The organism is Bacteroidia bacterium, assembly GCA_041391665.1.
Taxonomy (GTDB): domain Bacteria; phylum Bacteroidota; class Bacteroidia; order J057; family J057; genus JAGQVA01.
This window is the reverse complement of record JAWKNO010000003.1, coordinates 1,845,486-1,903,156: the sequence shown is the minus strand read 5'-3', so window position 1 is coordinate 1,903,156 and position 57,671 is coordinate 1,845,486. Positions and strand designations below refer to the sequence as shown.

At 45.8% G+C, this 57,671-nt stretch carries 45 protein-coding genes and 2 tRNA genes (2 of these 47 cut by a window edge); 18 read left to right on the top strand and 29 right to left on the bottom strand.

The window, feature by feature from the left end:
• Positions 1-635, top strand: the 3' portion of a protein-coding gene (locus R3D00_30500; protein ID MEZ4777545.1) for an HmuY family protein. 391 nt of this gene lie to the left of the window's left edge; the window shows 635 of its 1,026 coding nt (coding positions 392-1,026); its start codon lies off the left edge, out of view; the stop codon is at positions 633-635.
• 16 nt (positions 636-651) lie between these two features.
• On the opposite strand, the gene R3D00_30495 is transcribed toward R3D00_30500, so the two are convergent.
• Complete coding sequence (locus R3D00_30495) at positions 652-1,299, bottom strand: NUDIX domain-containing protein (protein ID MEZ4777544.1); 648 nt, start codon at positions 1,297-1,299, stop codon at positions 652-654.
• A gap of 75 nt (positions 1,300-1,374) precedes the next feature.
• Here R3D00_30495 and mltG point away from each other — a divergent pair, with 75 nt between their 5' ends.
• The 5 genes from mltG to lpxK all read left to right on the top strand — a co-directional run bounded on the left by mltG (position 1,375) and on the right by lpxK (position 8,996).
• Positions 1,375-2,412 carry an endolytic transglycosylase MltG gene (gene mltG, locus R3D00_30490; protein ID MEZ4777543.1) on the top strand — a complete coding sequence of 346 codons (1,038 nt, stop codon included), beginning with the start codon at positions 1,375-1,377 and terminating at the stop codon, positions 2,410-2,412.
• Between the two features lie 38 nt (positions 2,413-2,450).
• Positions 2,451-3,182: an SDR family oxidoreductase gene (locus R3D00_30485; GenBank protein MEZ4777542.1), complete on the top strand. Its 732-nt coding sequence runs from the start codon at positions 2,451-2,453 to the stop codon at positions 3,180-3,182.
• Between the two features lie 96 nt (positions 3,183-3,278).
• Entirely contained in the window at positions 3,279-6,500 is a 3,222-nt protein-coding gene (locus R3D00_30480) for a DUF1553 domain-containing protein (protein ID MEZ4777541.1), read from the top strand.
• Positions 6,501-6,506: 6 nt separating this feature from the next.
• Positions 6,507-7,970 carry a DUF1501 domain-containing protein gene (locus R3D00_30475; protein MEZ4777540.1) on the top strand — a complete coding sequence of 488 codons (1,464 nt, stop codon included), beginning with the start codon at positions 6,507-6,509 and terminating at the stop codon, positions 7,968-7,970.
• Between the two features lie 18 nt (positions 7,971-7,988).
• A complete protein-coding gene (gene lpxK, locus R3D00_30470) occupies positions 7,989-8,996 on the top strand; it encodes a tetraacyldisaccharide 4'-kinase (GenBank protein ID MEZ4777539.1) in 1,008 nt (335 codons plus the stop codon).
• A gap of 36 nt (positions 8,997-9,032) precedes the next feature.
• Here lpxK and R3D00_30465 read toward each other — a convergent pair whose 3' ends face one another.
• Entirely contained in the window at positions 9,033-9,392 is a 360-nt protein-coding gene (locus R3D00_30465; protein ID MEZ4777538.1) for an Hpt domain-containing protein, read from the bottom strand.
• A 219-nt stretch (positions 9,393-9,611) separates the two neighbouring features.
• Between R3D00_30465 and R3D00_30460 the strand changes: the two genes are divergently transcribed.
• Complete coding sequence (locus R3D00_30460) at positions 9,612-10,799, top strand: sigma-54 dependent transcriptional regulator (GenBank protein ID MEZ4777537.1); 1,188 nt, start codon at positions 9,612-9,614, stop codon at positions 10,797-10,799.
• Positions 10,800-10,817: 18 nt separating this feature from the next.
• On the opposite strand, the gene R3D00_30455 is transcribed toward R3D00_30460, so the two are convergent.
• The 10 genes from R3D00_30455 to sdaAB all read right to left on the bottom strand — a co-directional run bounded on the left by R3D00_30455 (position 10,818) and on the right by sdaAB (position 23,366).
• Entirely contained in the window at positions 10,818-12,752 is a 1,935-nt protein-coding gene (locus tag R3D00_30455) for an AAA domain-containing protein (GenBank protein ID MEZ4777536.1), read from the bottom strand.
• Positions 12,749-13,909 carry a molecular chaperone DnaJ gene (gene dnaJ, locus R3D00_30450; GenBank protein MEZ4777535.1) on the bottom strand — a complete coding sequence of 387 codons (1,161 nt, stop codon included), beginning with the start codon at positions 13,907-13,909 and terminating at the stop codon, positions 12,749-12,751. The genes R3D00_30455 and dnaJ overlap by 4 nt, the downstream gene beginning before the upstream one ends.
• A gap of 6 nt (positions 13,910-13,915) precedes the next feature.
• Positions 13,916-14,587, bottom strand: coding sequence for a nucleotide exchange factor GrpE (locus tag R3D00_30445; GenBank protein MEZ4777534.1), 672 nt, complete (start codon positions 14,585-14,587; stop codon positions 13,916-13,918).
• Between the two features lie 141 nt (positions 14,588-14,728).
• The gene (locus tag R3D00_30440) at positions 14,729-15,295 is read right to left on the bottom strand and encodes a thioredoxin family protein (protein MEZ4777533.1); all 567 of its coding nucleotides are present in this window, start codon (positions 15,293-15,295) and stop codon (positions 14,729-14,731) included.
• An 88-nt stretch (positions 15,296-15,383) separates the two neighbouring features.
• Positions 15,384-16,697: a UDP-N-acetylglucosamine 1-carboxyvinyltransferase gene (murA, locus tag R3D00_30435; protein ID MEZ4777532.1), complete on the bottom strand. Its 1,314-nt coding sequence runs from the start codon at positions 16,695-16,697 to the stop codon at positions 15,384-15,386.
• A gap of 26 nt (positions 16,698-16,723) precedes the next feature.
• Entirely contained in the window at positions 16,724-17,401 is a 678-nt protein-coding gene (locus tag R3D00_30430) for a DUF4290 domain-containing protein (GenBank protein MEZ4777531.1), read from the bottom strand.
• Positions 17,402-17,547: 146 nt separating this feature from the next.
• Positions 17,548-19,773, bottom strand: a complete 2,226-nt coding sequence (locus R3D00_30425) for a 3'-5' exonuclease (protein MEZ4777530.1) — start codon at positions 19,771-19,773, stop codon at positions 17,548-17,550.
• Between the two features lie 25 nt (positions 19,774-19,798).
• The gene (locus tag R3D00_30420) at positions 19,799-21,070 is read right to left on the bottom strand and encodes an efflux RND transporter periplasmic adaptor subunit (protein ID MEZ4777529.1); all 1,272 of its coding nucleotides are present in this window, start codon (positions 21,068-21,070) and stop codon (positions 19,799-19,801) included.
• 56 nt (positions 21,071-21,126) lie between these two features.
• Positions 21,127-22,566, bottom strand: a complete 1,440-nt coding sequence (locus tag R3D00_30415; GenBank protein ID MEZ4777528.1) for a TolC family protein — start codon at positions 22,564-22,566, stop codon at positions 21,127-21,129.
• Between the two features lie 122 nt (positions 22,567-22,688).
• A complete protein-coding gene (gene sdaAB, locus R3D00_30410) occupies positions 22,689-23,366 on the bottom strand; it encodes an L-serine ammonia-lyase, iron-sulfur-dependent subunit beta (GenBank protein MEZ4777527.1) in 678 nt (225 codons plus the stop codon).
• Positions 23,367-23,665: 299 nt separating this feature from the next.
• On the opposite strand from sdaAB, the gene R3D00_30405 reads away from it, so the two are divergent.
• The 4 genes from R3D00_30405 to R3D00_30390 all read left to right on the top strand — a co-directional run bounded on the left by R3D00_30405 (position 23,666) and on the right by R3D00_30390 (position 29,234).
• Entirely contained in the window at positions 23,666-24,667 is a 1,002-nt protein-coding gene (locus tag R3D00_30405) for a type IX secretion system membrane protein PorP/SprF (protein ID MEZ4777526.1), read from the top strand.
• A 149-nt stretch (positions 24,668-24,816) separates the two neighbouring features.
• The gene (locus tag R3D00_30400; protein ID MEZ4777525.1) at positions 24,817-25,986 is read left to right on the top strand and encodes an SUMF1/EgtB/PvdO family nonheme iron enzyme; all 1,170 of its coding nucleotides are present in this window, start codon (positions 24,817-24,819) and stop codon (positions 25,984-25,986) included.
• A 158-nt stretch (positions 25,987-26,144) separates the two neighbouring features.
• Complete coding sequence (locus R3D00_30395) at positions 26,145-26,696, top strand: hypothetical protein (GenBank protein MEZ4777524.1); 552 nt, start codon at positions 26,145-26,147, stop codon at positions 26,694-26,696.
• Positions 26,697-26,789: 93 nt separating this feature from the next.
• On the top strand, positions 26,790-29,234 hold the full coding sequence (locus tag R3D00_30390) for a hypothetical protein (GenBank protein MEZ4777523.1): 2,445 nt from the start codon (positions 26,790-26,792) through the stop codon (positions 29,232-29,234).
• Between the two features lie 41 nt (positions 29,235-29,275).
• On the opposite strand, the gene R3D00_30385 is transcribed toward R3D00_30390, so the two are convergent.
• Positions 29,276-29,359, bottom strand: a tRNA-Leu gene (locus tag R3D00_30385).
• A 19-nt stretch (positions 29,360-29,378) separates the two neighbouring features.
• Positions 29,379-29,451 (bottom strand) — tRNA-Lys (locus R3D00_30380).
• Positions 29,452-29,596: 145 nt separating this feature from the next.
• On the opposite strand from R3D00_30380, the gene R3D00_30375 reads away from it, so the two are divergent.
• From R3D00_30375 to R3D00_30360, 4 genes are all read left to right on the top strand, one after another.
• Entirely contained in the window at positions 29,597-30,256 is a 660-nt protein-coding gene (locus tag R3D00_30375; protein MEZ4777522.1) for a hypothetical protein, read from the top strand.
• Positions 30,257-30,441: 185 nt separating this feature from the next.
• Positions 30,442-31,164: a PspA/IM30 family protein gene (locus tag R3D00_30370; GenBank protein ID MEZ4777521.1), complete on the top strand. Its 723-nt coding sequence runs from the start codon at positions 30,442-30,444 to the stop codon at positions 31,162-31,164.
• A 20-nt stretch (positions 31,165-31,184) separates the two neighbouring features.
• The gene (locus tag R3D00_30365; protein MEZ4777520.1) at positions 31,185-31,604 is read left to right on the top strand and encodes a hypothetical protein; all 420 of its coding nucleotides are present in this window, start codon (positions 31,185-31,187) and stop codon (positions 31,602-31,604) included.
• Between the two features lie 125 nt (positions 31,605-31,729).
• A complete protein-coding gene (locus R3D00_30360) occupies positions 31,730-33,037 on the top strand; it encodes a hypothetical protein (GenBank protein ID MEZ4777519.1) in 1,308 nt (435 codons plus the stop codon).
• Positions 33,038-33,044: 7 nt separating this feature from the next.
• Here the strand turns inward: R3D00_30360 and guaB are convergent, their stop codons facing one another.
• From guaB to R3D00_30335, 5 genes are all read right to left on the bottom strand, one after another.
• Positions 33,045-34,514 (bottom strand): IMP dehydrogenase, encoded by a 1,470-nt coding sequence (gene guaB, locus R3D00_30355; protein MEZ4777518.1) that lies wholly within the window; start codon positions 34,512-34,514, stop codon positions 33,045-33,047.
• 45 nt (positions 34,515-34,559) lie between these two features.
• Positions 34,560-35,588 carry a lysylphosphatidylglycerol synthase transmembrane domain-containing protein gene (locus R3D00_30350; protein MEZ4777517.1) on the bottom strand — a complete coding sequence of 343 codons (1,029 nt, stop codon included), beginning with the start codon at positions 35,586-35,588 and terminating at the stop codon, positions 34,560-34,562.
• Between the two features lie 108 nt (positions 35,589-35,696).
• Complete coding sequence (locus R3D00_30345; protein MEZ4777516.1) at positions 35,697-36,533, bottom strand: TonB family protein; 837 nt, start codon at positions 36,531-36,533, stop codon at positions 35,697-35,699.
• Between the two features lie 95 nt (positions 36,534-36,628).
• Positions 36,629-37,699 carry a hypothetical protein gene (locus R3D00_30340; GenBank protein MEZ4777515.1) on the bottom strand — a complete coding sequence of 357 codons (1,071 nt, stop codon included), beginning with the start codon at positions 37,697-37,699 and terminating at the stop codon, positions 36,629-36,631.
• Between the two features lie 225 nt (positions 37,700-37,924).
• The gene (locus R3D00_30335) at positions 37,925-39,109 is read right to left on the bottom strand and encodes an erythromycin esterase family protein (GenBank protein MEZ4777514.1); all 1,185 of its coding nucleotides are present in this window, start codon (positions 39,107-39,109) and stop codon (positions 37,925-37,927) included.
• A gap of 33 nt (positions 39,110-39,142) precedes the next feature.
• Between R3D00_30335 and R3D00_30330 the strand changes: the two genes are divergently transcribed.
• Positions 39,143-39,787 (top strand): NeuD/PglB/VioB family sugar acetyltransferase, encoded by a 645-nt coding sequence (locus R3D00_30330; protein ID MEZ4777513.1) that lies wholly within the window; start codon positions 39,143-39,145, stop codon positions 39,785-39,787.
• On the opposite strand, the gene R3D00_30325 is transcribed toward R3D00_30330, so the two are convergent.
• Entirely contained in the window at positions 39,784-40,503 is a 720-nt protein-coding gene (locus R3D00_30325) for a hypothetical protein (GenBank protein ID MEZ4777512.1), read from the bottom strand. The two genes, R3D00_30330 and R3D00_30325, sit on opposite strands and share 4 nt — an antisense overlap.
• A 43-nt stretch (positions 40,504-40,546) precedes the next feature.
• Positions 40,547-41,410 (bottom strand): fructosamine kinase family protein, encoded by an 864-nt coding sequence (locus tag R3D00_30320; GenBank protein MEZ4777511.1) that lies wholly within the window; start codon positions 41,408-41,410, stop codon positions 40,547-40,549.
• A 103-nt stretch (positions 41,411-41,513) separates the two neighbouring features.
• On the opposite strand from R3D00_30320, the gene R3D00_30315 reads away from it, so the two are divergent.
• The gene (locus tag R3D00_30315; protein ID MEZ4777510.1) at positions 41,514-43,019 is read left to right on the top strand and encodes a hypothetical protein; all 1,506 of its coding nucleotides are present in this window, start codon (positions 41,514-41,516) and stop codon (positions 43,017-43,019) included.
• 3 nt (positions 43,020-43,022) lie between these two features.
• Positions 43,023-44,330 carry a DUF5723 family protein gene (locus tag R3D00_30310; GenBank protein ID MEZ4777509.1) on the top strand — a complete coding sequence of 436 codons (1,308 nt, stop codon included), beginning with the start codon at positions 43,023-43,025 and terminating at the stop codon, positions 44,328-44,330.
• 71 nt (positions 44,331-44,401) lie between these two features.
• On the opposite strand, the gene ruvB is transcribed toward R3D00_30310, so the two are convergent.
• The 8 genes from ruvB to R3D00_30270 all read right to left on the bottom strand — a co-directional run.
• Positions 44,402-45,424 carry a Holliday junction branch migration DNA helicase RuvB gene (ruvB, locus tag R3D00_30305; GenBank protein ID MEZ4777508.1) on the bottom strand — a complete coding sequence of 341 codons (1,023 nt, stop codon included), beginning with the start codon at positions 45,422-45,424 and terminating at the stop codon, positions 44,402-44,404.
• A gap of 94 nt (positions 45,425-45,518) precedes the next feature.
• A complete protein-coding gene (locus R3D00_30300; protein ID MEZ4777507.1) occupies positions 45,519-47,204 on the bottom strand; it encodes an ATP-binding protein in 1,686 nt (561 codons plus the stop codon).
• Positions 47,205-47,291: 87 nt separating this feature from the next.
• Positions 47,292-48,662, bottom strand: coding sequence for a 1-acyl-sn-glycerol-3-phosphate acyltransferase (locus tag R3D00_30295; protein ID MEZ4777506.1), 1,371 nt, complete (start codon positions 48,660-48,662; stop codon positions 47,292-47,294).
• Between the two features lie 15 nt (positions 48,663-48,677).
• Positions 48,678-49,586, bottom strand: coding sequence for a bile acid:sodium symporter family protein (locus R3D00_30290; GenBank protein MEZ4777505.1), 909 nt, complete (start codon positions 49,584-49,586; stop codon positions 48,678-48,680).
• Between the two features lies 1 nt (position 49,587).
• Complete coding sequence (locus R3D00_30285) at positions 49,588-50,658, bottom strand: VOC family protein (GenBank protein MEZ4777504.1); 1,071 nt, start codon at positions 50,656-50,658, stop codon at positions 49,588-49,590.
• A gap of 82 nt (positions 50,659-50,740) precedes the next feature.
• Positions 50,741-54,118 (bottom strand): methylmalonyl-CoA mutase family protein, encoded by a 3,378-nt coding sequence (locus R3D00_30280; protein MEZ4777503.1) that lies wholly within the window; start codon positions 54,116-54,118, stop codon positions 50,741-50,743.
• Positions 54,119-54,184: 66 nt separating this feature from the next.
• Positions 54,185-57,112 (bottom strand): FAD-linked oxidase C-terminal domain-containing protein, encoded by a 2,928-nt coding sequence (locus R3D00_30275; GenBank protein ID MEZ4777502.1) that lies wholly within the window; start codon positions 57,110-57,112, stop codon positions 54,185-54,187.
• Positions 57,113-57,172: 60 nt separating this feature from the next.
• Positions 57,173-57,671, bottom strand: the 3' portion of a protein-coding gene (locus R3D00_30270; protein MEZ4777501.1) for an SMP-30/gluconolactonase/LRE family protein. Its footprint extends 410 nt past the window's final position; only the last 499 of its 909 coding nucleotides appear in the window; its start codon lies beyond the right edge, outside the window; its stop codon occupies positions 57,173-57,175.

The following is a 57,671-nucleotide window of genomic DNA, read 5'->3' as shown; positions in this document are numbered from 1 at the left end:
CCATCGGCGGCTGGCTGAATCCTGAGACCGGTGAAGGCAACGGACGTGTGTGGCTGCTCGATCGCGGATATGACGGAAGTCAGGACTTGCGGGGGTATAAAAAAATTGTATTTGACAGTCTGGAAAGCGATACCTACTATTTTCACTATGCAGACCTCGATGGCAGCAACCCGCAATCTGCATCTGTCGCCAAAAACAGCACCTCCAATTTTAGTTTTTTTTCCCTTGAGACAGACGGGCCGGTAATTGTCGAGCCACCCAAAGAAGACTGGGATCTGTGTTTCAGCTATTATTCCTATCGCTATTCCGACGGATTCCCTTACTGGCTGACCGGCGCGTTGAGCAACCGATATGCTGTAAAAACCGCTGAAGTGAGCGACAGCACAATGGTTTTTGAATCGCTGACCCTGGCAGACACCGCCCGCTTTGATTTCACCAGCCATATTGACGAAATAGGCTTTGACTGGAAGGAGTATCTGTTTGGCCCGCCGGCGCGGTACGTGGTCTATTCGGACCGGCTATTCCTCGTGCGGGACACGAAGGGATATTATTACAAGCTTAGGTTTACCGATTTTTATGACGACAAAGGCGAGCGGGGATTCCCGGTATTTGAGTATTCCGCATTAGTACCATAGAGGGAATGGTATTGTGTTACCCCACCGCCTCCAGATACAGATAAATATTAAGCAGCCCGTTGGTATTGGTGATGAGTTTGCGGGCTTCGGGGATGGTCGCGACGTGAGTGTAGATGCGCTCGTGTTCGTGGTCTAGCCCCATTTGCCGACCTTGAAAAGAATCAATTTCTTCCCGGCTCATCTCCAGTTCGCAGTAATAAAAATACAACGCCTCGTCGGAGGTGCCGCTGGAGACAAACAAGGGTTCCTCATTAAGTGATATGATCTGGCTTTTATCCACCTTCAAACCTGACTCCTCTTCGGTCTCTCTTACTGCCACGTCGTGCGGATCGTCGTCTATGTCAACCATCCCGGCTACATGCTCGAAGATAAATCCTCCGTTGCAGATTCTTCGCTGTTTCACCAGAAGCAGGAACTTCTCCCTTGTATCTTTGTCAATCAGGCAAATCAGTACAGACACGATTTCTCCCTTTATAAAACAAATCGGCGGAATCTTGTCTCCCTCCGGAGTCGTCGCGTCCAGCATGACAAGGGCAAATAGAGCCTCACCATTGTACCGATAGCGTGTATAAACCTCTTCTATATTGTGAATATCCAGTCCATTGGCTTCGAGGTGCGATTTCCAGAGCTTAAATTTGTGCGAACGAGTGAGTTCTTCCTTCATGCTGAGTATATTTGCAGTCAAAGTTACATACGCATTGGCGAAAAAAAACGTAATTTGATTAACAAATCTTCCGCAATGAAGAAAACACTCACAAGACCGATCGTTTTACTGGGAATTGTTCTCGCGATTATCCTCTTTGCTCTGCCCTATTACCGAAAGGTGTTTACACCTACGGTCAGAACGGAAGATGGTAAAGCGCATGAGTTTTATGTCTATAAAGGCTGGGACTATATCAAGGTTGGCGAACAACTTCTGGCACAAAAACTTATCACTGATCCTGAAGGCTTTCACTGGGTAGCCGAACAGATGAACTACCCCAATAATGTTCACTCCGGCAGATATATTGTCGAAAACGGAATGAGCAACCGGGAGCTGGTTACGCTTCTCCGCTCAGGCCAGCAGACGCCTATCAATTTTACCTTTGTGAAGTTTCGAACCAAAGAGCAACTCGCTGCTTATGTAGGGGAAAAGCTGATGATGAGCGATAAGGATCTCCTGGCGGTAATGGCTGACAAAGAGTTTCTCGCCAAACGAAATGGCCTTACTCCGGAAACTTCTATGGCGATTTTTATCCCCAATACATATGAAATGTACTGGGATATCGAGCCGGAAGAGTTTTATGATAAGATGTTTAAAGAATACAAACGTTTCTGGAATGATGACAGAAATGCCAAACGGGAGAAAATCGGTCTGAATCGCCTGGAGGTTATGACTATGGCTTCCATTATTGAAGAGGAAACCAATCAGAATGACGAAAAGGCCAGAATAGCCGGGGTTTACCTCAACCGTGTCCGCGACAAATGGCCGCTTCAGGCTGATCCGACTGTGAAGTACGCGGTAGGTGATTTTACCATCCGAAGAGTTCTCAACAAGCACCTTCAGGTCGACTCCCCCTACAATACTTATTTATACCCGGGACTTCCGCCTGCACCGATTTGTACGCCTTCCATTCCGTCAATAGATGCTGTGCTCAATAATGAAAGGCATAGTTATATGTTTTTCTGTGCAAAAATCGACGGTTCCGGGCATCATCATTTCTCGGTTACTCAGGCGGAGCATACCGCTTATGCCAACCAGTACCGGGCAATGCTGAATGAACAGGGTATCAAGTAGATTTTTTATTAACACGCGCATTCCCCAATCATACGATTATGTCTAAAACAATCCTCATCACCGGCGCCAGTACAGGAATCGGTGCAGCTACCGCTGAATTGCTTGCCCCCGGTAATACGATTTTTGTGCACTACAATAGCTCAAAAGGCCCTGCAGAAAAAGTCGCTGAAAATATCGCTGCCAAAGGTGGAACCGCTATTCTTATTCAGGCGAATCTCTCTACTGAGGCTGGCTGCCATCAACTGGTGGACGAACTGAAAAAACATACAGAAAAACTGGATGTTTTGTTTAACAACGCCGGCGGATTGATCGAAAGACAGAAAATAACAGAGCTGGAATGGGATACCATGGCTGAAATATTTGCCCTCAATACTCTGGCTCCCATGCTCATTACCCGCCTTTGTGTGCCTCTGCTGGAAAAAGGGACTGACCCCAATATCGTCAATATGACCTCAATTGCCATTCGACACGGTGCCCCTACGGCTACCGCTTATGGGGCTTCGAAAAGTGCGATTGATTCCTTTACCCGTGGCGCTGCCAAAGAACTTGCCCCTGCCATCAGGGTAAATGCGGTTGCTCCCGGTGTGATCGTTACGCCATTCCACGAAAAATACTCTACCCCCGAAAGAATGAAAACCTTTGCCGGAAATACCCCGCTTCAGCGCAACGGCGTAAGTGATCATATCGCAAAAGCCGTAGTCATGCTGGTGGAGAATGATTTTATTACCGGCGAAACCATTGACATCAATGGCGGACTGTTTATGAGATAGACAGGCATACAGTGCGGGACAGGGGTTGGGGAAAATAAATGTATTTTGTTTTCCTTATATTGAGTGCGCAACGATTTTCCCCATACCTTCTGCATCATGAGAAAAGAAGTGTCAATCATTTCCTGCCTGTGGCTGTTGTCAGGATTATTTCTGAATGCCTGTGGGCCCAGGATTTCTGACGACCCGGTGGTCCTGGCACGACTCCCGGAAAAAGTAGATTATAACTACCATATCCGGCCAATTCTTTCAGACCGGTGTTATAGCTGTCACGGGCCGGATGAAAAAAAGCGGGAAGCGGATCTTCGTCTGGATATCGAATCCGACGCCAAAAAAGCACTCTCCGAATCCGGAGGCCATGCGATTGTGCCCGGCAGTTTGCGCAGAAGTAAAGTCATTGACCGTATCCGCTCTGCTGACCCCGAATCAATGATGCCGCCGCCGGAATCAAACCTGATACTGGATGAATACGAAAAAGCCCTGATCGCCAAATGGATTAGCGAGGGCGCCGAATGGAAACCCCACTGGGCATTTATTTCTCCGCAAAAACCTCCCGTTCCAACAGTGAAGCAAACCGAATGGGTTCGTAATCCTGTCGACCATTTTGTACTAAAGAATCTGGAAAATGAAGGAATTTCCCCTTCCCCCGAAGCAGACAAAGAAAGGCTTCTTCGAAGAGTAACACTTGACCTTACAGGCCTTCCTCCCACCATAGACGAAATGGATGCTTTTTTAGCCGATGATTCTCCTGATGCCTATGAAAAAGTAGTGGATCGCCTGCTTACTACAGATGCCTACGCCGAAAGAATGACCCTCGAATGGCTGGATGTCGCCCGCTATGCCGATTCTCATGGGCTTCATGCCGACGGATACCGGCTGATGTGGCCCTGGCGCGATTGGGTGATAAAATCGTTTCGGGAAAATATGCCTTTCGATAAATTTGTCACCTGGCAGCTCGCAGGCGATCTTTTACCTGATGCGACGACTGACCAGCGGCTGGCAACAGCATTTCACCGAAACCACCCCATGACAGCCGAAGGTGGAGTGGTTGATGAAGAATGGCGACTCGAATATGTATTTGACCGCGCTACCACTACTTCCCGGGCTTTTCTGGGGCTTACCATTGAATGTGCCCGCTGCCATGACCACAAGTTTGACCCATTATCCCAAAAGGAATTTTATCAGATATCGGCGTTTTTCAATAATGTCAAAGAACTGGGAATGACCGGGGATGATGGCAATTATGGCCCAAGTCTTATGTTGCCCGATGAAAAAACAGCCTCCGGTCTGGAGACTTTGAAACAGCAAATCGCAGCAGCTGAAAAGAAACTGGTACTTACTGAGGAAAAAGTTCGGGAGATTGGGCACTACCTGCAAAAAATCGATCCGCCGAAAAAACCTGACCCGAACTTCCGTTTTCCGCTTGAAAAAATCACAAAAGGTAAAACTTCAATTGTCGACAATAATCCCCTTGCTTCTGTCTCCGGCGAACCCGAAATCGTTGAAGGGAAAATAGGCAAGGCTTTTCGTTTTGACAGCGAATATGATCTTGTTCATCTCGAAAAAGCAGGCACATTCGAAATGACAGAGGCTTATTCTGCCGGAGCCTGGATTTACCCGGAAGAAAAAGGGAAAAATATGACCATTATGGGAACCACCGGAAGTAAAAACAACTTCTGGCGTGGTTGGGAACTCACCCTGGATACGGAAGGACACCTCGAAACCCGATTGATCCATTCTTTACCCCACAATTATCTGCACGTAAAGTCAAACGAATTGATCCCGCCTGACACCTGGACACATGTGATGTTTACTTATGATGGAAGGGGAAATCAGGAGGGCCTTCATTTGTATATCAATGGCCGGCCGGCAAATCAGACGGCTGTGTTTGACCATTTGTATAAGTCGATAAAGCCCGTAAGGTCCAGCACACACGATTTTGAAGATCGCTCTATACAGGTTGGAAAATCACATCGGAGTTTTAGCGGAGACAATGGGATTTATATCGGAAAAATCGATGAGATACAAATTTTTCGGCAGAGTCTTACGCCTCCTGAAGTCGCTTTAATAGCGGGAAAAGAAACGGATTGGAGAATAGATAACCTGTCAGCAACCGATAAAAACAGTTGGCTGAAACACTATCTGGCCAGATCCGAAGTGGGCTGGCAGACACAGTTTGACTCCTTACTTCGCCTGAAAGAAAAACAGCTCGCACTGAGAAGCACTGTCGATGAAGTGATGGTGATGGAAGAAATGGCAAAACCCAGGGCCATGTTTGTCCTGGATCGTGGCGCATACGATGCTCCCAGGGAAGAAGTCTCTCCCGGCATTCCCCATGAGTTGGGTGATTTCCCCCAAAATTTACCTGCCAATCGTCTGGGGCTGGCAAAATGGTTATTGAATCCAGAACATCCAACGACGGCCCGGGTTACCGTTAATCGTTATTGGCAAATGTATTTTGGTCAGGGAATTGTGACCACACCGGAAGACTTTGGCAGTCAGGGGGCGCTTCCCACGCATCCGGCTTTGCTGGACTGGCTGGCGGTGACCTTTGTCGAGTCGGGCTGGGATGTGAAGGCCATGCAGAAACTGATCGTCATGTCGGCAACCTACCGGCAGTCGTCAAAGACACGCGAGGATCTTCAGGAGAGAGATCCCTACAACCTCTTGCTGGCAAGAGGGCCGAGACATCGTCTTTCTGCTGAGATGATTCGGGATCATGCCCTCGCTGCAAGCGGGCTCCTGGTGCAAAAACCCGGAGGGCCCAGCGTGAAACCGTATCAACCAGAAGGTCTTTGGATTGAGAAAAACAACTTCTCCTATATTCTGCTCAATTACAAACCAGACACTGGCGAAAGCCTCTACCGGCGCAGTATGTACACATTCATTCGCCGCACTTCTCCTCCGCCTGCCATGACGGCCTTTGATGCCTCTGACCGTAACAGTTGCGTAGTGCGAAGACAGAATACCAATACGCCCATGCAGGCCTTGATTTTAATGAATGACCCTCAGTTTGTGGAGGCAGCGAGATTTTTGGGCGAAAGGATGATCCGGGAAGGCGGTGAAACACTCAATGATCGTGTTGTATATGGATTTCGCCTGGCGACAGGAAGGAGACCAGCTCCCGGGGAGGTTGACGTGCTGGCCCGACTGTATGAAGAAGAATTGAAAAAATATAGCCGCGATACAGAATCCGCCAGGTTGTTGCTTCAAACGGGAGATAAGCTTCGCGATGAAACGCTTCCCTTATCCGAATCCGCCGCGATGGCGATTGTCGCAAGTATGATGATGAACCACGATGAGTTTTACACCAAAAGATAATGCGTTATGGCTAATTGCAAAAATATCAACCACGCTTATACACGTCGGGATTTCCTGACGAAAACTACGCTTGGACTGGGAGCCGTAGCGTTGGGATCATTGCTGGGACCGGGTATAATGCTGGGCAAAAATACACCGGGAACACAGTTTGACCCTACCCGTGGTGTTTTGGGTTCGCCGCATTTTGCTCCAAAAGTCAAAAGAGTAATTTACCTTTTCCAGAGTGGCGCACCCTCGCAGCTCGAATCGTTTGACTATAAACCTCTGCTGGTAGAGCGAAACGGGGAAGAACTTCCCGAATCAATCCGAAAAGGGCAACGCCTTACCGGTATGACTTCCGGGCAAAAATCCTTTCCGCTTGCCGGCCCTCAGTTTACCTTTGCGCGACATGGACAGAGTGGTGCATGGGTGAGTGAATTATTCCCGCATACTGCCGGAGTTGTGGATGAGCTGTGTTTTATCAAATCAATGTACACGGAGGCGATCAATCATGACCCGGCAGTGACATTTATCCAGACAGGTTCGCAGCAACCAGGCAGACCTTCTATTGGCGCATGGATTAGTTATGGGCTGGGAAATGATAATGAAAACCTTCCGGCATTTTGTGTCCTTATCACAAAAGATAAACGTGGGCAGCCATTGTATGCACGGTCGTGGGGGAGTGGGTTTCTGCCTTCCAGGCATCAGGGCGTACAGTTTCGCGCAGCAAAAGACGCCGTTTTGTATCTGAGCAATCCCGGAGGGATTGACGGCATGGACAGGCAACGCCAGATAGAATACCTCAAAGAACTTCAGGAGATCCAGTACGATGCCGTGGAAGATCCCGAAATACAGGCCAAAATCGCGCAATATGAAATGGCACACCGCATGCAGACCTCCGTACCGGAAGTAATGGATTTGTCAGGTGAACCCGATTATATTTACGATATGTATGGGGCGGATGCGCGTATTCCCGGGACTTATGCAGCAAACTGCCTGCTTGCACGAAGATTGATTGAGCGGGATGTGAAATTTGTACAATTATATCACGAGGGATGGGACCAGCATGGCAATTTGCCTAATGCGATCAAGGTTCAGGCGAAAGAGACGGATCAGGCATCGGCTGCTTTGGTCAGAGACCTGAAAATGAGAGGGTTGCTGGAAGATACATTGGTTATTTGGGGGGGAGAGTTTGGCCGCACCAACTATTCTCAGGGAAAACTTACCAAAACCAATTATGGCCGGGATCATCATCCTCGCTGTTTTACAATCTGGATGGCAGGTGCAGGGGTTAAAGCTGGACTTACCTTTGGCCAAACCGATGAGTTTGGTTATAATGTGGCGGAGAACCCTGTGCATATTCACGATTTTCAGGCGACATTGATGCATCTGTTGGGTGTCGATCATGAACGGCTTACCTTCAAACATCAGGGGCGCAGATTTCGTCTGACAGATGTACACGGAAAAGTGGTTAAAGACATATTATCCTAAAAATTAATAAAACGGTATTTGCGTAGGATTTTATTCCCTTTGATTCCTGTTTACAGGTTGATAATCTGGCTGAGAAATTATCTCTATGATAAAGGCTGGCTGAAAATTTACCGCCCGGATGTTCCTGTGGTTTCCATTGGCAATATATCTACAGGCGGTACGGGAAAAACGCCACTGGCAGAGTATATGATTGATTTTTATCTGAAGGAGGCTAACATAAAAAAGCTTGCTTATCTCAGCAGAGGGTATGGACGCAAGACAAAAGGTTTTTTTAAGGTGGATCCGGGGAAAGGGACAGCAAAGGACTTTGGCGATGAGGCTTTGCAGGTTGCAGGAAAATTTCCCGAAATATCTGTTGCAGTTTGCGAAGATCGTAAGACTGGTATCAGGCGTTTGATAGACGAGTATCATGCAGATTTTATCATTCTGGATGATGCATTTCAGCATAGAAAAGTAGACCGGGATAAAGATATTGTAGTAATTGATGCTACGAGAATGCCTGATCGGGATCTGGTCTTGCCAGCAGGGAACCTCAGGGAACCCATATCAGGTCTGAAGCGCGCAGATTATCTGGTAGTGAATAAGGTGGAAGAAGAAGCGCAGATTCCCGGTTTGAGAAAGCGTTTAGAGCGCTGGCATAAGCCTGTTATATTTTGCCGGCCGGTATTAAATAAGATTGTATTTCCGGTGAATAGTGATTTACCGGAAATTAGGCCAGGAATGAAGGTCATGTTGTTTTCGGGAATCGGAAACGCTGGTTCGTTTCAACAAACGATCAGAGATGCGGGGTATGAAATTGTGGTAAATAAAGAATTCCGGGATCACTACTTTTATCGCGAACGAGATATAAGGATGTTGATTGACATTTTTGGCACAAGTCAGGCGGACTGTATGCTTACGACGGAGAAAGATTATTGGCGGCTAAGGGGGAGTAGCGGGTATCAGAGGCTGGAACCACATTCTTTTGGATATGTGAGGATGAAACTGGAGTGGATAGAAGATGTTTTTTTGCCGCCGGCCTGTTAGGTTGGAAGATTGCGACCAGGCAGGATACGCACCACCCTAATGCAATTGCTGCAATTCGTTCTCGATGACCTGAAGCAGACTGTCGCAAGTCTCCCTGAACTCCTGAACCAGATTCTGTAACACATCCTGATTCGGCGCGTCAATAGCTGTGTTCTCAATCTCTCTGATCATTCCCGATAATACCGGGTTTCCTAAAATATTTATAGAGGATTTGTATTTGTGGGCCACCTCCCCCAATGCCCGGTAATCGTGGTTCTCCAGTAAAACTTCCATATCAGCTACTACACCAGGAGATTGATTTTGAATCATTTCCAAAATTTCGATTACAAACTCATTGTCGTCTCCAATTATACTCTTCAAATGAGTCAGGTTGATAGTAAGCGCTTCTGAATTCATTGTCTATATTAGATATTATTTTGAAGCTCAAATATTGCATTTGATCCATACCTTAAAAAGTTAATAGCGTGTAAATTTTTACATGCAATATATTGGCAATGCGTATGTTGTAGAAGGTGGTTTTGCCTGACGTGCTTTCTTGTAACATTTAAACACTATATGGTTTCCTTTTAAATAGGAAGTAGTCTAATTTGCTTTCCAAATAAAAAAATTCAAATAATGAAAAGAAATTTCATTAATAAAGTTTTTGTCATTGAGGATGACGAAATATTCGGAAAGGTTCTGCAACGTACCCTTGAACGGGATGACAGCTATGATGTCAGAATATTTAAGAGCGGTAAAGAGTTCTTTGATAATATTCACCTTCAACCCGACATTGTCAGTATTGACTACAATCTTCCGGATATGAATGGAATGGATATCCTGAAAAAAATCCGGCAATACAATGAAGACATATCGACGATTATTCTCTCCGGACAAGAGAAAGTGGACGTCGTTGTAGACGCATATAAAAATGGCGCGAATAATTATATCATTAAAAATGATAATGCGCTGGTCGAGCTTTCTAATGTGGTGAAAAATCTCAGCTCTCACGTGAACCTGAAGAAAGAAGTCGAGGTACTCCGTGAGGAAATCATCGATAGAAACCGCTATAACCAGGTTATCGGTGAAAGCCAGGGCATACTCAAAGTGCTTAAACTCATTCAAAAAGTCGAAAAAAGCAATATCCTCGTCCTCATTACCGGTGAAAGTGGAACAGGTAAAGAGGTAATTGCCAATACGATTCACTACAACTCTCCCCGCGCCCGTCGCCCATTTATTCCGGTAAACGTAGCCGCAATTCCCGCAGACCTCATCGAAAGTGAATTGTTTGGCCATGAAAAAGGTGCATTTACCGGCGCATCAGGAAGGAGAATCGGTAAATTCGAAGAAGCAAACGGGGGGACAATTTTTCTCGACGAAATCGGAGAAATGGAACTGGGCCTTCAAACCAAACTACTTCGCGTACTTCAGGAAAGTAAGATTACCCGCCTGGGAAGCAATAAAGAAATTCAACTGGACGTAAGAGTCCTCGCTGCGACCAATAAAAATCTTGGACAACGAGTAAAAGAAGGCCTGTTCCGGGAAGATCTTTACTACCGGCTTCAGGGATTTCTTATTCATCTGCCACCGCTTCGAGACCGGGGAAATGATGTGCTGATCCTCGCAAAATATTTCCTCAAACACTTTTGTGACCAGAACCGGATGCCTCTGAAGGCATTTTCAAAAGGTGCCCTGGAAGACATGCTCAATCATGGCTGGCCGGGAAATGTGCGTGAACTTAAAGCACTTGTAGAAAGAGCTGCACTGATCAGTGATAATAATGAGATTACAGAGGATGATCTGATATTTTCAGATGCTATCTGATGATTCGCTTTATAACGCCTATTCCAGATGCATCCATTCCCATGCACTGTGGTAGGCGCCTATTTCTTCTATATAATCCAAAAAGTCGTGGTAAAAAGGATCGTTGCCTAAAGTGGAGCTATCCCCTACCACAACAAGCTTTTTTCTGGCTCTTGTCAGTGCGACATTCATTCTCCGAATGTCCTTTAAAAAACCTATCTCGTTTTTTTCATTTGACCGCACCAGGCTGATATAAATAACATCCCGCTCCTGCCCCTGAAATCCATCAATTGTATTTACCGAAATATAAGGCTGGAAATTGGACAGCATAGGGCTATTCTGAATCTGGTTACTGATAATTCTGACCTGTTCCTTATATGGGGAAATAATGCCCAATGAAAAATTTTCGTTCAATACACCGGGCACCTGTTCTGTAATCTGATTGAAAAGTGTTGCCAGATGTTTCAACAAAAGATTAGCTTCTTCCGGGTTGCCTCTGCTCCTTGATTCCTGATTTAATATCTCATCAAAACCACAGCCTGCGGTGTCTACAAATTCTACGGGAGGAAATTCCGGGCCGAGCACATGGTCTTTTACCTGTATATCGGCGTGAAGATTATTGTCATAAAACTTTCTTCCGGAAAATCGCATGATCTGCTCGTTCATTCGATATTGCCGGTCGAGCATGACGTCCACATCCTTATGGGCGATAACAGACTCAAACAAAGTTTGACTCAGACCTCTACGGCCAGCCTCAATGGATTTTACGGTTGGAGGCAGCTGACAGTGATCTCCTGCCATGATTACCCGGTTTGCGCGAAGGATCGGAATCCACGCCGCGGGTTCCATTGCCTGTGCGGCTTCATCTATAAATACAGTATGAAAACGTTTTTCGCCTAAAATAGAATTTGCCGCGCCGGTAAGCGTGGTGGCAATAACCTGGCTGCGAGTGAGGATTTGAAAAACAATATAATCCTCCAATTGATGAGAAAGGTTCTTTAAATCCCGCGCTTCACGCATCAGTTCCTGACGCTGCTGCCTTTCCCTTGCGCCAAAATTTCTTTTAAACTTTAATGCAGCTGTTTTTATCGCTTCTGCATCTTTGCGGAGTTTGCGCAATGCCTGATAGTCTTCATGACTGGCCATTAATCCATCCACAGTGAGCTCCTGAAGTGCTTCTTCCACTCTCACCGGATTTCCAATTCTTACAACGCTGATTCCTTCCTGATGGCATTTCAGTGTGAGAAGATCTACTGCGGTATTACTTGGCGCGCATACCAGGACCTGATGTTCATGTAAAAGCACTTCCTTAATGGCCTGAACCAGCGTAGTTGTTTTTCCGGTACCAGGGGGGCCATGGATAATGGCAATGTCATGAGCTTCAAGCACACGTTGAACCGCACGATTCTGCGATTGATTCAGTGCGGGATTAGAATAAGTAACTTTCCAATTGTGAAATTCGGGAACGCTATCTCCTGAAAAAATTTCCCGAAGCTCCGCGAGCCGATGGTTTTTGCCAGGCTCTATCACCTTACGGAGCGCGCGCTCCATTTCCTGGTAGGTTTTGTCGTCAAATTCCGGATCTATGCCAAGCCTGGCGCTTGTGATCCATTCGGGTATCTGCTCAGAGTTTAAGGCAATTCTGATTACTCCTTTTCGTATAGAGGCGATCACGCCGGTGTTTCGCCCCATTTCCTGATCGGAAACATTTCCAAAAATACTTACGGGATCGCCAGCCTGGAAATTGGCTGTTTTGGTTTTTCCGGCGACACTTTCTTCCAGTTCGACGACGATTTTATCCCCAAATCCAACAAAAAGCCGTTTCATCACTAAGGGATACCAGGAGATACCCCGTTTTACCCGTTCGGTCAGCGACCGTTCCAGCACCATTTCACGGTACAGGCGTATGTCCTCCTCCTTCTCAATTTTCAGAAGATCCTGGAGGTGGCCGAGCTTTTCAAGGCTTGGCGTCATGCGCTGAAGAACTCTCTGATTTTGGAGAATAGTCCTTTTTGTTCCTTCGTAGGATTGGGTTTGAAGTTTTCAGAATCCATGAACCTGGTAAGGATTTTTCTTTCTTCAGGAGAAAGATTTTCCGGTGTCCAGACATTAATATGGACGAGGAGATCTCCGGCACCATAACCGTTGATATTGGTAATGCCTTTTCCCCTTAAGCGAACGACTTTGCCCGCTTGTGTTCCTGGATTGACTTTTATCCTGACAGCTCCGTTGAGTGTAGGTACTTCTACCTGTGTGCCAAGGGCAGCTTCCGGAAAGCTGATAAACAATTCGTGAATAAGGTTATCCCCGTCTCTTTCAAAGAGGTCTGAACGAGTTTCTTCGATCTGAATAATCAGATCGCCCGGGGCACCTCCACGAAGACCGGCATTCCCTTTTCCCCTTACACTCAGGGACATTCCCTCTTGTACGCCAGGTGGAATTTTCACAGTTACTGTATCTTCTTCCGGCACCCTTCCTTTTCCTTCACAGGTACGGCATCCTTTGGATACGATTCTTCCTTCACCCTGACAAGTCGGACAGGTCGAAATTACAATTTGCTGGAAAAACCCGCCGCCGGCCTGTTGCCTGATTTCCCCTGCACCATTGCAGGTCGGACATGAAGTAAAAGCTGTCCCGTTATCAGCACCAGTGCCCGAACAATCTTTACATTCCAGTTGGCGGTTGAGTTTGATAGTTTTTTCTACCCCTGTCGCAATTTGCTCGAGCGTTAAGGCAAGTTTGATGCGAATATCTCCCCCACGTTGCCCTCTGCGCCCTCTTCTTCTCCCACCAGATGAGCCTCCGCCAAAAATATCCCCAAACGGACTATTGTCGCCAAAGATATCTCCAAACTGCGTGAAAATGTCCTCAAATCCTCTGCCCTGGAAACCTCCACCGGCAGCACCACCGACACCCGCATGACCAAAACGATCATACGCAGCACGTTTTTGATCATCGCTCAGAACCTCGTAAGCTTCTGCAGCTTCTTTAAACTTGTCTTCTGCGTTTTTATCGCCGGGGTTTTTGTCCGGGTGAAATTGCAGGGCTTTTTTACGGTAAGCTTTTTTAAGCTCGTCTTTAGAAGCGCTTTTGCTTACCTCTAAAACCTCATAATAGTCTCTCTTTGCCATAAGCTGTTATTCCCCCACGATTACTTTGGAGAACCGGATAACCTTGTCGCGATACCTATAACCTTTTTCCACTTCATCGATGATCAGTCCTTTCCTGGATTCATCTTCGACCTCAAAGCTGGAAATAGCCTCATGTATTTCTGAGTCGAATGGTTTTCCTACACATTCGATCGGTTCAAGACCAATTTTGCTGAGTTGCAGACGCATACTGTTGTCAACGAGGCCAATACCCTCCTTAATCGCTGTCAGGTTGTCAGTTTTTTCAATGGCGTCAAGGGTACGGGAGAAATTATCCAGTACCGGAAGCAGGTTCAAAAGCAGTTCCTGATTGGCAAAACGAACGGTATCTGTCTGCTCTTTGGCTTTTCTTTTCCGAAAATTGTCAAAGTCAGCTTGTAGCCGCAGTACTTTATCTTTCTGATCTTCTGCCTCTTTATGAGCAGACCGCAACTTCATCTGAAGTTCAGCAATTACCTTAATAGCATCATCTATCGTTGCAAAGCTTTCGTCAAGTTGCTGATTATCAGATTCATGGCTATCTAAATCTTCGTTGTCTTCCGGTGTGGGGATAGATTCGTCTGTCATGATTTCATTTTCTATGACGGGGTTTTCAGTCGTTTGAGTTTCCGTTTGGGACTGATTGTTCTCTACTTCATGATCTTTCATCTCTTCCTTCATAGTTTTTTACGTGATAGTTTCCTGTCGTAGAAGCCGCAAAATTAAGCATTCATCGGGTAGTATTAAAACACAATTTATGCCAATGACAACCTGGCAATTGTCATTGGCATAACTGGCAGTTTCCCGTATTGCTTCAGGTTGTTACCGTGGGCTTTTAAAATTTTTCTGATAAGTATCCCAAGAGGTAGTTTTATAGGCATCTTCTCCCAGAAAATTCAGGATAGTCAGCATTTCCTTTGCGTCGTGATATCCGGGCACATTGGTAATAATATTCAGCTGATGATCGAAAAATACTGTGGAAGGGTATGACATACGCCCATTCAGCATATTAGCTGCAAGCTCGTGGTAGCCTCTGCGTCCGTTGTTGATATATTTATAGGTAACACCTCCTACTGTGATATCTTCTTTTTGTTCGGCATTAAACTTTACCGCATGATAGTTTCGGTTTACATAGGCAATCACTTCGGCCTGTGAGTAAGTATCTTTATCCAGCTTTTTGCACCAGCCACACCAGTCTGTATAAACGTCCACGACAATTTTTTTCTTGTCTTTTGCGGCAGCAGCGACGGCTTCTTCAATGGATAACCATTTAATTTGTTCGGCCTGCGGCTGAACAACCTCGTCGGATTTTCCGGAAAATCCTGTCAGAACAACACCTGTTCCCAACATTGCTGCTAAAAACAGATATATCGACATTTTCTTGATCATGTTTCTCGTTTTTAAACAGTTATGATAAATGTAACCAAATATACACCTGAAAAAACGACAAAATTGTCGGCCGGGTTACGGCATGAGACTATTCCCGCTTTCTGGTGATTTTTGCGCCGATCGCTGTAAGACGCTGCTCGATGTTCTGATATCCTCTGTCAATCTGCTCAATATTGTAGATGCGGGAAGTTCCGCCTGCTGATAAAGCGGCAATAAGCAATGCCACGCCCGCACGTATATCAGGGCTGGTCATGGATATCGCTTTGAGCTTTTGTTTTCTTTCTAGTCCGATGACTGTGGCGCGGTGCGGATCACAGAGTATGATTTGGGCACCCATATCAATCAATTTGTCTACAAAAAACAAACGACTTTCAAACATCTTCTGATGAATAAGTACAGAGCCTTTGCATTGGGTTGCCAGTACCAGTATGATACTTAGCAAATCAGGGGTAAATCCTGGCCATGGATGATCCGATACGGTAAGGATACTTCCGTCGATAAAAGTATCAATTTCACATACATCCTGCTGATGTACAATAATGTCGTCTCCGGAAATCTCCAGATTGACTCCCATGCGCCGAAAAGTTTCGGGAATAATTCCAAGATGTGCTACACCTGCATCTTTTATCGTGAGTTTGCTCTGAGTCATGGCTGCCATGCCGATAAAACTTCCGACCTCGATCATATCAGCCAGCATGCGATGCTCCGTACCCTGTAAAGATTCTACTCCCTGAATGGTCAGAAGATTGCTGCCAATACCCGAAATCTTTGCACCCATGCGGTTGAGCATATTGCATAGTTGCTGGAGATAAGGCTCGCAGGCTGCATGGTAGATTTGGGTGATTCCCTCAGCGAGTACAGCTGCCATTACAATATTGGCTGTTCCTGTTACCGATGCTTCATCGAGCAGCATATATTTACCGCGCAGACGCCCGGGTGCAGTAACTTCGAATATCTCTTCGGCGTCGTTGTAGTTAAATTCGGCACTTAGTTGCTGAAATCCCCAGAAATGGGTGTCCAATCTTCTTCGTCCGATTTTGTCTCCTCCGGGTTTTGAGATGTAAGCTTTGCCAAAACGGGCAAGCAAAGGCCCGACCAGCATGATCGACCCACGCAGTGCACGGGCTTTTTTCAGGTAAGCATTGGATTTGAGGAAATCAAGATCCACCTTATCTGCGGTAAAACGACAGGTATCGGGAGCCAGTCGCTCTACGGTTACACCCATAGATCCAATAATATCAATCAGGCGATTGACATCCACGATATCGGGAATATTGGTTATGGTTACGGGTTCTGGGGTAAGCAGGACTGCACAAAGAATCTGGAGAGCTTCATTTTTGGCGCCCTGTGGTGTGATTTCGCCATGCAGGCGATGACCACCTTGTACTTCGAAAAATTCCATGAATACTGATGCTAAAAGGCTGACGCCTAATTTTTTCTGCGTCGCTTATTATTGTTGTTATTGCTGTTCTTACGTTTGTGCGTATTGTTGTAATTGTTTTTGTTGCCGCGATTATGCGGTTTGTGGGTGGTGGGTTGGTTGTACAACGGTGGATTCAGGGCTACTCTCGACAAAGTGAGATCCTCTGCCTGAACTCTGATTCTCCCGCCAGAAATATCGTTGATATGCTCAGCAATAACTTCTTCCTGGGCAGAATCCCGATCCATGGTTTTCAGAAACAACCGCATCGTATTGGCGATCTGGTTGATATAATCTACTTTGTAAGGCCCTTCTTCCATATCGATTGCCTTTCCAATCATCAGATGGACATGGTTGCCATACTGGCGATATTTAGGTTTTCCTTTTTGATAAGGTACTTTTTTTCCTCCTTTGAGAATAATTGCGAGATTCTCAGGTTTGGGATAAGGGGCTTCTACATCCAGTTGATTCTCACTAATCAGAAAAACAGCATCCCAGAGTTTTTGTTTATAGTCCGGATTATCCTTGAGGTTAGGATTTAAATTGGTCATAATCCTCACGATCTCGTTGGCAACCCGTGTCCTGACATCTCTGTCAGTAATAGTCTGGGCATAATCTACCATTGCCTGGACATTTCTGCCAAACTCACGTAGTTTGAGAGGTTCTTCAGATATTTTATATTTCATAAAAAGATATGTGAATGCTTATTACATCCCTGGTAACAGGATATTATTTCGTCTCAGAACCGGTAAGGATGAATGTAATAGGAGTGGCTTTCCCATGCAAAGTAGCTAAAAATTATTTAAAGCTGCAATACTATTCATTCGCAGTCCTATTGTACAACCTGCAGTCTTGCGTATTTCAACAATAAGACCCGCTGACCTTTCTGATCAAAAAATACGGTTGCCTTTTTATTGACTCCTTCTCCTTCCACGGTCAATACTTTTCCTTTTCCGAATTTTTCATGAACTACCTGTACTCCGGGTACAATTTGTTTAGGGTCAGCCAATGGAAATTCTTCTTTTTCGTGGCCTACCGTCGCTCTGGTAAGTGGTTGAAGGGGTCTTCTGGAAACGGTTTCTCTCGACTGAACGGCTCCTCTTCCACTTACTTCCCGTCGGGCCGTGATCTGATATGGGCGAATGATAAACTTCGGATCAACTTCATCGATAAATCTGCTCGGTTCATTAAATTGAAGTGTACCGAATTTATATCGTGACCGTGCATATGACAGGGTAAGTCGCTGCTCGGCCCGGGTTACTGCCACATAAAACAACCGTCGCTCTTCTTCGAGGTCGGCCCTGGTTTCAATGGAAAGCGAACTCGGGAAAAGATTTTCTTCCATTCCGACCAGAAATACAGACTTGAATTCCAGCCCTTTGGCGGCATGGATCGTCATGAGCGTGATGTAGTCGTCATTGTCGTCTTTCTGATCCTGGTCTGTGAAGAGCGAAATATCTGCAAGAAAATTTTCCAGACTTACATTATCCTGATCGGGATTTTCTGTAAAAGCCTGTGCGGCATTGAGCAGTTCCTGTACATTTTCCCAGCGCGTCAGCCCTTCTGTCGTATTTTCTGCGTGGAGTTCCTTCAATATACCCGAATTTTTGGCGATATGGCTGGCCGCTTCATAAGCATCTCCATTTTTGGCGATGACGCCAAAACTTCTGATCATGGTGACAAAGTCCTGAATGATGCTGACCACCCTGCCATTGAGACCCGAATGCACAACCTGTTCCAGAGATTCCCACAAAGTAAGGTTGTGTTGATCTGCAAAAACCGTAAGCCGCTCCAGGGAAGTTTTGCCAATACCTCTTGTAGGGTAATTGATAATCCGGTCGAGTGCCTGCTCATCGCGCGGGTTAATGGCGAGGCGAAGGTAGGCAACCACATCTTTGATCTCCTTTCGTTGATAAAACGACAATCCGCCAAAAACTCTGTAGTGAAGACCCGTACGTCTTAGCTCGTCTTCCATTGCCCGGGACTGCGCATTCGTGCGGTAGAGAATGGCAAAATCCTTATTAAAGAAATTGAGTACCTGTTTCTGCTCCCGAATCATACCGCTTACCTGTCTTGCCTCTTCCTGCTCAGAGGTGGTCTCGACCAGATGGATTTTTTCACCTTCTGCATTTTCGGTAAAGACTTTTTTCTGTATCTGGTCTTTATTGCGGGAAATGACAGAATTGGCGGCGTTGACGATATTTTGAGTGGATCGGTAGTTCTGTTCCAGCTTGTAGACTTTCAGATCAGGATAATCCTTTTTAAGGTTCAGGATATTCTGAATATTGGCTCCACGGAAGGCATAGATACTTTGGGCATCGTCGCCTACCACACAGATATTTTCGTGAACAGCTGAAAGTTTTTTGGTGAGAAGATATTGCGCCAGGTTGGTATCCTGGTATTCATCTACCATGATAAATTTGAAGCGGTGCTGATATTTGTAGAGAATGTCTGGAAACTTATCAAACAACTCAATCGGCTTCAGCAGAAGGTCATCAAAGTCCATGGCGTTGGCCTTAAACAGGCGCTGAGTGTACACACTAAAAATCTGCGCTACGGTTTGATTAAACTCGTCTGTTGCCAGTTCTATATACTCAGAAGGTGTGACAAGCCTGCTTTTAGCTGTACTGATCGCATGGCGAATGACCGAAGGTTTGTACACTTTGTCGTTGAGACCTTTTTCTTTGAGGATAGTTTTTATCAGTCTTAGCGAGTCGTCGCTGTCGTAAATGGTAAAAGAGTTGGTATAACCGAGTTTTTCTGCCTCAACCCTCAGCAGTCTGGAAAAAATAGAGTGGAAGGTGCCCATGATCAGGCTTTTCGCTTCCGGGCCAATCAGCCGCAGAATACGATCCTTCATCTCCTTTGCGGCTTTATTGGTAAAGGTAAGGGCGAGAAGTTCCTGTGGGTCAGCCAGACCCTGTGACAGGATAAATGCCAGTCGGTAAGTAAGTACGCGGGTTTTCCCACTACCTGCGCCTGCAATAACGAGTTGCGGGCCTTCCACACTCATTACTGCCTCACGTTGCGCTTCGTTAAGTTCATCTAAGAATTCCACACATCTAAATTAGGGAAAAATCTGGTTAATCATTCTCCCCTTCGGTTCTTCCGGGCGATATTTCTTTAGATTCTTCTACATCCATACCATCCTTAAGTCTTTTCGAAAGAATCGTATATGGTCCGGTTACCACTTTTTGATCCGGATTTACACCTGAAATGATCCGTATATGAGAATCATCACTTATACCGGTTTCCACCTGTACCTGGCTGACTTTTCCGTTTTCATAGATAAATACCACCTCTTTTCCTTCTCCCAGCGAATCGTTGCGAAGGGTTACAGCCTGAATGGGTACCGTCGTTACGTCAACCTCACTGCGGGTATAAATTTCTACCAACGCAGTCATACCCGGGCGGAAAGGGCTTTCTTCAGCGGAAACTGTTTTTTTCGCCAGGGAAATATTTTTATAAGACTGAGGTGATACTTTTACCTTTACTTCAAAATTGGTTACCTGATCTGTGCTTGCGATCCCTGCGACTGTTGCAGAATAGGCAATTTCCGAGACTTTTCCGTAAAAGACCTGATCGGGAAAAGCATCCACTTCGATCCTTGCGGAGTCTCCCAATGCGACATTAATGATGTCATTTTCATTGATTTCCACGAGTACTTCCATACTCGACAGATCGGCAATTTTGATAATTTCTGTTCCCGACATCATGCTGGTACCTACCACACGCTGGCCAAGTTCTACATTGAGTTTGGTTACTGTGCCATCCATGGATGCGTAGATATTGGTGCGATCCAGATTCTGCCGGGATTGTTTTCTGGTCGCTTCTGAGCTTTTCACCTGATAAAAAGCTGATTGTAAGTTATAGGCGGCAGCTTCGTACTGAGATTTGGAGACATTAAATTTAAGTTCGGCATTTTCGAGGTCAACTTTGGAGACTACATTCTCTTTGAAAAGTTGCCGGGATCTGACCATGCCAACAGAATCCTGCAACAGGGTTGCCCTGGCCTGACTTACGCTGGCTTTTGCCTGAAGGTATGCAGCCTGACTACGGTTGACTGCTGCCTCTGCCTGTTCCAACTGTGCTTTATAGTCATCAGGGCGTATGGTTAACAACAATTCTCCCCGCTTTACTTTGGCGCCTTCCTGAATGGCAATAAATACGACCTCTCCGGAAACGTCAGGTGCAACAGGGACTTCGACGGTAGGCTGGATTGTGCCTGATTCAGATACCCTTGAAAATATCGAACGCACCTCTGCCTTGTCCGTTTGAATTTTTACTTTCGCCTGTTGGCATCCTGCAACGAGCACAAAGAAGGCCAGAAATGTGAGAAATGAAATCCTTCTCATAAGTTTATCCATGAATAGCGTCTTGTGTGTAAAGTAAGTCAGAAAAACCATCAGAATTATAATCCTAATGGTTTTCCCTGATAAAAGTCCAATACTTTCGTACGGAATATAAAGTCAAATTTGGTTCTCACCAGATCATTGTTCGCGCGGTTCAGATTGTTTTTTGCCAGCAAAAATTCGGTTGAATTGGCTACGCCCAGAGTAAATTGTTTTTCTGTATTCTGATAAGTGAGCTCAAGTGCAGCGACCTGTTTTTGTGTTGCGAGATAGCTGCTATAGGAACTTTTCGCATCCAGGTAAGCCTGTTGAATGGTTTGTTCCAGTTGCTGGCGCTGGAGTTCAGCGGTAAACTGAGCGCTTTTCATGGTTACTTCGGCACGTTGTATATTGGCCAAATTCTGCTTGCGGTTGTAAATCGGTATATTGAGGTTAATCGAAACACTTCCGCCGATGTTGTCTACCATCTGGTTGCTGAAAGTATAGGTATCGGTTACTCTTCCCTGATTGGGATAGGTAATATTTGCGGGCTGTACTTCGCCGCCATTCACCGCAATTTCGACGGGAGAAGTAACATCAAAAGTCTCTCCCGTAAACTGCTGTCGTCCGCTGGAATAACCAGACCCCACCTGCGCAGAAGCTGAGAGGCTGGGCAGGCGGCCTGCTTTGGCAATTTCGATATCCAATGCAGCACTTTGTACTTTCATATCAGCACTTTGAATAAACGGCTGTGTGTCCTCGGCCATTTTATAAATCTCTGCTGTCGTTGCATCCATAAAATCTGCTCCGGGGTCGTCAAGTTCCGGTGCCAGTATTCTGAAAGGCTGGTTGGGATCAAGCCGAAGGATTTGCATCAGGTTCAGATAAGATAACTCCCGCTGATTCTGGGCATTGACGAGGGCGAGTTCATCTGTAGCAATTTGTGATTCAAGCTGTATCAGGTCTGCCTGTGCTAAAGAGCCTGCCCGTACAAGTTTTTCGGTTCGGTCGTACTGCTCTTTGGTGGACGCAACCTGAAGTTGTGAACTTTTTACGATTTCCTCATTTCTCAGAATCTGAAGATAGGCAAGTGTGATATTTAATGCCAGGTCATTTTCAGCCTGTTTGTAATCGAGTTCGCTGGCCTTCAGGTCAAGTTCCGATCTTTTGATGGTATTGCTGATTCGAAAACCATTAAACAGCGTAGCATTGGAAGAAAGGCCTGTATTCAGGGACTGAATAGCCTGAGACGTAAACTGGTTGGTAAAGGGGTTTACCGAATAACCAAAGTTGGTAGTGGTATTTCCTCCAAAACTCAGGGAAGGCATACGGGATGCCTGTGCCTGCTCCAGGGCAATTTGATTATTGAGTTGATTAAGCTCAGCCTGTTTCAGGGAAATATTGCTTTCCGCTGCGTATTCAAGGCATTTTCTGAGATCCCATGTACTGGCATCTTGTGCAAAGGTGAGGGAGATCATCAGGCTCAACACCCAAACAAAAGTGATACTTCGAATTGTCATAAGAATAGAACTTTTTGTATATTCAGTTTTCCTGCCGGGCAGAAATAGGCATTGTAAAGTTTGCCAAAAGCAATGGGATCACAAAACCGATGGCAGAGAGTATCCGGCGTTTTGCAGAGTTTTTATAGATCGAGATTGGGGAGATAAATGACTTCCCGCACCCAGTTCAGACTTTTTAAGTATTCAAGTGTCAGCGAACGGATGGGCGAATCCAGTTCAATAACCAGTTTGGCTAGCGCGCGTTTTCCGCTGCGGTTGATGGTCATGGTGGCGATATTGCAATCCTCATGGGCAACAACATTGGTAATGAAAGCGGCACTTCCATTTGTGTCATCAGCTTTTATGACCATGACAGGAGACTGGGCAGAAAAATTGCAGGGAAACCCGTCAACTTCAACAATAGAGATCAGGCCGCCACCCCGGGATACTCCGAGAACACTCATTTTTCGCTCTCCGGTTACCATTTCTACTTTAATAGAATTGGGGTGAAGCGCCGAAGCATTAAAAACTGCCTTGAAGGAATAAAGCAGATTTGCTTCCTTTGCAAAATCAAATGAGTTTTTTAACCTTTCATCATCGGTTTTCATATCAAGCAACCCGGCAATAATGGCGCGGTCGCTTCCGTGTCCTTCATAAGTACGGGAAAAAGAATTGTAAAAAGTAATCACAGCCTGCTCAGGCTGGCGACCAAACAATCCCCGTGCTACCCGTCCGATTCTGGCTACTCCGCCGGTATGTGAACTCGAAGGACCAATCATGATAGGACCAATCATATCAAATATACTACTTCTTTCAGCCATACGTTCATAAGTTTTGAGGGAAAATTCTGAGTTGGTAGTATTAAGAAAAGTTACGTACGAATTTAGGTTTATTTCAATATTTCACCGCTTTTAGAGTTAAATAAATTGGGTTCTGATGTAGGAGTGTGAAAATAATTCGCTGGTTTTTATTGAAAAAATCATGCAGATTGCACCTTCCAATCCAAATTTTCCAAAAAGAGGTGTAACCAATTACGGTTTCGGCTATTATATGTTCACGAAAAGCAATACTTTTATACCTGCATATGAATATGCGATATTACTTTAACACTGTTTGCCAAATGAAAAAGCTTTTAGCTCATGCGTCCCTTGTTCTGGCATTGTGCTTTCTTTTCCTGACAAACGCCCAGGCACAGGACCCGCAGTATTCGCAATTTTACTCCAATCAGGTGATGCTCAATCCGGCATTCACAGGAAGTGGTATCGGTCCGAGAGTAGCGATGAACTACCGCGCCCAGTGGGTAAAAATTCCAGGATACTATAAACAATTTGCCTTTTCCTATGACCAACCCGTTCACTTTTTGGGAACTTCGCAGGGATTGGGTATCAATTTCAACTCTGACGTGGCAGGGGAAGGTAATCTTACCAAGCTGAATGTCAACCTCAGCTACGCTTATGAAGTCGAAATTGTGGATGACAATTTTATTCGGTTTGGCCTTTCAGGAGGTATTCAGCAGGCAAGTATTGATTTTTATAAACTTCGTTTCCCCGACCAGATCGATCCACGCAATGGTTTTGTAAGACCTACTTTGGAACCTGGAAATATTTCGAATGCTGTAGTCAGACCAGATGTCAGCGCAGGTATTACTTATTACAATGAGTATGCATGGTTGGGCGTTTCTGTCAATCATATTACGGAGCCACAGGAAGTATTTACTCAGGTGAGCCAGAGCAATATTGAAGCAAAGCTGCCCAGAAAATATACTGTAACCGGTGGTATTAATATCCCGATTCAGCCGATGGGAAGCCGCCGGGAAATGTCTATCACGCCTGTATTCCTTTATAAAATGCAGGGAGAGTTTTATCAGATTGATGGAGGTCTGTATGTGAATATCGAACCCATGGTGTTTGGACTTTGGTATCGCCACCAGGACGCTATGATTGGTCTTATCGGTGTAAAACAGGGGCCATTTAGCTTTGGTTACTCTTACGACTACACGATCTCCGATCTTACCCAGCGCATCTCCGGTGGTTCTCATGAGATTTCGGTTGTTATGGAGTTTGAACAATACAACAAACCTAAAGGTCTCAGACACCGCAAAATGCCTTGTCCAAGATTTTGATTATCAGGATCACGATCTTTTTTTTGAACAAAAAATCGAATTATCAGGATAAAAAGCTCTACTTGTTATCATTTACCTTCAATACGAGTAAAACCGGGCAATATTCCGGCAAGTGTGTCGTAATAAAGCTGTAAAATCAACGTCTTCTTATGAAAAACAGAGGAATCACTTATGCGCTGTCAGCCCTCCTCGCATGTGGGCTCATGGTTAGCTGTTCCAGTCACAAAAGCAAAATCAACAACGTAAGCAAGCGCAGCAGCAAAACGGGTATCAAATATAGCGATGATACCTACAAACCCCCTAAGTACAAGGAAACTGAGCCCGCACCCGGTTTAGTCTTAATTCCTGGTGGTACTTTCCTGATGGGCGGCGGTGAAAAAGATATCGAAAATTCGATGGACAACCGTCAGCGTCAGGTTACTGTCCAGAGTTTTTACATGGATGAAACCGAAATCGCAAACGTTGACTGGAAAGAATTCCTGGAAGACGTTCTGAAAAATGATGGTGGAGAAACCCGCTTTCAGGAACTGTATCCTGATACCAATGTATGGCGTCGCGACCTCGCCTTCAACGATCCGTATGCAGAAACTTATTACAGCCACCCGGCATTCAATATGTATCCGGTAGTGGGGGTAAACTGGCACCAGGCCAATGAATACTGCAAATGGCGGACACAGAAGGTGAACGACGTGCTTACAGAAAAAGACGAAGAAGCGATTAAATATCCTTCCTACCGCCTGCCTACTGAAGCAGAATGGGAATACGCTGCCCGTGGTCTCCTCGAAAGTGAAATCTACTCATGGGAAGGGAAATCTCTCCGCAACCGTAAAGGTCAGTTCCGTGCCAACTTCAAACGCGGTCGTGGTGACTACGCCGGCTGGAGAGGTGGAGACGGCAAACATATGACTGACGGTTATATGATCACAGCGCCTGTATTTGAGTTCTGGCCAAACGATTTTGGGCTCTACAACATGTCTGGCAACGTCGCCGAATGGACACAGGACAACTACCGTGTGCTTGCATTCGAAGATGTGGAAGACTTCAACCCTTACCGTCGGAAAGGTAAAACTGAAATCCGCCCTGATGACTGGCTCGATGATATTTCCTATAAATCCAAAGAGTCATTGCTCTTCAACCCAGATCCAAACGCACCTGTTGGAAATGACGGATTTGATAACGTAAAAGTATATCGCGGTGGTTCATGGTATGATATCGCTTACTACCTCTCTCCCGGTGCAAGACGTTTCTACAATGCAGACTCTTCCAGCGCAACTATCGGTTTCCGCTGCGCGATGATCCGTGTAGGAAGTCCTGACTGATCATAAGAAATTTATTTCATATAAGGCGATCCCTTCCACGGGATCGCCTTTTTGCTTTTAAAGAGAAAATTGTTTCTGTGAAATATATTTCATTATTTGGATTTTTTATTTGTTTGGCACAAGGGTAATTTAATGTTTATTATCTAACCTGAGTTCCTATGAAAACCCAGCTAAAGAATGAACTAAAGACTGCCCATAAGCAGCAGATTCGCTATCAGATTGTTACAAAATTTATGCTTGCAGGGGCAACATTCACGAGTCTTGCACTGGCAGTCATGTTGATGTATCAGGACCTGAGCCACTACCGCCTTTCTCCTCCCAGACTATATATTTCTACAGACATAAATCCTTCCTCCGCGAGGGATACCCTGCATGTGATTTACCAGTTCAGGCAAATGCCCGGCCGCCCTGATCTTATGTTTGATCTTCATCATTCCCTGCCCGGTGGCAGCGGGTTGTCTTTTGTGCCCGGAAGCCTGAAAGTGGAAAACGGTTACTTCTCGGAGGCACTTGTACAGGACTACGGAGGGAAGGATTTTTTAAAGATAGAGAAAATCACAGGAGATGCCGGCGACCTGAAATTAAGCATAGCCGTAGCTATTGACTTTTCGGCCAGGGGAGGCCGTGAATTTTCATCCATTTCAGATGGGGCATTTATTCGCTTTAACGGGAGCAATTACTTTGCCGACCGTGGGGGCGTTCTGCCATAAACCTTTGAGACATTGCCGGAATATGTGAAAAGTCGGTTGACTAAAAGCGAAAAATAGTATAGATTTACTAGCAAACGACAAAACATATATCCGATGAATCTATCCCCGGTGCTCCGACTGGCAATCGCAGGATTGCTATTGGTATTTTATTATTCGCTTTCGGCCCAGGTTCATACCATGTGGACGGTAAATAAGCGGTCGGATTCAGGAAAATGTAAAAAATGTGTAACGGCTTTGGAAAAGACCGACTTTCAGTTTTCGGTAACTTCCCATTCTTCTTTTGAACTCTTATCTCCTCAGATTGCCTATCTGCCTGCTGTCATTCGAAAACGAAAAGATGGGATCCGGCTCGTGTATATTCCGCCGGTGAATAGCTCCTATGCAGAGTCCGCACAATTATTAAACGGTGAAATCATCTATCGCAATCAGATCAGACAACAGTTGTGGCAGCGGTTTGATCAGATCACCGACAACAGGGCGAGTGAGGCAAGAAGGCAGAAATTTAAAAATTTTTTAAAAGGGAAAAAGAAAGATCCGCTAGCCACAAAAAGACTGGGCTGGAGATTAGATCTTGGCTCTCTTCCAATGGATGTGGAGGAAGGCGGTGCGTATGAAATTCAGTTTTTCCGGAAAAAAAATCTTTGCGCGGTTCTGCGGTTTGATAATTTCCCCATTCGCTATGTAGATAAACTCCCGCCATACCCTGAAATCAATTGTCAGAATTGCAGCCCGATTAACCGGCCGCTTTACTACTATGAAAATGGCGAACCTTTTATTCCAAAAGGAATTCCTGTATATAAACCCAATCCCCGCAGAAGCAGAACGGAAACCTTTACCCTGATATTTGGAAAAAGTCAAACCCGGCCTGTGATAGGAGATTTGGCTGAGGTTGAAAAGTTTCTGCGAGATAGTAGTTACACCATCCGGCAGGCAAAGATCACTGCATTTGCATCCGTAGAAGGCCAGGACAGCACGAATCTGCGGCTTCAAAAGGAACGGGCCGGACTTTTACTGAAGCTGCTGCAAAAAGTAAATGCGGATTCGATTACCCCAACAATTGAAACCGCAGAGAACTGGGATCTGTTTTTCAAACAACTCCAGTCTGACAGACTGAAAAATACGCCTTACGGTAGCTGGACAAATAAGACGCAGTCGCAGATTAAAGAATTGCTGAAAAACGAACAACATTTAAAGAATCTTGAAGTAGCCTTTGCCGCTCAGCGAAAAGCTGAGCTGAAACTTATGGTAGAGGAAAAACTCACCCCCGAAAAAATTCGGGAAATTATCCGGGAGGATTTTGAACGTTATCGCACAATTGCAGAAAATCCACGGGCGTCAAACGAAGACGTTGAAAAAGCACAGATGCGAATTGCTGCGATTCGGCGCTATGTCAGGGAGGAAATACGCACGGGCACAATGGCTGAGTCTGACGAATTTTGTAATTCCCTTTTCACTTTTTCTTCTGATCTGCTGAATTTTGTGGATTTCTATGATATGTTGTCCGATATACAAAAACAAAAACCGGCGGTATGTTATGATGAAGAAACCATTATTCGAAAAAATCTGAAAAGCGCCATTGACAGAGTCTCTTATTATTACTCAAGAAAAAATAAGGACATGTTAAAAGCCATGCTGAGCCATACATTGTATTTGCAAAGTTATGTTTACAAGCGAATATCAGACAGGCAGTTATCTCCGGAAATTTATTGTAAAATGGCCTATCCGTTTGAGCCTCCATTTCAAACGCTGTTGTTGAACCATATTGATTTTAATATGGGAAACGGCGCAATATTTCTGAGCAATACCACTTGTGCGAATTCAAGAGGAAATAATAATAACAGACCGTTGGGGTTGAATTTTGTTAACGGGCCATTTTACGAAATATTAAAACAGGTAGCACTTTCGCCGGAAGCAGATGAAACCGAGATGTTGTTTGAATTTGACCTGTATAGGTTTTTGACATTAAATGTAGAAAGCTGGGATGAAATGCGTGGTGTTTTTTTTGATACGACCTTTCAGGCAGAAGACATGGTCAAGCAGTTTGAGCGGCTGGAGAAAATCGCCAAAGCGCTTCCGGAAGAAAACATCCGAACGTTGAGGGTGAAATTATATCTGAAACTGGCCAATTATTATATTTATGGAGATCGCAGAGATGAATATTCAGCCCGGCATACAAAAGCATTGGAAGCTTTACGCACGCTCCACAAATTTTATAAGGGAAAAGCATACACTTCTGGAGAGTGTCACGGCGTTGCGAAGCATTATATATTTCTTCATCAGGTGATGGCAGACCGGGAAGTTTTGGTAATGGCCAGAGACATTCTCCTGCCCGCTAAGGAGTCTTTGAATGAAGAGGCGCAGTTGGAGTATTATTTGTTGGAAGTTACCCTTTCGCGGCGTCCTGATGGCGTGCTGATGCGTGCGGCATCATCGATGACCGATAGGGCCTTTTGCAACCTGGTAAATAATGTGTACCATCTGGCATCGGTTGACCGGAATCCTAAGTTGCGGGAAATGATTGTGGGGAAATGCAGGTGAGGGTTATAAAAGCAAAAAAGCCGCTGGTAAGCAGCTTTTCGTACCCAGGGGGGGATTCGAACCCCCACATCCGTAAGGACACTACCCCCTCAAAGTAGCGTGTCTACCAGTTCCACCACCTGGGCGTAAAAAGTGAAAAATTTGTGATTCGGCAGGGATTCGAACCCTGGACCCTCTCATTAAAAGTGAGATGCTCTACCAGCTGAGCTACCGAATCTTCTTTTTTTGCAAACGTAGATAACCTTTACGTAATTGCGAATGCAAAGATACGCCCATTGACTGGAATGTCAAGTAATTTTATAAGAATTTTACTCTGGCTGATAATTTTTTGGCCAGAGACCATAACAGCCAAAACGAGGGTTATGGTTGACAGTTTACTAGAGCGGGCATCGGAAAAGTTTGAATATGAGAACTTTACTGATGCGATACCTCTTTATGAGCAGGTGATAGAGACCGGTTATGTGCAGGAACAAATTTTTTATCGTCTGGCATATATGTATGAAAAAAAAGGAAATTTTCCCGCTTCCATATACTATTTGCGCAAGATTCAATGGGAATTTGGGGGTGGGAGAATCGAAGATAAGATCGGTCAGCTGATGGGTGTGGCAAATAGAGAGCGACTTTCTGCCGGTGAAACATGGAGTAGTTACCGGTTGTTTCTTCATCACAACTATTTTTCATTGACGCTGTTTTTAGCTGTACTGACTATGTTGAGCAGTGTGGTGGTGATCCGAAGGGTACACGGTATTTTTCACGCGATAGGGATTGTTTCGGGGGTAATTGCCATTGTGTTCAGTATAATCCTTTTGGAACAGGCCTGGTTTTCTCCCCGTCGTGCAGTGGTCATGCAATCCACGGCTTTTTATGAAGAGCCAGGTTTTGGTGCCAATTACCGTTCTCTGCCGATCGGTCCTGGCGCGACTGTTACCATCAAAGAAGAGCAGGATATCTGGTGTCGTATTTCAATGGGGCAGTTTGAGGCGTGGGTTCCGGCATTTATCGTAAAAGAAATTACGGAATAATCCTCAACATCCTCACCAAAGAACCCCTTAGGTGTGGGAAATAAGGAAGAAGTTCTTAAATTAGGGCGGTACAAGAAAAATAAAGGAAATACGGAAAAGCTGCATTGGATAAGATTGATTAACCAATACATCGAACTTTCCGTAAGTACAAAAAAATTATATAATCCAGTTTAGCTTTAATTAACATGTGGAAACGATTTGTACGAGCAATGAGGTCTATTTTTGGGGGACTTGTTAGCTCCATCGAAGATCCCAAACTCATCCTTGAGCAGAATATCCGGGAATTAAATGACCAGATTCCTAAAATGAATGAGAACATTGCGACGGTGAAAGCCAGCGTTATGTTGCTTGAGAAGGAGTTGGGCAAATACAAAAGGGAATACAAGGATCTTGTCTCTAAAATGAAAGCTGCGATTCAGGCTGGTCGTGATGATATTGCCCAGAATTATGCGCTTCGCCTGGAGTCAACAAAGTCTCACATGCTTCAGACCAAGGAGCAGTTTGAGACAGCGCAGAAAGCCTATGAGAAATCACTGGAAGTGAAGAAAGTATTCATGAAGCAACGCGAGAAAAAAATCGCAGAAGCCCGTGAAGCACTTCGCGCCCATGAAAGAGCCAAATGGCAGGCCAAAATTGCTGACACAATGGAGTCTTTCGAAGTGGCTGGTATTGATGCAACCCATGATGAAATGGTAACCCGCGTCAATGAACAAACCGCTAAAAACGAAGCCCGTATGGAAATGGCGCTCGACTCTGTTGACACAGACTCTTACAAGATTGATGAAGAGGCCGAAAACCTTCGCGCTGCAGATCTTGTAAAACAGTTTAAAATGGAAATGGGCCTGGATTCCAAAGATCCGCTCCTGGACGAGCTCGACAATGAGGTTGGTAAAAAAGAACTTGAATAGTTGTTTTAAAGATTTGACTTATGACTGGTGAAGAAAGAAGACGTCTGCTCAAAGAACAAATGAAGCAGGAGTTTAAAGATGATATCAAAAAGCGTAAGGAAATCGAGGAGCAGATGAAGGTAATGCGCCATACCCGTAAATTGAACGAGGCCGTTACTGAAATTACCTCCGGACTTACTTCGGATGACTCTGATGACTGGATTGATAAAATCAATCACAAAACAGCGCTCAGTGAAGCCAAGCTGGAGATGTCCCTTGAAAGTGATTCCGCCGTAAATAAGGAAATCGAAAACCTGGAAAAACAGGCTCAGGCAGAAAAGTTTTCCGCCGAACAACTCATCAAAGATATGAAGCGTCAAATGGGGCTGCTCGAAGAAGAACCCCCCGTGGACAATAAAAAAAGCGAAGAACCGCCTGAGAAAAAATTAGGTGATTTTTAGCGAAAAGTAAGGTTTAATGGGAAATCGAAAGATTCTCCTGCAATAAAAAACAAAATCCCCGGATGTATTTTATCCGGGGATTCTTCGTTTTAAAAATGGACAATATATCTGTCTGTAACCGTCCTATGAAAAACCTGAAGCTCAAATTCCTGTCGTATTTTCTTCTGCTTGCTGCTTATCCGGTCTTCGGGCAGAATTTTCAACCGCTTGCTCAAATCCCCGTTCCGCTATCTGGTTCTGCGGAAGTTTATGCCTTTTCAGATGAAAATGGAATTACCCTGCTTTTTAAAGAAGGAACAGAAGCACAACTGTATCTGCTTGATCTCAACTTTAAAGTAAAACAAAACTATACCCTCTACGATCTGCCTGCCGAAGGGCGTTTGCAAAGAGTCGGATTCACCAATCTTCCCGATCAGTTGAATATTTACTACTGGTCTGAAGACAGCGATGAATATCAGGTATATGCGATCAGTAAGTCTGAAGGAACAGCCAAAACCATGAACTTTGACGTTGGCCGGGTACGCAAAGGGTTGATTTATTGGGGTACATTTACATTTGACGGGGTGCTGCATATTCTCCGGATGCCCCGCAATACCAACACAATCCGGATTTGCCGGTTTGAAGGAGAAGATAATTTTGATACAAGAGAATTTTCAATTGACAAGGCAGACTTCCTTGAAAAGACTGACTACGAACTTACGCGTATCGAACAGCCGGAAGAGCTAAGTCTGACAGATGTTTATCTTCCCGGAAAAATGTATCATTATGGTGAATCGGTATTCCTGACACTGGATGAACCCGGCTTTACTTATCTGGTCTCTATCAACCTTCGCACAGGACAAAAGCTGGAACAAAATATAACCGGGCCAGGTTTTGCCCAGTTATCTTCCTGGAAGTCCAACTCGGCATTTCTTGGAAATTATCTCTATCAGCTGGCAGCTTCAGAAGACTCCTTAAAGCTACAGATAATGGATGTAAGGGGCGGGCAAATTGTCCGCAGCTATGCTTTTGGTGCAGAAGATGATCTTGCCATTCAGACCGGAGGGATAACGTTAATGGATGAATTGGGAAATGAGAAATCTATTTTTCGCACTGCGGACTTTCTTCAGGAAGTTGCCCGGACAGACTATCTGGCGATTTTAGCTCAAAACTCTCCGGAAGCGCCAATGACAGAGTTGTGTATGGGAGGTGTCAAGCCCACGCAGGTACGTGGTGTGAGTGGAGTGGTATTGGATGAATCTTACCGGTCAGTTTTTTTTCGAAGCGTGCTGAGCCAACCGGCTTTTTTACCGGTGAGTGCGCCGTTGGCGTCTTCCAATCGCCGGCCTACTTTTCCGGGAGGGGAAGCGCATTTTGTCCGGGGGGCATACCGCGGGCAGATTTTTCGCGGATATTATGACCCCCGGGCAAAAGCGTTTAAAATCGGTCGTTAGGCAGTGCCTACCTGCGGGAATAGTTGGGTGCTTCCTTGATGATCTGGACATCGTGCGGATGACTTTCCAGCAGTCCTGCATTTGTAATGCGGATAAGCTGGCGGGTCTGCAAGGTCGAAATATCGGCTGCGCCGCAATAACCCATGCCTGCGCGAAGTCCACCTTCCATCTGGTATAGTACTTCGGTCACAGTGCCTTTGTAAGCCACACGCCCTACGATCCCTTCCGGTACAAGCTTCTGTATATCGTCTTCCACATCCTGGAAGTATCTGTCCCGGCTACCCGACTTCATGGCTTCGATAGAACCCATTCCGCGGTAGGTTTTAAATTTCCGACCTTCATACAATACCGTTTCCCCCGGGCTTTCATCGGTACCTGCGAGTAGTCCTCCGGCCATGATACAGCTGGCACCTGCTACAAGCGCTTTGACAAAGTCTCCTGAATACTTGATGCCGCCGTCGGCGATCACGGGGATACCGGCAGGTTTGGCCGCTTTTACAGCTTCCATTACCGCGGTCAGCTGTGGTACACCTACTCCTGCAATAACACGGGTGGTACAGATACTACCCGGCCCTACCCCTACTTTAATACCGTCGACGCCTGTAGCGATAAGGGCTTCGGCTCCTTCACGGGTAGCGACATTTCCCCCGATGATCTGCAGGTGGGCGAATTTCCTTTTTACTTCTCTGATGACATTGAGCACACCCTGAGAATGGCCATGTGCGGTATCAACCGTGATGACATCCACGCCGGCCTTTTCAAGGGCTGCGATACGCTCGTAAGTGTCAGCGGTAACGCCTACGGCAGCACCGGCGCGAAGGCGGCCCAGATGGTCTTTACAAGCATTTGGGAAGGCCTGCTTTTTGATGATGTCACGATAGGTAATCAATCCAACCAGTCGACCGGTTTTGTCCACTACAGGGAGTTTTTCGACCTTATACCGGCGGAGGATTTCTTCGGCTTCTTCGAGGGTCGTGCCTTCTGGTGCAGTGATAAGATTTTCGTGGGTCATCAGTTCCCGCACTTTCCGGCCATCAGCTGTCTCAAAGCGAAGGTCGCGATTGGTGAGAATACCAACGAGTCGCCCATCCTTGTCAGTGATCGGAATACCTCCGATACTGTGTTCGTTCATAAGCTGAGATGCACGGATCAGGGTGTCGTCAACAGAAAGTGTAATCGGATCAACGATCAGCCCGCTTTCGGAGCGTTTTACTTTTCGCACCTCCTCGGCCTGCTGGTCGATGGTCATATTTTTGTGGATGATTCCGATTCCTCCACTGGCAGCCATGGCTATGGCCATCTGGTGTTCCGTAACTGTATCCATGGCAGCACTCACGATAGGGAGATTGAGCCGGATATCACGGGTAAGGAAAGAAGCGGTGTTGACGTCGCGGGGAAGTACCTCGGAATAGGCGGGAATCAGAAGGACATCATCATAAGTTAGTCCTTCGAGAGCGATTTTATTGTTTTCTGACATAGCAAATATCGTTTTTGACATTTGCCGAGCAAATTTAGGGAGAAATTATGAGTTAAAGGAGGGATTTGGATTATTTTTATTTTTCTCCATCCTGTTCACAACTACCAGGAAAAATATCCATCCGATTATCCCATAAATAACCGTAAAGATAAGGGTGGCACCATTGGAGAAAAACCCAATATTCTGGCCTGCCGAGCCTTCAAGCCCAAAAGCCAGAAAGAGTTGATAGACAATGAAATGTGTGGTTCCCATTCCTGCAGGCACGGGTAAGGCCCAGCCTATACCTCCGATAAAAAGAATCAATACCGCGAAATAAATGCCCAGTTCGTGGGTATCGGGGAGGGCGAGAATGAAAAAATAATTCATCAAAATCAGGCAGGTCCAGGTCATGAAGGTATGAAAGAGAAACCATCCGGGCTTTTGTAAGGAAAAAACGCTTTTGGCGGCCATCAGCATGGTATAGACAAAGTTGTATATTTTACCTGCTAAACCTGTTTGTGTTTTACCCCAACGAAGGATATAGTAAATGCCGGCGATGCCAGCTGCGAAGACTAACCCTACAATAATGAGGATACCCAGGCTATTTTCTATGCCGCCAAAAATCTTCTCAAACATCTGGGTAAATAAGTCGCTGAGTCGCTGAACCTCCATCAGAAAGATTAAGCCTACTCCTGCCAGGAGGACGATGACATCAAAAGCTCTCTCGGTAATGACCGTACCAAAACTGGCAGGCAGAGGTACTTTATCTGTGCGCAACATGACCGAACATCTGACCACTTCGCCAAGTTTTGGGGTGGCGCTATTGACCAGGTAGCAGATAAAAACGGAGGCAATGGTATTGAGCGAATCGACCGGATGTCCAGAGCTTTCGAGCAGGAGTTTCCATCGCACTCCCCTGAAAAAAAATACGCCAAATAAAGCTACAGCACCCATCAAAAGCCAGAATACATCTGCTTGTTTCATCGCCAGGAAAAGATCATCCAATGAGCGATCCCGAAAGGTCAGGTAAAGCAGGGCGCTGGCTATTCCGAGGCCAATGACGAGTTGAATGATAGTCTTAAGGTGCTTTTTCATATAAAAAGACCTGAACCGTTGGTTCAGGCCGAGGTCTTAATTGTAAAACATCGACGTGCAAAGATACAAAACCTTATGTATTCACACAGGTTAATTCTATCTGCACGGTTACTGGATCAGCACAAAGTTAAACGGTACATTGACCCAGAAGGGAATGGGTTTCCCTGCCTGGATAGCAGGCGTAAACTTAAGGTTCGCAATTTGTTTTTCGATTGCTTCTGTAAGCAATGGGTGGACCTCATTGATCACTTTATGGCGGGTGTAGTTGCCTCGTTTATCAACCAGAATGCGCAGTACGACATTGCCATGAATACCGGCATCACGTGCGATTTGCGGATAACCGATCATCATTTTGACTTCATCCATATTGATTGGACTGGGCTCTGATTCTGCAAAAACAAATGCATCTACGGCTGGCTCTGGCTCTCTGATCACTTCAGGAATAGTCTCTTCTACGAGTTCAACTATCTCTCCGGTGAAAAAGCCTTCTTCGTCTCCCTCCTTGTTTTCCAGACCGATATTGGGCGCTTCTCTTAGTTCGCTCACTTCGACAATCGTCTGTTCTTCTTCCGGATCCAGTTCATCTTCCGGTGTAGGTTTCGGAATGTGAAAAGCAACCGTACGTACTTCCGGCGGTTTGATTCTCGGAGGAGGAGGAGGGGGCGGGCTCTCATTGTCGATAGCCGGAGGTGGCGGCAGATCATCCATCGTGATTGTCACTTTAATACTTCTGGTTTTGTCTGCATCCTTTTCTGGCGCAATCGACCTCATGATGATAGGTCCAAAGGTAAAACCAAGGGCCATTAAACCTATGAGAATCGTGCCGACCATCAGGTGGAGTGGATATTTTTTTCTGAGAAAAAACCCTCCATAGCCTTTTTCACGATTGGCAAAAACCATTTCGTCGAGATCGGCAGTCAGTGTAGAAATATTTTGGCGAGGCATAGCACAAGAATTATGTTCAACACTTAATCGTATCAAACCTATCGAATCCTTGTGGCCATTTCAATGACCTTTCACATACGGCGAAGTGTTTTTTATCACTTGCATTTCTCCGACTCCAATGGTTCTTTGATGATCAGCATAAACTGAAAATCCCTGCTAATTTCCGGCAAAATAGAATGATTACCCCAGATCCGACATAACACCACATCCTGCGGATTTGTCTGCTCGATCTGCTGCACAAGCGCCATAAAATCATCAAACTCGCGAAACCTTTCGTAGATTCGGGGTACACGCCGGAAGTATTTGGAAATAGTCAGTACTCGCCCCCTTACCGGTGAGTAACGCTCATAGTTTAGCTGATGTGCCAGGGTATGATATCCCCAGTTGATCGAAGGGTTAAGTTCTGTATGGATACCACCAAACTGGCCGTAATAGTTGCCTGGCTGGAGCATGTGGTATTTGTGGAGCAAGCGGAAGTTGGCAAACATTCTTTCTTCCCGCTTTTTTTCATCACCATGAGCATAGACAAACTCCCTTAGTAGCGGAGAGTCAAACCCTTCGACGGTATTTTCCAGCAGCATTTCAAACATCCAGTAATGATCCCCCCAATAGCGCCGGTATGCACGTTTGCGCTCCTGAACTTCTTTATACAATTGGCGGAAATACTTTTTCATTTCCTTTTCATTGTAATCGGTTTCAGACAGGGTTTTCAACTGGTTGATTTTTTCTCGTACTCCCGCAGTTAATGGTTTTTCGGGTAAAAGGTGCACCAAACAATCAATCACGAGCTGAGGTGATTGTTCGAGATCAATACCTACAACCCGTATTTTGTCCCGGGATGGAAGAAACCGGTTGAATGCATATAATTCCCTGTAAAAGCCAATCAGATCTTTTGGGCAAACAGGTATATCGTAAATAGCGCGTATCAGCAGGTTTTCATTGCCTGTTTCCAGATACCGGTTGAGCATAAAACCATAACTATACCCTCCTTCTACAATCAGGTTTCTTACATTGGCCTGGTAATACAGGTACATCAGAAACCGATACCTTATTTGGGCGTTCATGGAAAGCCAGTGTTCTTCGGCAGTGAAAAAAAATTTATAGTCTTTCACCACTTCATCCAGCATGTAAAACGATTCAAATCCGCTGTCGATGGAAATCTCCAAAGGGGAAACCTGGGTTTGAATATAATTTTCTAACCCGGATTGGGCTGACATCCTACTACCCGGCCCTGATAAAAGCAACAGTGCCAGTCCAGCTATAACTGCAAGTCGAATAGTTGTCTGTATCAAAAGATTCTGAATGTAAAGCTCTCCTTATTTCCACCCTTACAAATATACATTCCTGTGATGAAACCATTGATAGGTTTTCAATAATCCTTTCTTACACGCTTACTTGCAGGGCGGTGCTTCTGCCCCCGGATCAAGCAGCATGATATACTGGAAGGTTTTACTCATCTCCACGAATGGACTATTTTTTCCGATCATACTGCACAAAACTATCGGGTAAGCGTAGTTATTTTCTGCAAACTGTATCATTTGGGTGAGTTTGTCGTTTTCTCCCAGGCGATTATAATCGGAAGCCATTCTCCTGAAATATCTGCTTACCGTCATGACTTCCCCTTCTACTGGTGACTGCGGGTAAAAATTGAGTCGATGGGCGAGGCTGGGAAATTTCCAGTTGATGGATGCTTTTATGTCTGTATGCAAGGCTCCAAACTGAGCGTAATAGTTTCCCGGCCTCATTCGCGGTTGGAGGGCGATAAAGTTGGCGAATAGATGCTCCTCACGTTTTTCCCAGGTGTTTTTGAAGAGAATTGCCTTTATCAGCGAAAAAGATTTTCCATGCAGGGCATTTTCTACAATAAGCTTTGCCAGGTCGTAGTCTTTCCCCCAGTATGTTTCATAATCCGCAGCTTTTCGGTCAAAGTCCCGGTCGAGTCTGTGGAAAAGGCGGATTACTTTCGATTTTTCAAAAACATTGGACCGATGCAAAGTCTGGATTTCCTCTATCAGGGCAGCTATTTCCTGCGAAGGAGCCCGATCTTCCGGTAGCAGTGTATGTAATCCCTGAAGGGCAAGCTCCGGGGAATGTTCAAGATCAATCCCTGTAACCATGATACGGTCTTCAGGGGGAAATTGTGCATTGTATTTGCGGAGCTTTTCAAACATGGCCATCTGGTTTTCCGGACACACGGGAATATCATTGAGCACGCGGCGCAATAAACGCTTGTCGCCGGTTTCCAGATACCGGTTGATCAGGTAGCCGTAAGTAAATCCGCCTTCCAGTATAAGATTTCTGACGCCGGCTTTCTGATGAAGGTAAATCAGAAAGGCAAACTGAATCTGTGAATTGATCGTTCGCCAGTGTTGTTCGGCAGTAAAGAAAAACCGGTAATGGCCCACGATGGAGTCCAGCGCCGTAAAAGAAGACAATGCACTGTCGCCTTCTATTTCCAGTGGGTAGATATTTTCCAGCCAGTAAGTAGAGTCAGCATGCTGGGCCCGGAGTGTATAAGGCAATAGAAAACCGTTTAGAAAAAAACAGTAAAGGATAACACAAAAGATCCTGCTCATTTTTCTTAGTTTTGTCCTAAAATCCGATTATTCATGGAAGAATCAAAAACGCCTATCATCATCATTGGTACAGGGCCTGAAGCCCGGGCTGCGCTCGATGCCGCAAATGCTTTGGACGTGATGGTGTATGGTTTTCTTACAGACGACGAAAGTGCAGTCAGCCGGGAAATTAACGATATTCTGGTCATAGCCAAACTTGGCAACAAAGACAGCGATACCCTTTTGGAAGACGAAAATATCAAACTGGTAATTGCTGCCAGAGATATTGAGCACCGGCACAACCTGGTAAATTATCTGAGTCTGAAAAAACCTGAGATCATCAATCTGATTCACCCGTTTAACAGTATATCCGCTTATGCAAAGATAGGAAAAGGAAATCTGATTTACCCCGGGGCGATTATTCATGCGAATGCGATGATTGGGAGTTATAATCTGCTGGAAACAGGCGTGACATTTGATCAGGATGTGCAGGTTGCAGATTTCTGTACCTTTCAGTCAGGCGCTCGTATCGGCAGGGAAGTTATGATTGAAAAAGATGTACTGGTGGGCATGGGTGCAGTGATTCATCCCGGACTGAATATAGGCGAAGGGGCCATGATTGGCCCGGGAGCGGTAGTGCTTACGGATGTGGAAGCCGGTTCGACGGTATTTGGAAACCCGGCGAAGCCGACCGCCTAATAGGAGAAACTCTTCACAATGTTGTAAAACAAAGGAAGGTTGATCTCGAAGTCGTTTTTTTCAGTGGTCGTGAGTGCAAGGCCTATCAGATAGTCTTTGTCATAGTCGATATAGGCATAAGCCATATACTTGCCTTTGATCCGCTCGGTATCTGGTGTGCGAAACTCTTCGCATACCGCGGGCAGACGGGAAAGTGTCTCGACAGTGTGTTTCTGTCTGATAACAGCGCCTTTATACTCTTTGAGAAAGAGGTTGTTGAGCCAGATATACACCGAATCCACACTGCTGCAGTTGGGCATATGTTTGCTGATATACTGTACCTGGATGTAGGGATTAGATAAACTGACTTCCCGCCCGTTGCGGATATAAGTGATAAACAGTCCGTTTTCTTCGCTGAATGTTTCCGGGTTTACCCACGGCACCATAGAGTTGATCATAGGCAGAAGCGGGACTTCATAGGTCAGTTGAAACCGCATGGTGTAGGCTTCGAATATATTACTTCGCCCTTCTCCCTGATAGACAAAAGGAAACATCGTCGAATCACCCAGCATGCCTTTGGCAAGGTTTTCCTGAATCTGTTCCATATTAGGTGCCGGTACATCTGAATTGACGGTAGGAGAAGAAACCGCAGGGTTTTGCGTGGATTTGTCCGGCCCTGTACAACCGGTAACAATCAAGATAAGCAGACTGATAATAAGGGGCAGATAGTGTTTCATTGCACCAATTTACAAATTCCCTCACCCAAATTACAAACGATCCTCATACAAATCTTCGCAGGATATTTTCTACAGATGCGATGTATCCTCCACCAAAAAGATTTACATGTACAAGGAGAGGGTATAGATTGTATAAATCAAAGCGATCTCTATACCCTGGGGACAGGGGATAAACTTCTTCATAAGCATCAAAAAATCTTTGCGGTATGGCGTCAAAAAGTGTCATAAATGCTAGCTCGGCTTCCCTGTGTCCATAATAAACCGCGGGGTCGATCAATACGGGAAATCCGGTTTCTCCCGTAAGGATATTTCCGCCCCAAAGATCGCCATGCAATAAGGCAGGCGGCTCTTCCGGGAAAAAATCTTTCAACCGGGAAAACAATATCTCAAAATATCCCGCGGTGCTTCGCCCCAATTCCCGCTGGTTGACAGCCATTAAAAGCATCGGCCGGATTCGTTCGGTGATAAAAAAATCCAGCCATCGCTTATGCTGGTGATTTCGCTGAGGCAATGAGCCGATATAATTATCGAAATCGAGACCAAAAACTGATGCTGTATGGCGGTGAAGGCCAGCGATTTGCCAGCCCAGTTTTTCCCAATATCTCGCATTTTTTTCCGCCTGTTTTACAAATTCAAGTACCAGCCATGCATAGTTTTCGTCTTCTCCATACCCAATGACCTGTGGTACGGTTACTTCTTCAGAAAAACGAAGCAGATTTAACCCTTTGGCTTCCACTTCAAAGTTAGACAAATGGTGTCTCTCATTAAATTTGAGAAAAAAACTACCGTTTTCCGTAACTACCTCGCGGGCATTGTGAATACACCCTCCCCCTACGGTATATGCCCCAGTGATGGAAATATTCAGCAAATCATGGACGGATTTACGCACAGACTGTGGAATATTCATTAGGATAATTTATTAAAATGTAATGTTATTAAACTGTAATATCTTATTTTTAAATAATGCAAAAACCTGTGTAATTGCATTCGTTAATTTATGAAAATTCCTCATGAACCTATCAGAACTGAGAATAATATTTACAATTTTTGGCTTATGGGTCTGGTTATCTTCCTGTAGTCTGATTGAGGGGACGGATAAAATCATCGGGCCTGAGTGGTCTCCGGAAGTTGCCCTTCCATTGGTGAATACGCATATTTCTGTTCAGGATGCACTGGATCTCTCTGATACCGGCGATTGGTTGGAAATAAGTGCTGCGGGTGATCTTACCCTGATATATGATGCCGGGCTGGCCACACTTACCCGGGAGGATTTACAGATCATTACCATTCCGGATATACCGGTTGTGATGACTGATTCGCAGATGACGATTCCTTTTCCTATTGAACAACTGCGCCGGGTTGTGCTAAAAACTGGTACACTGGTGGTCGATTATCAGAGCGGGTTGACGGGGGAGTATGAAGTAAATCTTCGGATGGATTATTTCCGTAAAGGGGGCATTGCATTTTCTGCATTTTTTCCTTTACCACCTTCAGGTATTGGCACAACTACATTTGATCTTGCCGGATATGCGTTGGATATGGAGAATGGAGCTATCAGTTTCTCCTGCTATGCCCACAACAAAAACGATGGGCTGAACTACCCATTGGATCAGGTAAACCTTTTGTTGAAAGAACTGGACTATTCTTATGTGGAGGGGACGATACCGGCCAATAGTTTTGAATCTGAACCAGATAGTATAAAAAACGATATTTTTGAGCAAATAGCGCTTAAAGGTTTTAGCCTGACAGATCCATCGATTACGTTTCGTTTTGACAATTCATTTGGCGTTCCGATCGAAATTACCTCGCTGGCCTGGGCGAGAGGTTCGGATGGAATCACGACTATCCCGCTGGGGCATGATGGCCTTGCGGGTGGCGTAAATCTCGGTTACCCTTCCTTGTCGGAGGTCGGCGCATACAGTACCACTGACATCATTCTGGACAGGACCAATTCAAATATTACAGATATAATTTCAGCCTTACCGGAAGTTCTCACCTATCAATTTGGCATTATTACCAATCCGAGTGGAAACGCCCCTTCCGGTTTTATCACCGACTCCAGTTCCCTTTCAGTAGGTATCTCTGCAAGAGTACCTCTGGAAGGGAAGTTGGAAGATCTTGTAATGGAAAATACTTTTGAAGCCGACCTCTCCGATCTGGATATTGTCGCCTCCGGAGGGTTTAAGCTGATCACAGAAAATGCCTTACCCGTTGAGGTTCTGGCGCAGATATACTTTCTTGATTCTCAGGGAGTAGTGATTGACTCACTGTTTGAGGTGGCAACAAGCTTGCTGCCTTCACCGTCAGTGGGTATCAATGGTGCAGTGGTTGCGCCGGGTAGTCAGACATTATCTGTGATCTTTTCGGAGGAGCGGTTTGCCGCCCTTTCATCTACCCGCGAAGTCCGTATTCGGGCAGAGATTTCTACAGCCGGAGGCGGACAGGTACCCGTGAAGTTCCAGCTAAGTGATTCGATTGATTTAAAACTCGGGGTGATTGCCCGGATCAAAATATAAGCTATGATACGCACAAAAATTTATATAGTCATGGCGATGCTGTATCTGGCTTTACCGGCATGGAGCCATGCACAGCAGGAACTGGGGCTTTACTTTATGCCTCGTGCAATGCAAAACCTTCAGGTAAATCCCGCTTTTATGCAGGAAAAAACCATCAGTATCAGTCTTCCTTCTGTGTATCTGCATGGATTGCACAGTGGGTTTTCTTACAGGGATATATTAAAGGAGGTTCCGGGTACAGATTCATTGCGGGTAGATGTCGGGGGCGCATTATCGCAGATGAAGGATGTGAATGTATTGCGGACGAATGTTCAGGCTGATATACTGGGATTGAATGTCAAGGTGGGGCCTGTACAGATTTCAGCATTTACCGGCACAAAAGCTTCCGGATATATCGCATACCCCAAAATGTTGCCTTCACTGGCGTGGTCAGGTAATGCGGGTTTTGTGGACGAAACCGTTTCGCTTGCGCCTGATTTTCAGTTTTCGGCCTGGCATGAGATCGGTTTGGGGGTTGCTTTTCGCCGGGGGAAATTTCAGGCGGGGGCCAGAGGAAAATATCTGATTGGGCTGGCAAATCTATCTGCCGGCTTTGCCGAAGCGGCTCTTACTACCAGTTCGGAGATCTATCAGTTGCAGATGCAGGTCAATTATCAGGTACAGGCCAGTGTTTTTGATCTGGGAAGCCTTGAGAATATTGAGCCAACACTTGACTTTCAGCCATTTACAGGCAACCATGGTATTGCCGGAGACTTTGGCGTCCAATATGAGATGAGCGAGCGGGTCAAGCTTTCGGCGAGTGTGATCGATCTGGGATTTATCAACTGGACCGATCAGGCAAAAACCTACGAAGTGTCTGGGACGATTTCCTTTGATGGGTTGGATGTAGCTGAAATTCTGAAAGAGGATTCTTTTAACATCGATGTATTCCTGGATTCTTTGCAGTCAGAGGTAGGGATTACAGAATCAGTGGAGACTTTCCGGACGGGTTTACCTACCCGGATATATATCGGCGGGACTTTTACGCCAATCAAAGGCCTTCGTTTGGGGGGCGTATATTACAATGAATTTTACCGGGGAAGAGTTTTTCCGGCATTGATGGTCAGTGCAAGTAAGGATTTGGGAAAAATACTTACTGCTGGAATCACCTATTCCATACAAAACAGAAGATTTGATAATCTGGGCGCCAACCTGTTGCTAAAACTTGGTCCTATCGTAATGTTTGCGACGACGGACCACCTCAGTTCGTTTCTTCGTCCGGGGTACAGCCGCGAGGTAAATCTCCGGTTTGGGATGAATGTAGCCTTCTGAGGGTAACGATTTTTTTTACGTTGTACCTATACCTGGTGTCTGCCTGTTTAGCGGGTAGACATCTTTTTTTTTCAGGAAAAAAGATTAGGCTGAGAGGAGTCCAGATTCCCCGGTATTCTCCCAAAGTGTTTAAACGCTCGTTCTGTGGCCACGCGCCCTCTGGCGGTACGTTTGATAAACCCCTCCATTACGAGGTAAGGTTCGTACACCTCTTCAATGGTTTCCGCTTCTTCCCCTGCGGAGGCGGCGATGGAGTTGAGTCCGACAGGTCCGCCTTTAAATTTATCGATAATGGTGAGGAGGATTTTATTGTCCATATCATCGAGGCCGGCTTCATCTACTTCGAGCGCTTCGAGGGTAAGTTTGGCGATGGCCATATTGATTTTGCCAGAGCCTTTGACCTGGGCAAAGTCGCGGGTACGGCGGAGCAACCGGTTTGCGATACGAGGCGTTCCCCGGCTTCTTCTTGAAATCTCAAATGCCGCATCTGATTCAATGGGAACATTGAGAACGCCTGCGGAACGTCTGACGATGGCCGCAAGGGTTTCAGCATCATAGTATTCCAGCCGTGCATTTATCCCAAATCTTGCGAGCATGGGAGAGGTAAGCAGACCTGCCCGGGTGGTGGCACCAATAAGGGTAAAGGGGTTGAGGCCAATTTCTATGCTGCGGGCATTGGGGCCGGTTTCGACCATGATATCGATTTTGAAGTCCTCCATAGCAGAATAGAGATACTCTTCGATGACAGGAGAGAGCCGGTGAATTTCATCAATAAACAGCACATCCCCTTTTTCCAGATTGGTCAGTAATCCGGCGAGATCGCCGGGTTTTTCCAGAACAGGGCCGGAAGTAGTCGTAATATTTGCGCCCAGTTCATTGGATACGATAAAGGAGAGTGTAGTTTTTCCCAGACCGGGAGGGCCATGAAGCAAAACGTGGTCAAGCGGTTCCCCCCGCATTTTGGCGGCTTCAATAAATACTTTAAGATTGTCTGTCAGTTTTTTCTGGCCGGTAAAGTCTGTAAGAACTTTTGGTCGGAGTTGTCTTTCATCCTCGTTAGGTGTCGAAAGGGGATTTAGTAATTCATTTCGCATAATGAAAAGACAACAAATTTGGAGGTAGGCCCTAAATTAACGTCAATCCCTGGTAAAAACAATAGTATTTTCAATTTTTTGCTAAATATTTGGGCTATTTGCGGATGGTAAAGAAAAAAGTAGTTCCCTGATTTTCTGTTGATTCGAACCAGATTTTCCCAAAGTGGCGGGTTACGATTTCTTTACATACGGCGAGACCTACGCCGCTGCCGGGGTAACGATCTTTGGCATGGAGGCGCTGAAACATCTGGAATATGCGATCCGCGTACTGACTTTCCATACCGATCCCATTATCTGAAACGGTAAAGAGGAAGTGGCCACTAAATTCTTCACCAGTAACTTTGACAACAGGTATTTGCCCTTCGGGCTGGAATTTGAGTGCATTACCAACGAGATTTTGAAAAAGCTGCAACATCTGATCCTCGTCAGCAGTAATCGTGGGTAAGTTATTATAGCTGACGACAGCATTCAGATCGGATATGGTCAGTTCAAGATTGGCACATACATCTACCATTACTTCATTCATATTGACTTTGGAGAATGGCAAGGAATGGGTTTTTACTCTGGAATAAGCGAGCATACCTTCCAGGAGTTTCCGCATTCGGAAGGCCCCATCGACAGCAAAGTGGATGTATTCTTTTTCTTCCTGGTTCAAGCGTCCTTCCATGGATTTTTCGAGTAGCTGGAGATAGCTGACTACCATACGAAGGGGCTCGTGAAGGTCATGGGATGCGAGGTAGGCAAAATTCTCGAGAGATTTATTGGAATGGTGGAGTTCTGCTGTACGCTCTTCAACCATTTGTTCCAGAGAATCCCGGGTTTGTTTCAGGCGATTTTCCCAGTTTTTTCTTTGAATCGCATTGATGATAATATCAGCGACGATCTGAAAAAGCGAAATTGTATCCGGAGACCAATTGCGATTGGAGGAAATCGCGTCAAACCCGACAAATCCCAACAATTTTCCTTCCAAAATCATGGGAACAGCCAGCATAGAGCTTACGCCTTGTCTGGTGTAATAACTTTTTTCTATTTCAGCCTCTTCGGGAAGTTTGGATACATTGGGAATATTGACCAGATGTTTTTCCCGAAGTTCGCTGGCAAACCAGGGGAAAGCATTGACATTCAGATTTTGCAGAACCGATTTATTGGGCTGTACATTTACCTGGCAATACTCATGGGTATTGCTCATGAGTGTTTGATCCTCGTTGAATAAGAATACATATGACCGGTCGAGGTAAGCGAAGTTGCATATTTTTTTCAGGGCATGTTCAATCCCCTGATCAATTTCATTTGAAGGAAGATTGATAAAATAGGTTGAAATCTGTGTAATCTGATCGCGAAGTGCGTTGTGTATTTTCAGGGATTCCTCCAGTACTTTCTGTATGTTTTTCTGGTCTGTGATATTTCTGTTAACCGCAATAAAACCTTCTTTTTCTCCGCTTTGATCGTAAATGACAGAAACGGAAGCCATCACATATAGCGGATGTCCATTTTTGTGAGTATGCACCATTTCCCCGGCCCACTTGCCTTCGATGATCAATGTTTCCAGTAGCTCAGAGGGAGGTTGGGAATAGCTTTTAATACCGAGAAATTCGCTGACAATTTTCCCCAACACTTCTACCTGTTTCCACCCATATATATTTTCAGCTGCACGATTCCAGGAAAGAATGTTCAGCTGTAAGTCAGTAATTATCACTGCGTCAGAAACGAAATCAAGAATAGAGTTCTGACTCTCCATTGTTGTGAGCAAGGTGTTTTTGGGTCGATCTACTTTAGGCATCTTGTTAAAATGCGGCTAATGTTCTCTGATAAATATAGTTATCATTTGCCGTGATTCCAATCTCCTCAAAAACTTTTCCCTGATTGTTTAATGACTTGCTATTTCGCGGACATGGCTGGTAATACTATCCAGATAATTGGCAAGTGTTTTCCTTTTGGTGACAAGATCTTTTACTTGCAGATCATTTTTCCTGAAAAGCGAACTGAACTTCCACCGGCTATACCATTTTTTCACCCAGACAGAATATGTATAGGCAAAGTTGCCGGTCAATGGCAGGGCGATAAGATACGCTGCGGCCCATTTCCAGTCTGTCAGCGCCCACACAATTGCTGTTTGCAGCGAATAGAAAAACGGGAACATGATCAGCGCCACCGCAGCTCTGATCGAACTATGAAAATGGTCATCGCGAAAAAGTTTCAACGCGAGGTAATCGGGAATCTTGTAGGGGATATAGTTATTGATCAGTCCCCAAAGGTATATAGGGAAAAGTAATATCAGGCTCAGTGCGTAGAGCAGCAAACCCGCCAGATTATAGGGGCCTCCGGCAACGACATGGTCCCGCCAGCGGTGATTTTTCAGACTTTCTGAGTACTCTCCTGCAATTTTAGCTATCTCCGGCCATTGGGGATCGTTTTCAGTGATTTTGGCTTCGATCGCGGCGATAAGTTTTTTTCCTGTAGCAAATATATCGCCCTGCCTGCGGGGGTTGAGCCCCTGCTTTTGCGTCATAGGGACTTCGTAGATCATCCGAAGGGTCTCGATCGCATCGTAATTGTCCTTATCAGCAATATGCAGGATACAGTCTTTCATACTGTCGCTGATCGCCTGTGTGACTTTGATCAGCGTACGCTGTGGATTGGCCTTGAAAGCTTCGTGAAAGTCTTCTGTATTTACCGGCTTCCCGTATTTTACAAACAGGTCTCCTCTGAAATTGCGGTGTTTGCTGTAGTTGAGGCCGACAGGAACAATCTGTGTGCCGAGGGTAAAATCACTGTCTTCCTCTGCGAGGAAGGCAATGCGGGCTGCGCCCTTTTTCAGTGGCCGCAATCTTCGCTGCCGGTTGTGATTACCTTCGGGAAAAATAATCAGCGCTTCGTTTCGACGAAGCCTTCTTACACAGGTCGCAAAGATTTCTTCGTTCTGCTTTACCGGATCACCGCCATCCTGTTGCCGGTAAATGGGCAGCATCTTAAAAGAGGTGAGAATCGGCTTCACAGAGGGGATGAAAATATCGGACCGGGTCATAAAAGATGGCTGCCGGTCTGAAGGCGTCGTGCAGACTATGTTCAATGCGTCGATCAGGGCATTCTGGTGATTCCCTGCAAAAATAACAGCCTTGCCCTTTGGAACATTCTCATGATAACCTTCGATGTCGTGTTTTCTGTAAAACATTCTTAACCCAAATGCAATCAGAAACTTAAGGGTGTTGTAATAGATGATGTGGAGTTTTCTCTTCATAGATGAACTGCATTATCAGCTTTTTGCGGGAAATTTTGACCAGAAAGTAGCAATACTCAGCCCTGAAACAATATGGGTGATTCCCCACATAGCAGCGATCATCGCCATTCCTCCCATTCCATTGAATATCGGTCCAAAAATCAGGACCAGCGCAAGTCCGGAGTTCTGAATACCTGTCTCTATCGAAATGGTACGCGAATCCGTGGTACCCAGCCCCATTAATTTACTTAGAAAATAACCGCCACTCAAAGCGGTGGCATTGTGCGCGACGACAATCAGGACGACAAACTTGATATATTTCACAAAAAAATCAAAGTTCAGCATAAGGGCAATCAGAATATAACCCGCAAAAAACAGGATAGATAAAATGCGTATGGGTTTCGTTATTTTTGCAGTAAGTGCCGGAAACTTTCTCGCAGTCCACATACCAAGAAAGAGCGGTATTGCCAGAATCGTCAGGATTTTCAGGAATATATCAATGGGGTTAATGCTAATTGCCAAAAGCAATTCCTTTGCCGGAGGATAAAACTGAGACCAGAAGGCAAAATTGAAAGGGGTCATGACAATTGCCAGTATCGTCGCCATCGCAGAAAGACTTACTGAAAGTGCCACATTTCCCTTTGCCATCAGCGACATAAAATTGGAGATATTGCCTCCCGGACATGCAGCTACCAGAAACATTCCCAAAGCCATGCTGGGACATGGGCGTAAAATCCACACCAGCCCCAGCGTAAGGGCGGGTAACAATACAAACTGCGACACCAATCCTGTCACAGGTGCAATCGGCTTTTTGAGCAACAGCTGAAAGTCTTCAATCCGCAGTGCAAGCGCAACGCCAAACATGATGACAAACAAAGTCATGTCCAGAACAAAAAGCCCGTTCTGGGAAAAATTCAGCGTTACACTGTCAAGGGATTCGCACATATCAGTCTTTTACCCGGTTAAATGCCAGTGCTTTGAGCATCCAGTCAGGCAGGGGTTTTTCCGGACTTCTTTTTCTCATATTGAGATACCACCCCCATTTTTTCATGATAGGGACCTTATGCGTTTCCACAAACTCGATGAGTGTGCCATCGGGATCCTCTATATAGGAAAATGAGCCGGCAGCTTCTCCCATGTCAAATACCTTTCCGAGCGAATTGGCACTGTCAACGGTAAAGGGGAATCCTTTTTGTGCACATTCTTCCCGGAGCGCATCCATTCCCACGATATCAAAACACAAGTGGATAAAACCCAGATCACCCCAAAACCGGTCTTCAAATATTTTTTTGACGGGCTTATCGGTTGCCTGGATAAGCTCGATGTGAGTCGCGCCAAAAATGCGGCTGAAACCTCCTTTACGGGGTTGAGCATGCGTCAGTAATGTCCGGCGAAATTCTCCTTTTCCTTCGGGGAGTGCAGCTATATCTTCAAATGTGCCGGTTTTATCGTAAATGACTGTATCGTATCCCAGGATATCGGAATACAATTTTTTTGCTTTGTCCACATCAGAGACACCAATCATACAGCCTGCCATTCCACCAGTCAGGTGTTTGCCTTTCCCAAACCAGTTGTCATCTTCAATAACCTGGAAGATATTGCCGTAGGGATCGCGCACAAAAAAATGTTGCTTTCCTCCCGGGTCGCTGCTTACAAGCCCGATAAGATCGAGTTTTGAGGCTTCAAATTTTGCATAGGTAGCGGGTACATCCAGACATTTTACCCGGGCGATATAAATACCTAAATCGCCGGTTACAGGCGCATGCTGTGGTGGCTGTGGGGTTCTGCTGGTATATTGCCAGATTTCCATTCCGCCTCCACCCTGAAGGTTTGTTGCAAGAATCGCATGGCGCTGATGAGGTTTGCCACCAGTATAGGGAAGCATAAGATTGGCTTCAGCTGCCTCTTCAAATATAGGCACATCCATTCCGAAATTCTGGCGATACCAGCGCCAGGCTTCATGAACATTCGGGATACCTACGCCGATCTGTTGTATGCCACTAATGATTTTTTGCATAAAAGGTATTTTTCTGAACCGGCAAATATAACAATTTCCGGAACCTATGAACCTTTTGATGCAGGTAAACCATCTGAATCAGCTACATATTTCTCCGGTATTGGCCACCAACTTCATACATGGCGTGGGTTATTTGCCCCAATGATGCCCATTTTGTAGCTTCCATCAGTGCTTCAAACAGGTTACCATTGGCTACGGCGACTTCCTGTAAATGCTTCAGTGCGGCTGTTGCTTTTACGACTCTCCTTGCATGCAAATCACGGATACCGGATATCTGGTACTCTTTCTCTTCGGTAGTGGAGCGTATGACTTCATTGGGGATAATGGTTGGCGATCCTTCGTCGGAGAGGAAGGTATTTACCCCGATGATTGGAAACTCTCCTGAGTGTTTAAGCGTTTCGTAATAAATCGATTCTTCCTGTATTTTTCCCCGCTGATACATGGTTTCCATGGCACCAAGTACGCCACCTCGTTCGGTAATCCGGTCAAATTCGATCATTACGGCTTCTTCTACCAGGTCGGTAAGTTCCTCAATGATAAATGCACCTTGCAGAGGATTCTGATTTTTGGCCAGTCCAAGCTCGTGATTGATGATAAGCTGGATCGCCATGGCTCTGCGTACCGACTCTTCGGTTGGCGTTGTGATCGCTTCATCGTAGGCGTTGGTATGCAGCGAGTTGCAGTTGTCGTAAATGGCGTATAGCGCCTGCAGTGTGGTTCTGATATCGTTGAAGGATATTTCCTGTGCGTGGAGGGAACGCCCGGAAGTCTGAATATGGTATTTGAGCTTTTGTGCCCGTTCGTCTGCGCCATATTTGAGTTTCATGGCTTTTGCCCAGATGCGGCGGGCAACTCTCCCTATGACAGCGTACTCGGGGTCCACACCATTGGAAAAGAAGAAGGAAAAGTTTGGGGCAAATTTGTTAATATCCATTCCCCGGGAGACATAATACTCCACAAAAGTAAATCCGTTGGCAAGGGTAAAGGCCAGCTGAGAAATCGGGTTTGCGCCTGCTTCCGCTATATGATAACCGGAGATAGACACGGAATAAAAATTCCGCACATTATGGTCGATAAAATATTGCTGAACGTCGCCCATAAGTTTGAGCGAAAATTCTGTAGAAAAAATGCAGGTATTTTGCGCCTGATCTTCTTTCAGTATATCGGCCTGCACGGTTCCCCGTACACGGGAAAGCGTTTTTGTCCTGATTTTTTCATATACATCCATCGGCAACACCTCATCTCCCGTCACACCCAGCAGCATCAGTCCCAGTCCGTTGTTTCCTTCCGGAAGTTGCCCCCAATACGTAGGACGGGCCATGCCTTTTTCTTCGAATATCTTATCTATTTTTGTAGTTACTGCTGCTTCCAATCCATGCTCCCGGATGTAGATCTCGCACTGCTGATCAATGGCAGCATTCATAAAAAATCCCAGAACGGTGGCGGCAGGGCCGTTGATCGTCATCGACACTGAGGTGGCCGGGTCGCAGAGGTCAAAGCCTGAGTACAGTTTTTTTGCATCGTCGAGGCAGCATACAGAGACACCGGAATTTCCGATTTTACCAAAAATATCGGGTCGGTGATCCGGATCTTCCCCATACAGCGTTACCGAGTCAAAGGCCGTGGAAAGCCGTTTGGCGGGCATTCCGAGTGATACGTAGTGAAATCGTTTATTGGTGCGTTCCGGGCCACCTTCTCCGGCAAACATTCGCGTAGGGTCTTCCTGTTCGCGCTTGAAGGGATATACACCGGCAGTAAAAGGGAATTCGCCCGGCACATTTTCCTGTAGGCTCCAGTGAAGAATATCTCCCCATCCTTTGTATCCGGGAAGGGCCACTTTGGGGATATGGTTGTGAGAGAGTGATTGGGTAAATGTCTGGATCCGTATTTCTTTCCCTCTTACTTCATAGATATATTCATCCGCAGCATACCGGGCTTTTTTGTTGTTCCAGTTTTCGACAATCTGCCGGTTTTGGGCATCAAACAGAAGGTTTTCTTTCTGGTAAATTTCTTCCAGGTCAGCAGCAGCAGAATTTTTTCCAGACTCACCAAGCACATCCAGGGCAATTTTGAGTCCCTCCAGTTTCCTGGCGATGGCTGCCTGTGTTTCTGCCCATTTGTTGTAATTGCGGATGGTTTCTGCGATTTCGGAAAGGTAACGTGTCCTTGCCGGAGGAATAATGTATATTTTTTCGGAGGTTTCTTTAGTGATATTGTTGTGGGAAAAGATACTCTCTGCTCCTGTTTTTTCTGACAGCTTTTGCATAACCGCCCGGTAGAGGTTGTTCATACCGGGATCATTAAACTGTGAGGCAATCGTCCCAAATACCGGTACCTCATCATCGGGCGTTTCCCACAACTGATGATTGCGTTTGAATTGTTTGCGCACATCACGCAGGGCATCCTGCGCACCGCGTTTGTCAAATTTGTTGAGGGCTATGAGGTCTGCATAGTCCAGCATATCGATTTTTTCCAGTTGGGAAGCGGCTCCGTACTCAGGTGTCATGACATACAGTGAGATGTCTGAGTGATCGACGATTTCCGTATCAGACTGTCCGATGCCGGAAGTCTCCAGGATGATCAGGTCAAACGCTGCGGCTTTCAACACATCGATTACCTGTGCGACATGACGCGAAAGCGCGAGATTTGACTGACGGGTTGCCAGAGACCGCATGAAAACATGTGGGTGATTGACTGCGTTCATACGAATCCGGTCGCCAAGGAGTGCGCCTCCGGTTTTTCTTTTGGAAGGATCGACTGATACGATCGCCAGGTGTTTTTCCGGAAATTCCCGAAGAAAACGGCGGATCAGTTCGTCCACCAACGAAGATTTCCCCGCACCACCTGTACCTGTAATGCCGAGTACAGGAGGATGGGAATGTTGAGCGAGGAGAGATTGAATATGCAGTAAGGCAGAATCTGCTGAGGGTGCGTGATTTTCTATGGCCGAAATAATCCTGCCCAGATCGCGCGATTTTTTATTCTGAAGTTTGCTGAGTTCTCCATTGAGCGAAATGCCTGTGGGGAAATCTGCCTTTTCCAGCAGGTCATTGATCATACCCTGGAGCCCCATTTGGCGGCCATCATCAGGAGAATAGACCCGGGTGATCCCGTAAGTGTGCAATTCTTCTATTTCTGTGGGAAGAATAGTTCCTCCCCCACCTGCGAAAATACGGATATGACCGCAACCATTTTCCCGGAGGAGGTCATGCATATACTTCAGGTATTCGACATGGCCCCCCTGATAAGAGGTGATGGCAATAGCCTGTGCATCTTCCTGAATAGCAGTATTAACAATCTCCTGCACGGAACGATTATGCCCAAGGTGGATGATTTCTGCCCCGGAGGCCTGGAGGATACGCCGCATGATGTTGATCGCTACATCATGTCCGTCAAAAAGTGCAGCAGCAGTTACAATCCGAACTTTGTTTGTAGGCTTATAAACACGCGTTTCATTCATTGCAGTAAGGTTGATCTTATTCGCTTAACCTGCAAAGATAACGTTTTTTGAGGGGAATGTCTTAGCTTAACTCAGAGCCTCCCACAAAATCTCTGCAGGGTGCAGCGCTTTCCGGCCTGTGCCGTCTGCAATCTGGTGGCGGCAACTGGTTCCGGGAGCAGCGATGATGGTATTATTTTCTGCTTTTCTTACGGTAGGAAAAAGAACAAGTTCCCCGATTTTCATCGAAACATCGTAATGTTCTTTTTCATATCCGAACGAACCTGCCATTCCGCAGCATCCGGAAGGGATCAATTCGACTGTATAGTTTTCAGGAAGGGATAAGAGTGTGCGGGAAACTTCCACCGAAGACAGCGCTTTTTGATGACAGTGTCCGTGCAGCAGTATATGTTTTTTCCCGGTAGTAAATGATTCTTTCGAAATATTTCCTTTCGCAATTTCCCTGGCGAGAAATTCATCAATCAGCAGTGCATTTTTTCCCAGTTTTTCGGCGGTTTCCCGGTATTCTTTGATTACCAGTTTGGGATATTCATCTCTGAAACCCAGTATGGCGGAGGGTTCTATGCCGATCAGTGGAGTTTCTTCAGTAATGATATCTTTAAATACTTCCACGTTGTACATAGCAATACGACGTGCAGTGGGTAAAAGTCCTTTGGAAATATATCCCCGTGCACTTTCTGCATGAGCGACGGTTTTTACTTCGTAGTTCAGCCGGTGGAGCAACTGAATGGCTTTGATGCCTGCTTCCACGTCGTTGAAATTGGTAAACTCATCGAAGAAAAAGTAGAGAGTCCCTTTGGGGTTATTGACAGGTTTGAAAACCTGTTTATCAAACCATTTCCGGAGTGTGGTTTTATAAATAGCTGGCAGGTTGCGTTTAGCGGCAACGCCCAGCGCTTTTTTCATGAGCCCACCTGATAGCGCATTACCCATAAAAAAATTACTGATGCCGGGTGCAATTGCGGCGAAGTTATTGAGGCGGGAAATACCTGCAAAGGCTTTTGCCCGCATAGGAACGCCTGATTTTTTATAGTATTGGTGGAGAAATTCGGCCTTTAGGGTTGCGACATTGACATTTGACGGGCATTCGGAGGCACAGCCTTTACAGCCGAGGCAGAGATCCATGACTTCGTGGATTTCTTCACTGGCGAAAGGGTTTTCGTCATTGGAGCGGGTGAGGATTTCCCGGAGAATATTGGCTCTGGCTCTTGTGGTATCTTTCTCATCGCGGGTAGCCATATAACTCGGGCACATCGTGCCGCCGGAAAGGTGTGTTTTCCGGCAGTCGCCGGAACCATTGCATTTCTCCGCAGCGCGGAGGATTCCCTCGCTATCCGAAAAATCGAATACAGTATCAAACTGGCGGGTTTCTTTTACCCCTTCATACCGCAGCGAAACATCCATCGGTGGGGCATCTACGATTTTCCCCGGATTGAAAATATTGACGGGGTCCCAGGTTTGTTTGATCCGGCGAAGTAACTGGTAGTTATTTTCACCTACCATCAGCGGGATAAATTCTGCTCTGACTCTTCCATCGCCATGCTCACCGGAAAGAGATCCTCTGTATTTTTTTACGAGTTCTGCCGTTGACTGTGCGATATCCCTGAAGAGTTTCCGGTCTTTCGGTGATTTCAGATCGAGAATGGGCCGGAGGTGCAGTTCGCCTGCCCCTGCGTGGGCATAATAAACAGCCTGTTGGCCGTAGGTTTCCATCATTTTTGAAAACGCTGCGATATAGTCAGGAAGTTCGTCGGGATAAACCGCCGTATCCTCAATCACTGCTACGGGTTTTGCATCGCCGGGTACATTGGACAATAGCCCGAGGCCGGCACTGCGCAGATCCCATACTTTGTTGATGTCTGGGCCAAAAACACGTGGGTAAGCGTACCCATAATTTTCGGCGCGCATATCTGCTTCAACAGCCAGCAGGCGGGCTTCCACTTCTTCTTTCGTATCTCCGCCCAGCTCTATTACGAGAATTGCGTGTGGATCTCCTTCGACAAAAAACCTGTTTTTCTGATACAGGCGGTTGCCTTTGGTACAATCCATCACAATTTTATCCATCAGCTCCACTGCACGCGGGTTGTGTTTGAGCGCAACGAGGACCGCTTTCAGCGATTCTGCTACGGAGGTATGGTGGATACATATCAGCCCGGTCACCCTGGGAGGCAGCGGGTCCACATGGATTTTTATTTCAGTATGAAAGGCGAGGGTTCCTTCTGATCCTGCAATCAGTTTGCAAAAGTTGAAGGGGGTACCACCTTCGGTAAATACCTCACTGTCGAGGAGCACATCGACGGCGTAGCCGGTATTTCTGCGGTGAAGTTCTTTCCGGGGAAATTCTCTTCGTATTTCTTCCTGTTGCCCGGGTTGGCTAAGCTCTTCCCGGATGTGGCGGTAGATCTGCCCTTCCAGTGTAGGGAGGGCACATTTTTCTTCAAATTGTGTCTGAGTCAGCGGGCCGAATACTGCTTCACTTCCATCACTGAGGATGGTTTTGAGCTCGATCACATGATCGCGGGTCGTGCCATATACGATCGAATAAGAGCCGCAGGAGTTATTGCCTACCATTCCACCGATCATGGCGCGGTTTGCCGTAGAGGTATTCGGGCCAAAAAATAGGCCGTAGGGCCGCAGGTATTTGTTGAGATCGTCGCGGATAACACCTGGCTGAACTTTTACCCAACTTTCTTCTTTATTGACCTCCAGTATTCCGGTCATGTAGCGGGAGGTGTCTACTACGATACCTTCTCCCACACATTGCCCGGCGAGTGAAGTTCCTGCTGTGCGGGGAATCAAAGACGTTTTTTCTGTCCTGGCAAAATGGATCAATTGTTTGAGATCGTCGGCATTTTTTGGCATGGCGACGGCCAGGGGCAACTCGCGATACACAGAGGCATCCGTTGCATAAAGCACCCGCATCGTGTGATCGTAGTATAAATCCCCTTCAAGCGAAGCGGCAAGGATAGAAAGTTTGTCTTGAATCTGCTGCATCTGCGGACAGGTCAAATTTAATACCGGAAAAAGTTCATCCAGGTGATACCGGACAATTAATTAAAGACTTTGAATATAAATAACATTCTCTTGCATGGCAGGAACCCAGAGTTCATTTTTTGCAGCATTGTAGTAAAAATCTGCAGGGCCTTTTATGCTGTCAACCGGCATAGTTACTCTTTCTGTTGCTCCTCCAGAAAGATCTGTCATCTGAATACCGGCAGAGTTCCAGTCTGAGAATACGAGTTTGCCACCAGCGGTAATGGCAATTCCATCCAGAAATCCGCCAAAATCATTGATCGGGTGATATTGATTGCCTTCGGGCTTAAAGTCGATTGCGCAAAGTTTTCCATCAATACTGCCGGTGTAGGAGGCGATCAGCAGGCGGTTGCCGGCTTCGTCCCACCAGAGTCCGTTAGGGCCTGCAACGGGCGCGTCGGTCGTTACTTCTGTTACGGAGAGATCGTCGAGGTTGATGGAAAATATTTTGCCAATATCCGTAGCGGAAACAAAGATTTCGCGATTGTTTTTCACAGCAATATCATTGAGGAAAGAGGTT

What these genes read in the sequence shown, in the direction of transcription:
- R3D00_30325 (MEZ4777512.1), bottom strand. Translation starts at nt 40,503, where the DNA reads ATGAAACACTATCTGCCCCTTATTATCAGTCTGCTTATCTTGATTGTT.
- R3D00_30400 (MEZ4777525.1), top strand. Translation starts at nt 24,817, where the DNA reads ATGAAAAACAGAGGAATCACTTATGCGCTGTCAGCCCTCCTCGCATGT.
- R3D00_30335 (MEZ4777514.1), bottom strand. Translation starts at nt 39,109, where the DNA reads ATGAGCAGGATCTTTTGTGTTATCCTTTACTGTTTTTTTCTAAACGGT.
- R3D00_30360 (MEZ4777519.1), top strand. Translation starts at nt 31,730, where the DNA reads ATGAAAAACCTGAAGCTCAAATTCCTGTCGTATTTTCTTCTGCTTGCT.
- R3D00_30420 (MEZ4777529.1), bottom strand. Translation starts at nt 21,070, where the DNA reads ATGAGAAGGATTTCATTTCTCACATTTCTGGCCTTCTTTGTGCTCGTT.
- R3D00_30485 (MEZ4777542.1), top strand. Translation starts at nt 2,451, where the DNA reads ATGTCTAAAACAATCCTCATCACCGGCGCCAGTACAGGAATCGGTGCA.
- R3D00_30350 (MEZ4777517.1), bottom strand. Translation starts at nt 35,588, where the DNA reads ATGAAAAAGCACCTTAAGACTATCATTCAACTCGTCATTGGCCTCGGA.
- R3D00_30370 (MEZ4777521.1), top strand. Translation starts at nt 30,442, where the DNA reads ATGTGGAAACGATTTGTACGAGCAATGAGGTCTATTTTTGGGGGACTT.
- R3D00_30375 (MEZ4777522.1), top strand. Translation starts at nt 29,597, where the DNA reads ATGGTTGACAGTTTACTAGAGCGGGCATCGGAAAAGTTTGAATATGAG.
- ruvB (MEZ4777508.1), bottom strand. Translation starts at nt 45,424, where the DNA reads ATGCGAAATGAATTACTAAATCCCCTTTCGACACCTAACGAGGATGAA.
- murA (MEZ4777532.1), bottom strand. Translation starts at nt 16,697, where the DNA reads ATGGAATTTTTCGAAGTACAAGGTGGTCATCGCCTGCATGGCGAAATC.
- R3D00_30285 (MEZ4777504.1), bottom strand. Translation starts at nt 50,658, where the DNA reads ATGCAAAAAATCATTAGTGGCATACAACAGATCGGCGTAGGTATCCCG.
- R3D00_30475 (MEZ4777540.1), top strand. Translation starts at nt 6,507, where the DNA reads ATGGCTAATTGCAAAAATATCAACCACGCTTATACACGTCGGGATTTC.
- R3D00_30310 (MEZ4777509.1), top strand. Translation starts at nt 43,023, where the DNA reads ATGATACGCACAAAAATTTATATAGTCATGGCGATGCTGTATCTGGCT.
- R3D00_30300 (MEZ4777507.1), bottom strand. Translation starts at nt 47,204, where the DNA reads ATGCCTAAAGTAGATCGACCCAAAAACACCTTGCTCACAACAATGGAG.
- dnaJ (MEZ4777535.1), bottom strand. Translation starts at nt 13,909, where the DNA reads ATGGCAAAGAGAGACTATTATGAGGTTTTAGAGGTAAGCAAAAGCGCT.
- R3D00_30440 (MEZ4777533.1), bottom strand. Translation starts at nt 15,295, where the DNA reads ATGATCAAGAAAATGTCGATATATCTGTTTTTAGCAGCAATGTTGGGA.
- guaB (MEZ4777518.1), bottom strand. Translation starts at nt 34,514, where the DNA reads ATGTCAGAAAACAATAAAATCGCTCTCGAAGGACTAACTTATGATGAT.
- R3D00_30465 (MEZ4777538.1), bottom strand. Translation starts at nt 9,392, where the DNA reads ATGAATTCAGAAGCGCTTACTATCAACCTGACTCATTTGAAGAGTATA.
- R3D00_30430 (MEZ4777531.1), bottom strand. Translation starts at nt 17,401, where the DNA reads ATGAAATATAAAATATCTGAAGAACCTCTCAAACTACGTGAGTTTGGC.
- R3D00_30460 (MEZ4777537.1), top strand. Translation starts at nt 9,612, where the DNA reads ATGAAAAGAAATTTCATTAATAAAGTTTTTGTCATTGAGGATGACGAA.
- R3D00_30295 (MEZ4777506.1), bottom strand. Translation starts at nt 48,662, where the DNA reads ATGAAGAGAAAACTCCACATCATCTATTACAACACCCTTAAGTTTCTG.
- R3D00_30345 (MEZ4777516.1), bottom strand. Translation starts at nt 36,533, where the DNA reads ATGCCTCGCCAAAATATTTCTACACTGACTGCCGATCTCGACGAAATG.
- R3D00_30390 (MEZ4777523.1), top strand. Translation starts at nt 26,790, where the DNA reads ATGAATCTATCCCCGGTGCTCCGACTGGCAATCGCAGGATTGCTATTG.
- R3D00_30365 (MEZ4777520.1), top strand. Translation starts at nt 31,185, where the DNA reads ATGACTGGTGAAGAAAGAAGACGTCTGCTCAAAGAACAAATGAAGCAG.
- R3D00_30495 (MEZ4777544.1), bottom strand. Translation starts at nt 1,299, where the DNA reads ATGAAGGAAGAACTCACTCGTTCGCACAAATTTAAGCTCTGGAAATCG.
- R3D00_30445 (MEZ4777534.1), bottom strand. Translation starts at nt 14,587, where the DNA reads ATGAAGGAAGAGATGAAAGATCATGAAGTAGAGAACAATCAGTCCCAA.
- R3D00_30315 (MEZ4777510.1), top strand. Translation starts at nt 41,514, where the DNA reads ATGAACCTATCAGAACTGAGAATAATATTTACAATTTTTGGCTTATGG.
- R3D00_30455 (MEZ4777536.1), bottom strand. Translation starts at nt 12,752, where the DNA reads ATGACGCCAAGCCTTGAAAAGCTCGGCCACCTCCAGGATCTTCTGAAA.
- R3D00_30480 (MEZ4777541.1), top strand. Translation starts at nt 3,279, where the DNA reads ATGAGAAAAGAAGTGTCAATCATTTCCTGCCTGTGGCTGTTGTCAGGA.
- R3D00_30275 (MEZ4777502.1), bottom strand. Translation starts at nt 57,112, where the DNA reads ATGCAGCAGATTCAAGACAAACTTTCTATCCTTGCCGCTTCGCTTGAA.
- R3D00_30405 (MEZ4777526.1), top strand. Translation starts at nt 23,666, where the DNA reads ATGAAAAAGCTTTTAGCTCATGCGTCCCTTGTTCTGGCATTGTGCTTT.
- R3D00_30330 (MEZ4777513.1), top strand. Translation starts at nt 39,143, where the DNA reads ATGGAAGAATCAAAAACGCCTATCATCATCATTGGTACAGGGCCTGAA.
- R3D00_30395 (MEZ4777524.1), top strand. Translation starts at nt 26,145, where the DNA reads ATGAAAACCCAGCTAAAGAATGAACTAAAGACTGCCCATAAGCAGCAG.
- mltG (MEZ4777543.1), top strand. Translation starts at nt 1,375, where the DNA reads ATGAAGAAAACACTCACAAGACCGATCGTTTTACTGGGAATTGTTCTC.
- R3D00_30320 (MEZ4777511.1), bottom strand. Translation starts at nt 41,410, where the DNA reads ATGAATATTCCACAGTCTGTGCGTAAATCCGTCCATGATTTGCTGAAT.
- sdaAB (MEZ4777527.1), bottom strand. Translation starts at nt 23,366, where the DNA reads ATGGCTGAAAGAAGTAGTATATTTGATATGATTGGTCCTATCATGATT.
- R3D00_30290 (MEZ4777505.1), bottom strand. Translation starts at nt 49,586, where the DNA reads ATGTGCGAATCCCTTGACAGTGTAACGCTGAATTTTTCCCAGAACGGG.
- R3D00_30415 (MEZ4777528.1), bottom strand. Translation starts at nt 22,566, where the DNA reads ATGACAATTCGAAGTATCACTTTTGTTTGGGTGTTGAGCCTGATGATC.
- R3D00_30280 (MEZ4777503.1), bottom strand. Translation starts at nt 54,118, where the DNA reads ATGAATGAAACGCGTGTTTATAAGCCTACAAACAAAGTTCGGATTGTA.